Here is a 57,671-nt window from a genome sequence, read left to right on the forward strand (position 1 = left end):
CCCGTCCGGTGCCGTGGACTTCGTCCTCAACGCGACCCCGGGCGCCGTCGCAGCCCTGCTGCTCGGCTGGGGGCCGGTGGGGGCCGTGGCGCTGGCCGGGGTCACCTGGATCTCCTCGTCCGGGGTGATCGCCAAGGTCCTGGCGGACCTGGGGCGCCTCGGCAACCGGGAGACGCCCGTCATCCTCGGGGTGCTCGTCATCGAGGACCTGTCGATGGCCGTCTACCTTCCGCTGCTGACCGCGATGCTCGCGGGCGTCGGCTTCGCCGGGGGCAGCATCGCGCTGCTCGTCGCGCTCGGCACCGTCGGGTTCGTGCTCTACCTCGCGCTGCGGCACGGCCGGCTGATCAGCCGGGCGGTGTCCTCCGACAATCCGGAGATGCTGCTGCTCGTCGTGCTCGGGCTGACCGTCCTGGTCGCCGGGGTGGCCCAGCAGTTGCAGGTCTCGGCGGCCGTCGGCGCGTTCCTCGTCGGCATCGCGCTCTCCGGCGAGGTCGCGGAGGGGGCGCGCAAGCTGCTGACCCCGCTGCGGGACCTCTTCGCCGCCGTCTTCTTCGTGTTCTTCGGGCTCTCCACCAACCCCGCGGAGATCCCGCCGGTGCTGCTGCCGGCCGCGCTGCTGGCCGTCGTCACCGTCTTCACCAAGATCGCCACCGGCTGGTACGCCGCCCGGCGGGCGGGCATCGGATCGCGCGGGCGCTGGCGGGCGGGCGGCACGCTCGTGGCCCGTGGCGAGTTCTCCATCGTCATCGCCGGTCTGGCCGTGGCGACCGAGCCCCGGATCGGGCCCATCGCCACCGCGTACGTGCTCATCCTGGTCATCGTCGGCCCGCTCACCGCGCGCTGGACGCAGCCGGCCGTCGAACTGATCCGGAAGTGGCGCGGCGGCGACGACGGACCGGCCGCCACCACCACCGGGACCGGCGACACCGGTGGCATGGCCACCGTGCACGTCCCCGCTCCCAAGGAGGAGCAGAAGCTCTCGGCGACCACGGACTGACCCCGGGCCCCCGGCCCGGACGATGCCGGGCGGGGCCGGGGCGCCGTCAGGCCTCGTGGACCGCGGGGAGGTCGGGCGCCCAGCCCAGCGGGTAGGCGTCCGCGGGCACGGCCGGCTCGCCGCCCGCCGCGGTGAACGCCGTCAACGCGTCGATGAGTGCCGTCCGCTGCTCCGGCGCGAGGCGTTCGACGATGCCGGCGACCTCCCGGCGGCGGGCGGCCGTGACGTCCTCCACCAGCCGGCATCCCTCCGGCGTCACCCGCAGCGAGGTCTCCCGGCGGTTGGCCGGGTTGACCTGGCGCTCCGCAAGACCGGCGGTGATCAGCCGGTCCACCATGCGCATCGCGGTCGACGGGTTCACCCCGAGCCGCTCGGCGAGCGAGACCAGCTTGGCGTCGCCGTGTGTGGCGAGGACGACGAGCAGCCGGAACTGGGGCAGCGTCACCCGGTCCTCGACGGCCGCCAGCGAACGGGCGGAGACGGCCACCAGCAGTCTCGACGCGGTCAGCACCGCACGCGTCACCGCGTCGACGTCGTCCCTGCCCGGGTCGACCGGTCGTTCCTCAGATGACTGTTCGTGCGCGGCCATGCCTCTTTCTACCGTGCCGGCAAGCCGGACTCGACTCCGTACCGCGCCGAGGCCGAAACGGTGTCGAACCGGTACCGAATCCCTGGCGTGCGGCCATGACACCACCATTGGACTGTGCAACGTTTGCACAGTGATGCATGAATCCGGGCCGTCGCCCGCACCTCAGCGCCCACCCCTGCCGACCGGACTGCGGCGTGCCGCCTTCCGGCTGCCGCTCCACATGTTCCGGGCAGGGCTCGGGCCGCTGTTCCGCGGGCGGCTGCTGCTGCTCGTCCACACCGGGCGCACCTCGGGGCTCCCCCGCCGGACCGTGATCGAGGTCGTGGAGTCCGCGCCCGTCGACGGCCGGCGGAGCTGGACGGTCGCGTCCGGCTTCGGCCCCGGCGCCGACTGGTACCGCAATCTGCGCCGTACGCCGCAGGCCACCGTGCAGGCCGGCCGCGCGTTCCACGCGGTGACGGCGCACGTCCTGCCGGCCGAGGAGGGCGGCGAGCTGATGGCGCGGTACGCGCCGCGCCACCCCCGGACCGCCCGCCGGCTCTGCGCGTACATGGGGTTCACGGTCGACGGCAGTACGCAGGACTACCGCCGGGTCGGCGAGTCCCTGCCGTTCGTCCGGCTGGTGGAGGGCACCGGGCCCGGCGGCGGCCGCCGGGAGACCGGCCGGTGAGCTCCTCGGCCCGGGTGCGTCAGGCGCGGGCCGGTTCGGTCTCCTCCACCAGGTGGGGGCTGGGCGCGCCCCTGCGGTAGAGGATCACCGTGATCAGCAGGCCGAGGGCGAAGAAGCCCGCCGACCACCAGTACGCCGTGGAGTAGCTCTCCAGCTGGGCCTGGGCCACGGCCTCCGGCGTCGGTTTGCGGCCCACCAGATAGTTGGTGGCGGCGCTGGTGGCGAGGGTGTTGAGGAGCGCCGTGCCGATGGAACCGCCCACCTGCTGGCTGGTGTTGACCATCGCCGAGGCCACCCCGGCGTCCCGCGGCCCCACTCCGGCGGTGGCCAGGTTCATCGCCGTGGCGAAGACCATGCCGAGCCCGAGGCCCAGGCAGAGCAGCGGCGGCAGCACATGGGCGAGATAGCTGCTGCTCAGGTTGAGCGCGGTCAGCCACACCATGGCGGCGGCCGCGATGCCCATGCCGAGCGGCACGATCGGTTTGGCCCCGTAGCGCGGCACGAGGGCGTTGGTCGTCACCACGGATGTCACGATCATGACGGCGACCATCGGCAGGAAGGCCAGACCGGTGGAGACCGGCGAGTAGGCGAGGCTCTTCTGCAGGTAGTACGTGAGGAACAGGAAGACGCCGAACATGCCGCCGCCGGAGATGAACATCGCGAGGAACGACGCCCCGCGGTCCCGGTCGAGCACCACCCGCATCGGCAGCAGCGGGTGCTCCGCCCGGGTCTGCCACCAGGCGAACGCGGCGAGGAGCACCGCACCGGCCAGCAGGAAGCCCCAGGTCTGCACCGAACTCCACGGATGCGTCTCGGCGTTGGAGAAGCCGAACACGATGCAGAAGAGGCCGGCCGAGACCAGTACGGTCCCCGGGATGTCGAGCTTCGGGCGGTCGACGGGCGCGCCCGCGGTCAGCAGGCGCCAGCCGCCGACGAACGCGACGAAGGCGAACAGCAGGTTCACGTACAGGCACCAGCGCCAGTCCAGATACTCCGTGAGCACCCCGCCGAGCAGCAGCCCCACCGCGCCGCCCGCACCCGCGATGGCGCCGTAGATCCCGAAGGCCTTGGCCCGCTCCTTGGGCACGGTGAACGTCGTGGTCAGGAGCGAGAGCGCGGCCGGGGCGAGCAGTGCGCCGAACATGCCCTGCAGCGCGCGGGCCAGCACCAGGATCTCGAAGCTCGGGGCGGCGCCGCCGATCGCCGAGGCGACCGCGAAGCCGACGAGCCCGATCAGGAACACCACCCGGCGGCCGACCAGGTCCGCGATGCGTCCGCCGAGCAGCAGCAGCGAGCCGAAGGCGAGGGCGTACGCCGTCACGATCCACTGCCGGTTGCCGTCACTGAAGCCGAGGTCCTGCTGGGCGGAGGGCAGCGCGATGTTCACGATCGTCGCGTCGAGGACGACCATCAGCTGGGCCAGTCCGATCACGCCCAGGACCCACCACCGGTGGGAGGGACCGCGCTCCCGGCCCGGCCCCGGTCCTTGTGGTCCCTGTCCGGGAGCGGCCGTGGAGGCCGCGACGGCGGCCGGCCGGCCCTGCTCTCCGTCCCCGGCCGGGTCCCCTGGCTGACGCGCATGACGGGCCATGGTGCGGTTCTCCCTCGCTGCACACGACACCGGAATCCCCCGAGTGATCACGCTAGGCGGAGGTGGGCGTCCCCGCATTCGGGGAGGGGTGGCGAGGGGTGATGCTGCCGGGACCCGGCAGCAGCGGCCGGGGGCCGGCCGCTCAGACGTCCTTGGCGGGCCAGTCCAGCAGCCGGGCGCCGATGACTGCGGTCTGCAGGGTGTAGCGGTGCATCGGGTCGGACGGGTCGGAGCCGGTCAGCTGGTGGATGCGCTCCAGCCGGTAGGTGAGCGCGCGCACGCTCAGCGCCAGCCGGCGGGCCGTCTCGGCCGCGACACAGCCCGCGTCGAAGTACACGGAGAGCGTCTTCAGCAGCGGCTCCGCGCCGCCCCGCGCCTGCTGGAGCGGGCCGAGCTCGCTGCGCACCAGATCGGCCATCGCCTGCCGGTCCCGGGTCAGCACCGGATAGACCAGCAGATCGGCGGAGTACAGCACCGGGTCGTCCAGGTCCATCCGGTCCGCGAGGTCGAGCGCGTCCAGCGCCTCGTCGTACGACTGGACCACACCGCCCGGGCCCCGGTGGGCCCGGCCGACGGCGACCCGGCCGCCGTCCGTCGCCGCGTGCGCCTGCTTGGCGAAGTACCGCAGGACGTCGGGCTGGCTGCCGGGCGCGATGCATATCAGCCGGCCGTCCTTGGTCGTGAGAAGGATCTTGCGGCCGCTGAAGCGGGCCAGCAGCGCCGACTCCACCTGCCGCGGCACGGCGTCCGTCTCCGTGTACGCCTCCGGTCCGGCCGCCACCGCGACGGCGTGGGCGCGGGAGAGCCGCAGGCCGAACCGGGTGGCGCGCTCGGCGAGCCGGCCCAGGTCGCTGCGCCCGTAGAGCAGGTCGTCGATGAACTCCCGGCGCGCGGCCTCCTCCCGCCGGACGGTGAGGCGCTGCGCCCGCTCGAACCCCTCGGCGAACGCGTCGACCGACTGCTCCACCGCGGCCAGCACGCTCTCGGCGGCCGCGGCCGTGGCGGACGCTGTCGCCCCGGGGGCGGCCGCCGGCCAGCCGGTGCGGGTCTCGGCCAGATGCATCCGGACCAGGGCGCGCAGCTGGTGACCGGCCTCGGCGGCCTGCCGGCCCAGCGTGCGGCGGATGTCGAGCTCCTCCCGGGTGAGCCGACGGCCGGAGACGGCCACTTCACTCAGGATCCGGGCGTAGCCCTCCAGGAAACTGCCGGGGATCTCCGGTTCCGCCACGCGTCCGCCTCCACTCCTCATGCGTCCTTGATATTTACACAACGCATACGGACGCATGCCGGTGCCCGGCATGGAGGGCTCCGAAAGATTGCCGGGTCCCGGCAGTGCGCCGCTCCGGACGCAAATGACACGATCCTGTCAGCACCGACCGGGGGACCACGGGGGAAACACGGCGGTGCACGGGGGACGGGGGAAGACCCGGCTGCTGCGGTGCCGCCGAGCGCGGCGTCGCAGCACCGGGGTCGCCGCCGGACCCTGCACAGGCACCGGCAGGCACTGCCGGCGGAGCGGGCGGGGGGTGGGACCGATGCAGGAGTTTCTGACCGCGACGCTGTCCTTCCCGGCCGTACTGTTCTCCGCGGCGCTCGTCGTCGTCATCGCCTTCTGGCTGCTCGTCCTGGTCGGCGCGGCCGACCACCACTCCTTCGACGCGGACCTGGACGCGGACCTCGCCGGGATCGGCGGGGTGCCCGTCACCGTCTCGGTCTCCGTGATGGTGGCCGTCGGCTGGTTCAGCGCCCTGACCGGTTCGGTCCTGCTGCACCGCAGCGGCACCGCCGGCACCGCCCGGGCCGTGCTCGCCTTCGGTGTCCTCGCCGGGGCGCTGCTGATCGCCTGGGCCGTGGCGCGGCTGCTCGTCCACCACTTCCGCCGCTTCTTCCCGGACCAGCCCCCTCCATCGCGCCAGGACTTCCTGGGCCGGGTCTGCACGATCCGCACGGGTTCGGTCGGTACGGACTTCGGCCAGGCCGAGGTGGCCGCGGCCGACGGATCCACCGCGATCGTCCAGGTGCGCCAGTTGCAGCCGGGCGACACGGAGTTCGCCGCCGGGAGCGCGGGGCTGCTCTACGCGTACGACGACGCGGGCGAGTTCTTCTGGGTCTCGCCGTACGACCGTGCGCTCGACCCGGGCCCGCCGCACCGCACCGTCTGATCCGGGCACCCGCACACCCCGTCCGCACCCCACCGGCCCGCTCACGCCGCCCGGCCCCTTGCCGCGCCCTGCCGCGGCCGCGCGCCTCTCCGCTCGCGCACTTCCCACGTTCCGTACCACCAGCCGCCAAGGACTGACATGGAAGCCATCTCCTTGGGCCTCGGCCTGCTCATCGCCGTGGTCCTGCTCATCGCGATCGCCCTGCTGCTGATCGTCACCAGGCTCTTCCGCAAGGTGGAACAGGGCAAGGCCCTGATCATCTCCAAGACCAAGAAGGTCGACGTGACCTTCACCGGTGCCGTCGTCCTGCCGGTGCTGCACAAGGCCGAGTCCATGGACATCTCGGTGAAGACCATCGAGATCCGGCGCACCGGGCGCGAGGGCCTGATCTGCCAGGACAACATCCGCGCCGACATCCACATCACGTTCTTCGTCCGGGTCAACAAGACCGTCGAGGACGTCATCAAGGTCGCCCAGGCCATCGGCACCGAGCGGGCCAGCGACAAGGTGGCGATCCAGGAGTTCTTCGCCGCGAAGTTCTCCGAGGCGCTCAAGACCGTCGGCAAGCAGCTGGACTTCGTCGACCTGTACACCAAGCGCGAGGAGTTCCGGGACCGCATCATCCGGGTCATCGGCACCGACCTCAACGGCTACCACCTCGACGACGCGGCGATCGACTTCCTCGAACAGACCCCGATGGTGCAGCTCGACGGCGCCAACATCCTCGACGCGCAGGGCATCCGCAAGATCACGGAGCTGACCGCGATCGAGCACGTACGGACGAACGAGTTCCAGCGCACCGAGCAGAAGGAGATCACCCGGCAGGACGTCGACGCCCGGGAGACCATCCTGGAGCTGGAGCGCCGGCAGGCCGAGGCCGAGATCAAGCAGCGCCGCGAGGTCGAGACGCTGCGCGCCCGCGAGGAGGCGGCCACCGCGCGGGTCCAGGAGGAGGAACGCCTGGGCGCGCAGGCCGCGTTCATCCGGACCGAGGAGCAGCTCGGCATCCAGCGGGAGAACCAGGCGCGGGAGATCGCCGTCGCGCAGAAGAACCGCGAGCGGGTCATCGCCGTGGAGAACGAGCGCATCGAGAAGGACCGGCTGATCGAGGTCATCGGCCGCGAACGGCAGACCGAGCTCAACCGCATCGCCGCGACGAAGGAGGTCGAGGCGGAGCGCCGGGAGGTCGCCGACGTGATCCGGGAGCGGATCGCGGTGGACCGTACGGTCGCCGAGCAGGAGGAGTCCATCAAGACGCTGCGGTCGGTCGAGGAGTCCGAGCGCACCCGCAAGTCGGTGATCATCGCCGCGGAGGCGGAGGCGCAGGAGCAGCTGGTCAAGGACATCAAGGCGGCCGAGGCGGCGGAGGCCGCGGCCACGCACCGGGCGGCGGAGCAGCTGACCCTGGCGGAGGCCCGGCTGAAGACCGCGGACCTGGACGCCCGGGCGAAGCTGCGGCTGGCCGAGGGCGTCCGGGCGGAGTCGGCGGCGCCGGGCCTCGCGGATGTACAGGTACGGGACGCGGCGGCCGAGGTCATCGAGAAGACCGGCCTGGCCGAGGCCGAGGCGACGTCCGCGCGGCTCAGGGCCGAGGCGGAGGGCTCCCGGCTCAAGGCGCTGGCGGCGGCCGAGGGCACCCGGGCCCAGGCGACGGCCGACGCGGCGATGATCGGCGAGAAGCTGAAGGCCGAGGCGGCGGGGCTCACCGACAAGGCGGCCGCGATGGCGGCGCTGGACGACGCGTCGCGCGGGCACGAGGAGTACCGGCTGCGGCTGGCCGCGGAGAAGGAGATCCGGCTGGCGGGCCTGGACGTGCAGCGGCAGGTCGCCGAGGCACAGGCGACGGTGCTGGCCACGGGTCTGGAGAACGCCGACATCGACATCGTCGGCGGGGAGTCGGTCTTCTTCGACCGGCTGGTCTCGTCGATCTCGATGGGCAAGAGCCTGGACGGGTTCGTCGAGAACTCGGACACGGCGAAGGCGCTGGGCGGGGCGTGGCTGAACGGCACGTCGTCGTTCACGGAGGACCTGACGCGGGTGCTGGGGTCGGTGACGTCGGGGGACGTGCAGAACCTGACGGTGTCGGCGCTGCTGATGCGGATGATGGCCGCGCCGGGGGTGGGCGCGGGTGCGGATGCGGACCGGGTCCGCGAACTCCTGGACCACGCGCGGTCCCTGGGCCTGGCGGACCTGCCGGTCGGCGCGGTCCCGCCGCCGTCCCGCAACGGCACACCGGTGCCGTAGCCGGGCCCGCCGCCCGCTGTCCCCGATCGCCGGACGGGCTGGAGGGGCTGGAGGGCCCCGCCGCCTCACGGCAACGGCGGGCATATCAAGCCCGTCCGGCGATTGAGGACAGACGGCGCCACCAGGAAACCCGCACCCCGCCCAAGCCCGTCCGGAGAACCCGCACCCACTCCACGCCCCCGCCAGGGCACCGCACCCACTCCACGCCCCCGCCAGGGCACCGCACCCCACCTCCACCCCGTAAGGAGCCGCACCGCATGGACACCGTCAGCCCGACGCCCCCGGGCGGGACCGAGGACGCCGGATACGACGTGTTGCGGCGGCGGCTCCGGGACCGGGCCGCCGAGCTCACCCGGCGGGCCGAGGCGCTCAACTCCCGGCGGACCGAGGAGTTCGGCTCCACCGGACTGCGACTGCTCGGCAGCGAGCGGGTCCGGACCGCCCGGCCCTCCGTCCCGCGCGACCTCGTCGCGATCGGCGGCCGGCTCCTGTTCGGCTTCGAACGCGGACCCGCAGCCACCAGCACCCAAGGGCCCGCCGTCGACGACGTACTCGCCCTGTACGACGCGGACTTGAAGGACGGGGCCCCGGCCTCCGCCCCCGCACCCACCCTCCTCGCCGACGAGGACTTCGTACGCGAGTTCAACGGCCTCCATCGCTACTACCGCGACGCCAGACTGCTCCGCCTGCGCCGCACCGAGGGCCGGCTCCTCGCCGTGTTCCGTACCGGCGAGACCGCCGAGGACATCCGCGTCCTGCGCTGGGCGCTGAACGCCGACGGATCGCCCGGCGCCTTCCTCGACGCCCGCGGCGAGCGCGACCACGTGTTCCCGCCGTCGCACGACCTCACCTGGACCGCCGCGGGGCGCGAGGCCCACATCGCGGGCCCGCACCCGCACATCGCCGTCGGCGCGACCGGCGACGGCGACCCCGCCCCCCTCTTCGTCAGCACCCTCGGCGGACACCTCACCCTCAAGACGTCCGACGACACCTCGACCCCCGACGGGATCTACCGGGAGCCGGTCACCGAACCCCTCCAGTCGCTCGCCGACGCCGAGGTCGAGTACGCGAGGACCGGACCGCTCGTCCTGCTCCGCATCCGGCCGTACAAGGAGGGGACGAGCCGCCATCTCGTCTTCAACCAGCTGCTCGGGACCGTGCAGCGGCTGGACGGGATCGGTCCGGCCTGCCACCGGCTCCCCGAGGACCAGGGGATCATCTTCCCCGGCGGCTACTACCTGACCGCAGGCACCGCGAAGACCTTCGACATCGCCGAACCGCTCACCGACCCCGTCTTCGAGGGGGCCGTCCGCTCCCCCAACGGCGAGGACGTGCTGTACGTGTTCCGTTCGCGGGACGACGGGCGCGGCCTGCTGCTGCCGTACAACGTGATCCGGCAGGAGGTCGCCACCCCGCTCCAGGGCCGCGGCCACGCCCTGCTCGACGACGGCACGCTCGTCCTGCTGCGGGACCCGGTGGAGGGGCCGGACGGCGGTCCGGCCCGGGTTCACGCCGTGCAGCGCTGGCAGACGCCGTACGTCTCCGACACCTACGCCGCCTCCCGCCCGGCGGGCACGGGCCCGCTGGCCCGGGTCGGCAACGCCGACCTCGTACGCGGCATCTCCGACTGCCTCGCGCTCGCGCAGGGCGCGGCCGACCCCGCCCCGACCGGCGCGGGATACGCGCGCCTGGTGGCCGACTGCGCGCGCGCCACCGACCGCTACCACTGGCTGGACGAGAGCGAACTGGGCTCTCTCGGTGCTCCGCTGGCCGAGCTGCGTGACACCGCGCAGCAGGTGCTGGCCGAGTTCGACGCCGTCCGGGAGCAGACCAGGCATGCCGCCGAAGCGGTCGAGGAGACCGCGGAGCGGATCACCGCACTCGTGCGCCGGGTCCGCGGCGAGGCGCCGCGCTCGGCCGCCGACTGGGTCGGCCGGCTGACCGAACTGCGGCACGCCCACGGTCATCTGGCGACCCTCGCGGAGATGCGGTACGCGGACACCGGCCGGATCGCCGAGCTCACCGCCGCCACCGCCGACGACCTCACGGCGGCGGGGCGGCGCGCGGTCGCGTTCCTGTCCGGGGAGGACGCGTTCGCCGGCTACCACGAGGACGTCGCCCGGCTCACCGAGGAGGCGGGTGAGCTCGCGACCGTCGCCGACGCCTCCGCGCTCGGCGAGCGGCTGGCGGGGATGACGGACGGGCTGAGCACGGTGACGGACGTCGTCACCGGTCTCGACATCGGTGACGGCGTGGTCCGCACCTCGATCCTGGAGCGGATCGCGGAGGTGCTCGGCGGGGTGAACCGGGCCCGCGCCACGCTCGACGCCCGCCGCCGCACGCTGCTCGACCGGGAGGGCCGGGCGGAGTTCGCCGCCGAGTTCGCCCTGCTGGGACAGGCCGTCACGGCCGCGCTGGCCGCCGCGGACACCCCGGACGCCTGCGACGACCAGCTCGCGCGGCTGCTGCTCCAGCTGGAGAACCTGGAGGCGCGGTTCGCCGAGTTCGACGACTTCCTGGCGGAGCTGGGCGAGCGGCGGACGGAGGTGTACGAGGCGTTCTCGGCCCGCCGTCAGACCCTTCAGGACGCTGTCGCCCGCCGCACGGAACGCCTCGCCGGCTCCGCGGCCCGGGTCCTGGACACCGTCGCGCGCCGCAGCGCCGCGCTGCCCGACGCGGACGCCGTGCACACCTACTTCGCCTCCGACCCGATGGTCGCCAAGGTCCGCCGCACGGCCGGCGAGCTGCGGGCGCTCGGTGACACGGTGCGCGCCGAGGAGCTGGAGGGGCAGCTGCTCGCCGCCCGCCAGGAGGCGGGCCGGGCGCTGCGCGACCGCAGTGAGCTGTACACGGACGACGGGGCGACGATCCGGCTGGGCCGGCACCGGTTCGCGGTGAACACCCAGCCGTTCGAGCTGACCCTCGTCCCGCAGGGCGAAGGCCTCGCGTTCGCCGTGACCGGGACGGACTACCGGATGCCGGTCACCGACCCGGAGTTCGCGGCCACCCGCCCGTACTGGGACCAGTCGCTGCCGTCCGAGTCCCCGGCCGTGTACCGGGGCGAGCACCTTGCGGCCCGGCTCCTGGCCGAGCAGGGTGCGGACCGGCTGACGGCCCTGGACGACGTTGAACTGGCCACTCTGGTACGGGAGTCGGCCGCCGCCTCGTACGACGAGGGCTATCAGCGCGGCGTCCACGACGAGGACGCCACCGCGATCCTGGCCGCCCTGCTGCGGCTGCACACCGGTGCGGGTCTGCTGCGCCACCCGCCCGCCGTGCGGGCCGCCGCGCAGCTGTTCTGGGTCCACGGGGCGGACGAGGCCCGCCGGACGTCCTGGACGCGCCGGGCCCGCTCCCTGGCGCGCGCCCGAGAGACGTTCGGGCTCACCCCGGCCGTCGACGCGCTCCAGGAGGAGTGGGCCGCGGCCATCGACGTGGACGGTTCCGCCGCCGTGGCCTCGTACCTCTTCGAGGAGCTGACGAGCGGCCCGGACGGGTTCGTCACCGGCGCCGCCGTCCGCGGCTTCCTGGACAAGTTCCGCCGCACGGCGGGCAGTTCCGCGTACGACGACGATCTCACCGCACTCGGGGACGACCTGCCGGCCCGCCGCCAGCTCGTCGAGGGCTGGCTGACCTCGTACGCGCGGGCGAGCGGGACGGACCTCGACGCGGGCGATATCGCGGAGGCCGTCGCCGTCGAACTGTGCCCGGAGCCGCTCCTGACGCGGTACGAGGGCGACGCGCCGCTCACCGCGACGGTGGACGGGCTGCTGGGCGTCCACCCCCGCGTCGAGCGCGGCCGCCTCACCGTCCGGATCGACGAACTCCTCTCCCGTACGGCCGGGTTCCGCGCCCGCACCGTCCCCGGCTTCCGCGACTACCAGCGGCGGCGCACCGCCCTGGTCGCCGCCGAGCGCGCACGGCTGCGGCTGGACGACCACCGGCCCCGGGTCATGTCGGCGTTCGTCCGCAACCGCCTGCTCGACGAGGTGTACCTGCCGCTGATCGGCGACAGCCTCGCCAAGCAGCTCGGCACCGCGGACGCCGGCCGGCGCACCGACTCGCAGGGCCTGCTGCTGCTCGTGTCGCCGCCGGGCTACGGCAAGACGACGCTCATGGAGTACGTCGCCGACCGGCTCGGCCTCGTGCTGGTCAAGATCAGCGGACCGAACCTGGGCCACGAGGTGACCTCGCTGGACCCCGCGCAGGCGCGCGGCGCGACCGCCCGCCAGGAGATCGAGAAGATCAACTTCGCACTGGAGGCGGGCAACAACACCCTCCTCTACCTCGACGACATCCAGCACACCTCCCCGGAGCTCCTCCAGAAGTTCATCCCGCTCTGCGACGCCACCCGCAGGATCGAGGGCGTACGGGACGGTGAGCCGCGCAGCTACGACCTCCGGGGCAAGCGGTTCGCGGTGTGCATGGCGGGCAATCCGTACACCGAGTCCGGGGAGCGGTTCAGGGTCCCGGACATGCTCGCCAACCGGGCGGACGTCTGGAACCTCGGCGAGGTGCTGAGCGGCCGCGAGGACGTCTTCGCGCTGAGCTTCGTCGAGAACGCGCTGACCGCCAACCCGGTGCTGGCCCCGCTCGCCGGGCGCTCCCGGGAGGACCTCGCCCTGCTCCTGCGGCTCGCCACCGGCACCGACAGCACCGCCCGGGCCGAGCACCTCCAACACCGCTACGCCCCGGCCGAGGTGGAGCGGATCACCGCCGTGCTGCGTCATCTGCTGCACGCCCGCGACACCGTCCTCGCGGTCAACGCCGCCTACATCGAGTCGGCCGCGCGGACGGACGGCACGCGCACCGAGCCGCCGTTCAGGCTGCAGGGCTCGTACCGCAACATGAACCGGATCGCGGAGCGGATCGTGCCCGTGATGAACGACGCCGAGCTGTCCGCGGTCATCGACGACCACTACGCCGGCGAGGCCCAGACGCTCACCTCGGGCGCCGAGGCGTCCCTGCTGAAGCTCGGCGCCCTGCGCGGCACCCTCACCCCCGAACAGGCCGCGCGCCGGTCCGCCGTGTCGGCCTCCTACGTCCGCGGCCAGGCGCTCGGCGGACCGGACGGCGATCCGCTGACCCGGGCGGTGGCGGCGCTCGGGCTGCTCGCCGACCGGATCGCGGCCGTCGAATCGGCGATCAGCCGGGCGGCGGATCCGCGCCATCCGCGCTCCGGGCCACCGGCCGGGACACACGAGGACCACTGATCCGTACCGGACTTCCGAAGGGAGCAGGGCATGCTGGGTCATGTGCCCCCACTTCCGCAGCAGCCCCAACGCTCCCCGTTCTCCGGACACATGGTCGTCTGCGGCGACGACGCACTCGCACAGCGGCTCGCCGTGGAGCTGCGTTACGTGTACGGGGAGCGGGTCACCCTCGTCCTGCCGCCGGAGCCGGGCACCGCGAGAGCGGAGCTGCCGCTGACCGGGCGCGGCCGGGCGGCCGCCCTGTTCGGCCGGATGTCGTCGGCGATGAACCGCAACGGCGGCCTCGGCAACGGCGGTTCCGGGGGCGGCGACAGTGACACGAACGCGGGCGTGGAGGCGATCCGCATCCTCCAGGCGGCGGAGCCGTCCGACGAGGCGTTCGAGGAGGCGGGCGTCGACACGGCCGCCGCGCTGGCCCTCGTCTACGACGACGACGAGCGCAACATCCGCGCCGCGCTGACCGCCCGCCGGCTCAATCCCCGGGTCCGGCTGGTGATCCGGCTCTACAACCGCAAGCTCGGCCAGCATCTGGAGGCCCTCCTCGACCAGGCGGCCGCCGTCGCCTCACCGGGCCTCGACGCGACCGCGCTGGACGCCTCCACTACGGTCCTGTCCGACGCCGACACCGCGGCCCCCGCCCTCGCGGCGACCGCGCTCTCCGGTTCCAGCAAGGTGATCCAGGCCGAGGGCCTGCTCCTGCGTGCGGCCGAACGCACCCCGCCCCGGGCCGGCCAGACCGCCGACCCGGGCCTGTGCACCCTGGCCCTGCTCTCCTCCACCACCCATGACCCAGCCGGCACCGAGGGCTCCGACAGCAGCGGCGACGAAGGGCCCCAACTCCTGCCCGACCGGGCACAGGTGGCGGCCGCGGGGGGGCGTGGCACCGTCGTCCTGGAGGCGGTCAGCCGGCCGGGCACCTCGGGCCGGCGGCCCCGGATGGGCGGCCGGGGCGCCCCGCTGAGCCAGGTCTTCTCCCGCCGGCTGCGCTGGTCCGCGCTGGGCGTGGGCACGGCCGTCCTCGGGCTGACCGTGGCGTCCACGTTCACCACCGGGGACCATCCGCTGCACGCCGCCTATCTGACGCTGCTCGACCTGTTCGCGATGGGCGACCCGGCGATCGGCGACCCGACCGCCCGCCAGGTCATCCAGATCCTGTCCGGGGTCGCCGGTCTGATGCTGCTGCCGCTGCTGGTGGCGGGGGTGCTGGAGGCCTTCGGATCGCTCCGGACCGCCTCCTCGCTGCGCCGCCCGCCGCGCGGCCTGTCCGGACACGTGGTGCTGCTCGGACTCGGCAAGATCGGCACCCGCGTCCTGGTCCAGCTGCGCGAACTCGGTATCCCCGTGGTGTGCGTGGAGGACGACCCGGACGCCCGCGGCATCCCGGTGGCCCGGCGGCTGCACGTACCGGTGGTCCTCGGCGACGTCACCCAGGAGGGCGTCCTGGAGGCCGCGAAGATCCGGCGGTCCCGCGCCCTGCTCGCCCTGACCAGCATCGACACCACGAACCTGGAGGCCGCGCTGTACGCCCGCTCGGTCAAGCCGGATCTGCGGGTGTCGCTGCGGCTGTTCGACGACGAGTTCGCCACCGCCGTCTACCGCACCCTGCGCACCGCGCACCCGCACGCGCTGACCCGCTCCCGGTCGGTCTCCCATCTGGCGGCGCCTTCGTTCGCCGTTGCCATGATGGGCCGCCAGATCCTGGGCGCGGTGCCGGTCGAGCGGAAGGTGATGCTGTTCGCCGCCATCGAGGTGGCCGGGCATCCGCAGCTGGAGGGCCGGACGGTGGAGCAGGCGTTCCGGGCCGGCGCCTGGCGGGTCCTCGCCCTGGACGTGGCCCCGCCCGCCGACCGCCGCCCCGACCTGGCCGGCACGGGCCCGGACGCCGAGGGCCGGCCCGGCGGGCTGGTGTGGAACCTGCACCCCGGCTACGTCCTCCAGCCCACGGACCGTGTGGTGATCGCCGCGACCCGCCGCGGCCTGGCCGAACTCCTGCGCAGGCGGAGCTCGTTGTCCCGGCGCTGACGGCAGCGCGGACGGTCCCGGGAGCGCGTCCGGGTGCCGGGAAATCCGGATGCCGGGCACGGTCACGTCCTCCTACTCTGCCCTCCATGGACAAGGGACCGGAGCCGAGCCTCCTCAACGTCGTCGACATCGAGGCGACCTGCTGGGAGGGGCAGCCGCCGCCCGGCGCGGTGAGCGAGATCATCGAGATCGGGCTGACGGTCGTCGATCTGCGGGCCCGCGAGCGTCTGGCCCGCCACCGCGTCCTGGTCCGGCCGGCCCGGTCGGCGGTCAGCGCCTTCTGCACCGGACTGACCGGGCTCACCCAGGCGGAGGTGGAGACCGGCCTCCCCTTCGCGGACGCCTGCCGTCTGCTGGCCGCCGAGCACGCGGCCGGCGCCCGCCCCTGGGCCAGCTGGGGCGACTACGACCGCAAGCAGTTCACCCACCAGTGCCTGGCGACCGGCACTCCCTACCCCTTCGGCCACCGCCACACCAACGCCAAGATCCCCTTCACCGCCACGCACGGCCTGCGCAAGCGCCCCGGCATGGCGCAGGCCCTCCGGTTCGCGGATCTCCCGCTGGAGGGCCGCCACCACAGCGGCGCGGACGACGCGTGGAACATCGCGGCCCTGATCCTGGATCTCGTGGCCCGCGGCGGATGGCCGTCCCCGGACGCTCCCTAGAGGGCCGGGACCGGGCCCCCCATCGCCTCCCGCACCTCCGCCAGGGTCGCGTCGGCATGGGCGTTCGCTCGCTCGTTGCCGGCGCGCAGCACGGCCCGTACGTACCCCATGTCCCGTGCGTACTCAGCCCGTCGGGCCCGCAGCGGCGCCATCCGGCTGTTGACCGCGTCGGTCACCGTCCGCTTCAGCACCGCCGCGCCCCCGCCGCCGATCTCCTCGGCCACGGTGTGCGGGTCCCGGCCGAGACAGAGCGCGGCGAGCAGCACCAGACCGGACACCCCGGGCCGCCCCTCGGGGTCGTACGTGATGTGCCGCTCGGCGTCCGTCACCGCCCCCTTGACCAGCCGCGCCGTCGTGTCCTCGTCGGCGCTCAGGGCGATGGAGTTGGCACGGCTCTTGCTCATCTTGGTGCCGTCGGTGCCGAGCAGCTGCGGCGCGGCGGAGAGCAGCGCCTCGGGTTCCGGGAAGACGGGCCCGTACCGCTCGTTGAACCGCCGGGCCACGGTCCGGGCCACTTCGAGGTGGGGCAGCTGGTCCTGGCCGACTGGCACCAGATTGCCCTTGCAGAACAGGATGTCGGCCGCCTGGTGGACCGGGTAGGTGAACATCAGACCGCTGACGGACGCCTGCCGGGAGTGCGCGATCTCGTCCTTGACCGTGGGGTTGCGGCCCAGCTCGGCGACGGAGACCAGGCTCAGGAACGGCAGCAGCAACTGGTTGAGCGCGGGCACGGCACTGTGGTTGAAGATCACCGATCGGTCCGGGTCGATGCCGACGGCCAGATAGTCCAGCAGCAGCCCCTCGACGGTCGCGGTGAGCCGCTCGGCGACGTCTCTGTCGGTCAGCACCTGGTAGTCGGGAATGACGATGAACGTCTCCACCCCGAGGTCCTGGAGGCGTACCCGGTTGTGGAGGGTGCCGAAGTAGTGCCCGAGATGGAGCGCCCCGGTGGGCCGGTCACCGCTCAGGACACGGAAGCTGCCGGGGTCCCGGCGGATCCGCTCGTCGAGGGTGGCGGGGGCGCTGAGTGCGGTGGTCATGGGGGTCTCTCCTCGCGATGGTGTGTGCGTGGAGGACGGCCCCGCCGGGCCCGACCGGAAGAGGGCGGAGAAAAAGGGCCGTCCGTGGCGAACGGCCCTGGTCCCGCGCTGAGGAGGTGGCCGCTCCTAGGAGGAGCGCCACCAGTTCCGGCACGGTACGGAGGTCATGGACCGAGCGTAGCCGAGGAGGTGAACCGGGTCGCGGGGAATTCCCGTGCCGGCGTCGGCGCCGCCGCGGACACACGGATCGGCTGACGGCCCGGGCCAGGACTTCGGGACGTACGCCTGCCGGGCGGTCTCGCCCTGCCCGGGCCCATCAGCGGTCCGTGGCCCGGGGGTGCCCGGTGCCCGTCACCGCACGGCCATCACCGGCAAGGGGGACAGCCCCGCCGGGCTCCCGGCTCCCCCCATGGTGATGAAGTGCGGACATAACCCGACCGGGTTCTACTGAGTTGTCATGAGCGAGGCGGGCGGGAAGAAGGCGGCGCTGGGACGGCCCACGCCTGCCGATGTGTCGGCCGGGCTGGTCACGGGGCTCTTCTCGATCCCCGAGGGCATGGCCTACGCGGCGATCGGCGGATTCAACCCGGTCACCGGCATCTACGCGGGCGTCGTGCCGACGATCCTGGGGTCGTTCTTCGCCCGTACCGTGCTGATGGTCACGACCCTCACCTCCGCCATCGCCCTGACCTCGCAGAGCGTGCTGTCCGGGGCGCACCTGGACCCCAAGGACGCGGGGAACATCGCCACCGTCGCCGTGCTCGCGGGGCTGATCATGGTGGTGCTGGGGCTGCTGAAGCTCGGTGCGGTGATGAGCTTCGTCTCCAACGCCGTGATGACCGGCTTCTCGACCGGGATCGCGCTCCAGATCATCACCGGTTCGCTCGACGACGCCACCGGCTACAAGCCCGACGGGCACAACCGCGTCACCCAGTTGGCCGACTGGGTGGTCCACGCAGGCGACTGGAAGCTCACCACCACCCTGACGGCCCTGGTGACGGTCGCCGTGTGGGCGCTCGTCAGGCTGGTCAAGCGGCTGGAGCCGGTGGCGATCCTGGTCGCCCTGGTCGCCGTCAGTCTCGGCGTCGGACTGCTCTCCGTCGATGTGGAGCTGGCCCGGGACATCGCGCACATCCCGGCGGCGCTGCCGCACTTCACCGCCCCGGACCTGTCCGCCGTCGGTTCGCTGCTGCCCGGGGCCTTCGCGGTCGCGCTCGTCGCCCTGGCCCAGGCGGCGTCGATCGGTCCGACGGTCCGCAACCCGGACGGCTCCAGGTCCTCGGTCGACGGGGACTTCGTCGCCCAGGGGATCGGCAACATCGGCGGCGGGCTGTTCGGCGCGCTGCCCGCCGGCGGTTCCATGTCCCGGACCGGGGTCGCCGTCAGCGCGGGCGCGCGCACCCGGTGGGCGGGCATCTTCGCGGGGGTGTGGCTGGCGCTGCTGGTGCTGACGCTCGGCTCGCTCGCCGAGCGGATCCCGATGCCGGTCATCGGCGGCCTGATCATCGTGATCGGCTGCGAGCTCATCCGGGGCCGCCGCAAGGACATCCTGCTGGTGCTGCGCACGTCGTGGCTGTCGGCCGCCGCGATGATCGTCACGTTCGTCGCCACCACCCAGCTGCCCCTCCAGCAGGCCATCGTGATCGGGGCACTGCTCTCACTGCTGCTGTACTGCGTGCAGGCGGCCCGGCAGAGCGGACTGCGCGGGCTCGAACCCGGCGCCGGGCCCGGGAGCTGGCGGTTCACCGATCCGCCCGCGCGGATCGGGCCCGGCGAGGTGCGTGTCCTCTTCTATGCGGGGACGAGCCTCTTCGCCGAGGCGCCCCGGATCGACGCCCAGTGGCCCGACGTCTCACAGGCGCGCGGCTCCGCCGTGGTGCTGGCGCTGCGCACCACGCCCGAGGTGCCCTCCTCCGCGGTGGTCAAACTGCTCAGCCGGTACGCCGACGAGCTGGACGCCCATGGCGGGCGGCTCTATCTGGCGGGGGTGCAGCCGACGCTGCTGGCGGTGCTGCGCCGGACCGGCCTCACCGCCGAGCTGGGCGACGACCGGGTGGTGCCCGCCCGCGAGGAGATCTTCGGGGCCCAGCGCGAGGCGATCGAGCGGGCCAACCGCTGGGTGGAGGAGCAGCGCGGGCGGGGTCCGGTGGCGGCGGAATAGGGAGGAGGGGTGCTCCGTTGTAGGGTGTGTTCAGATAGTTCAACGTTCAACCACCTGAAGCGATCACCTGGAGGCGGGCGCCATGCAGTTCGGGATCTTCACCGTCGGAGACGTCACCACCGACCCGACGACCGGCACGACGCCGAGCGAGCACGAGCGGATCAAGGCCACCGTCGCCATCGCGCGGAAGGCCGAGGAGGTCGGCCTCGACGTCTTCGCGACCGGCGAGCACCACAACCCGCCGTTCGTCCCCTCCTCGCCGACGACCACCCTCGGTTACATCGCCGCCCGCACCGAGCGCATCATCCTGTCCACCTCGACGACCCTGATCACCACCAACGACCCGGTGAAGATCGCCGAGGACTACGCCACGCTCCAGCACCTCGCCGACGGCCGCGTCGACCTGATGATGGGCCGCGGCAACACCGGACCGGTCTACCCCTGGTTCGGCAAGGACATCCGCCAGGGCATCCCGCTCGCCGTCGAGAACTACGCCCTGCTGCACCGGCTGTGGCGTGAGGACGTCGTCGACTGGGAGGGGAAGTTCCGTACGCCGCTCCAGTCCTTCACCGCGACCCCGCGACCGCTGGACGGCGTACCGCCGTTCGTCTGGCACGGCTCCATCCGCTCCCCGGAGATCGCCGAGCAGGCCGCGTACTACGGCGACGGCTTCTTCCACAACAACATCTTCTGGCCCATCGAGCACACGAAGAAGATGGTGGCGCTCTACCGGCAGCGCTACGCCCACTACGGGCACGGCACCGCCGAGCAGGCCATCGTGGGCCTCGGCGGCCAGGTGTTCATGCGGAAGAACTCGCAGGACGCGGTACGGGAGTTCCGCCCGTACTTCGACAACGCGCCGGTCTACGGGCACGGGCCGTCGATGGAGGACTTCACCCGGCAGACCCCGCTGACCGTCGGCTCCCCGCAGGAGGTCATCGAGCGCACGCTGTCCTTCCGGGACGCCGTCGGCGACTACCAGCGCCAGTTGTTCCTGATGGACCACGCGGGACTGCCGCTCAAGACCGTCCTGGAGCAGCTCGACATCCTCGGCGAGGAGGTCGTGCCGGTGCTGCGCAAGGAGTTCGCCAGCCTGCGGCCGGCCGGGGTCCCCGAGTCCGCGCCGCTGCACCCGGCGGCCGTCGCCGCCGCTGTCACGAAGGAGAGCTGACACCGTGTTCGCCACCGAACCGCTGAGGATAGTCGCCGTCTCGGCCGGCCTGAGCAGCCCCTCGTCGACCAGGCTGCTGGCCGACCGGCTGGCGGCGGCCACCCGGGAACGGCTGGAGGCGGAGCAGGACCGTGCCGTCGAGGTCCGGGTGATCGAACTGCGTGACCTGGCCGTCGACATCGCCGGCAACCTGGTCTCCGGCTTCCCGTCGGCCACGCTGGCGGAGGCGATCGGCGCGGTGGCGGGGGCCGACGGGCTGATCGCCGTCACCCCGGTCTTCACCGCCTCCTACAGCGGACTGTTCAAGTCGTTCTTCGACCTCGTCGAGAACACCGCGCTGACCGGCAAGCCCGTCGTCGTCGCGGCGACCGGCGGCACCGCCCGGCACTCGCTGGTGCTGGAGCACGCGATGCGTCCGCTCTTCGCCTATCTGCGGGCCGTGACCCTGCCGACGTCGGTGTACGCCGCGTCGGAGGACTGGGGCTCGTCGGGCGACGAGTACACCGAGGGGCTGCCGGCCCGCATCCGGCGCGCGGGCGGCGAGCTGGCGCACGCGGTCGCGGGCGGCCGGGCGGTCTCCGGGGCATCCAGGGCCCTCGGCCTGGACGACGAAGTGATCCCCTTCGAGCAGCAGCTGGCCGATCTCCGCATCGACTGACCGCCCGGCCCGGAGACGATGCTTTCGTCCGGTTTGACTACAGTTGTACGAGAAGGTGCGTTGTACGGGCATCCCGTGCGACGCACCCGTACGAGCGGGCCGAACCGAGCTGGAGGCAGAGATGGGCAGGATCGTGGTGGGCGTGGACGGCTCCGAGTCGTCGATCAAGGCGCTGCACTGGGCCGTACGCCAGGCGGAGCTGACCGGTGACACGGTGGAGGCCGTCAACAGCTGGGAGTACCCCGCCACCAGCTGGGCGTCCATGATGCCGGGCATGCCGGAGGACTTCGACCCGCAGGCCCTGGCCACGGTGTCGCTCACCGAGGCGCTGGAGGAGGCCCTGGGCGCCTCGGGCGCCGCCGCGGTCAGCAAGATCGTGGTGATCGGCAACCCGGCGCAGGCCCTGCTCGACCGCGCCCAGGGCGCGAATCTGCTGGTCGTGGGCGCACGCGGGTTCAGCGGCTTCAAGGCCACCCTGCTGGGCTCGGTCAGCCTGCACGTCACCCAGCACGCGCCGTGTCCGGTGACCGTGGTGCGCGACTGACGACGGGCGGGCCCGCGCCTCCTCGCTCCGGACCGGACCGAGGACGCGCGGGCCCGCCCCGTCCGTCACAGCTCCACGACGTCCGCGACCGCGCAGGCCACGTTGTCGGGCGCGCCCGCCGCCCCGGCCAGCGCGACCAGCTCGCGCACCGCCGTGCCGGGGCCGTCCGCCGCGGCGAGCACCCGGGCCAGGTCCGTACCCTCGACGACCGCCGAGAGCCCGTCCGAGCAGAGCAGATAGCGGTCACCGGGCCGGGCGTCGCGGACGTCCAGATCGGGGCCTGAGCCGTACGGACCGCCGCCGGCCAGGACCTTGAGCAGCATCGCCCGCTGCGGGTGCGAGAACGCCTCCTCCTCGGTCAGCGAACCGTCGTCGATCATCGACTGGACCAGGCTGTGGTCGTGCGTGATCCGGAACAGCTCGCCGTCGCGCAGCAGATACGCCCGCGAGTCCCCGATGTGCACCAGGCCCAGCTGCGATCCCGTCCACACCATCGCGGTCAGCGTCGTCCCCGACTCCTGGGGCTCCCCGCCGCCGCTCGCCGCGACCGCGTCCCGCACCGCCCGCGCGGCCTGTTCCGCCGCGTCGTGCAGCCTGTTCAGCAGCTCCCCGGCCGGCACCCCGCCCAGCGCGACCGGCTTCAGCGCCTCGATGGCCGCGGTGCTCGCCCCCGCGCCGCCCGCGCCGAAGCCGTCGGCGACCGCGAGCAGCCGGGCCCCGGCGTAGGCCGCGTCCTGGTTGGTCTCCCGTACCGCACCGGCGTCGGTGCCCGCCGCGTACCGGATTCCGAGCGTTCCCACCTGTGTCATGACATCCTCCGTCGACAACTGGTCGATGAGGAAGGCCGCGAGGTCGCGCCGGGCCGCCGTCTCGGCCTCGACCTGCGCCCAGTAGGCCCGGATCTCCGCCGCCGCCGCGCCGGGTTCCAGCGCGATCACCCGCGTGATCCGGGCGAGCGGCATCCCGATGCGGCGGAGCCAGGCCACCAGCCGGGCCGTCCGCGCCTGCGCCGGGTCGTAGTACCGGTAGCCGTTCACCGGATCGACCAGGGCGGGCGCCAGCAGACCGAGCTCGTCGTAGCGGCGCAGCGCCTTGGCGGACAGCCGGGACAGCCGGGCGAACGCCCCGATCGTCACCAGTCCCGCACCGGGCGCGCGCCCCTGGCCCTCGTCCGTCACCTCACGCCTCCTCATACCGGGCGGGTTCCGTTCCCTCCCGGCACACGCGATCCTTGGCCTTCCCCCATGGAGAAGGTCAAGGATCGCTCACGGAGGCGGTCCGGGACGCGGCGCCCGGCTCAGTCCTCCCGGGTGTAGAAGGTGTAGAACGCGGCCAGCAGCATGCCCGCACCGGTCAGCAGTCCGAGGACCGAGGCGGCCAGCACGCTCTTGCCGGACAGGCTGTAGAGGAAGCCGACCGAACCACCGAACAGCGCGCCGTACGCGACCGCCCTGAGCTCGCGCGGCAGGCTCTTCTGCACCCGGCCCAGACCGAAGCAGAGCGCCGCGAGCACGGCGCCGGAGACGAGTCCGAGCGCCAGCTGCGTGCCGGTGAGCACACCGCCGCCGCGGACGATGGAGGTCGCGTACCAGCCGAGGATCACGCCGAGCGTGACGGGAACGGCCCAGCTGAGCGTCGAGTGGCGCTGAGCACGCGCGCGCGTTCCGCGTGCCTGCACCGAAGCATGTGCGGCCATGGCAGAGAGCTCCTTCCGTCGCCCCCGCTTTCCTCCAGAGCACACCCGGCCGGGCCGCCCGGCAACTCGGATGGGCTACGGCCCGGAGCGCGCCGCCGTCATCCGGGATTCCCTGGTGGGGTGCGGACCTACTTCTCGGCGGCTCTCTCGGCGGTGCTCCTGGTGCTGCTCGCCGTCCTGGTGCCGCTGAGCGCGCTCTCCGCCTGGGTCGACCTGGAGATCGACGACACGGACCGGTACGTGGCCGCGGTGGCGCCGCTCGCCTCCGACGCCGATGTGCAGAACACCGTGGCCGATCTGATCACCGACGAGGCGATGAAGCAGATCGACGTGGGCCCGCTCCAGGACACCGTCCGCGACTTCCTCCACCAGGCCGTGCAGTCCTTCACCACCACGGCCGCGTTCCAGGACGCCTGGAACGCGGCCAACCGCACCGCCCACGAGGCCGTGACGGCGGCACTGGACGGGGAGAGCGGCGAGAGCGTCACCATCGACCTGGCGCCGGTGACGGAGAAGGTGAAGCAGAACCTGGTGGACAACGGGGTGCCGTTCGCCGACCAGATCCCCGTCCAGCACACCGACATCCAGATCATCTCCGCCGACCGCGCCGACCAGCTGCGCCAGAGCTTCCGCTGGCTCCGCGCCGCCAGTGTGTGGCCGGCCGTCGGCACGCTCGTGTTCGCGCTCCTCGCCGTCGTCGTGGCCTGGGTGCGCGGCGGACCGGGCCGCCGCGGCTCCGCGCTGGCCGCGCTCGCCGCGACCGCCGTCGCCGGGGCCGGTTTCGCGCTCGGCGCGCTGGTGCTGCGCGGGGCGGTCGCACTGGCCCGCAACCGGGTGCTGGCCGAGGTGCCGGGCAGCGAGAGGGACGCGGCGGCCGCGGTGTACGACGCGCTGACGGGATCGCTGCGCACCACGGTGTGGATCGTCTTCGGTACGGGCCTCGCGGTGGCCGTGTGCGCGGTGGCGGCACGGATCTGGGCCCAGCGGGTGCTGCCGGTACCGTCCGGCCCATGACGGAACCGCTCCGCCGCTCAGTGCTCTGCTGCGCCGTGCTGCTCCTCGCGCCGGTGAGCCTCGTCATCGGTTTCCGGGCGGCCGGCGCCGACGGCCCCACCCCCGTCCCGCAGGCGCTTGCCTTCCTGCCCTGGCTCCTGGTGCCCGGCGCCGCCGGTCTCGGACTCGCCGCGCTGGCCCGCTGGCGCGGCGGCCTGGGGTGGGCCGCGGTCGTCCTCGCGCTGACGGTGTGGTTCGTGCGCCCGTACGGTCCCGGCGCCACGGGCGCGCACGGTCCGGTGCTGGCCCGGCTGGACGTCCTCACCTCCAACGTGGAGTTCGGGGAGGCGACGGACGCGCTGATCACCGCCGTCCGCCGGGAACGGCCGGACGTGGTCTTCGTCCAGGAGTGCGACCTCGGATGCACGGACGCCCTCGACGCCCGGGTCCCGGCCGCCTCCTACCCGTACCGCGAGGTCGTCCGGCTCGACGGCTCGCTCGGCTCGGCGATCCTCAGCAGGTTCCCGCTGCGCCCGGCGGGCCGGGTCGCCGGTGAGATGGCGATGCCGGGAGCGGTCGCCGTCGTGGCCGGCCGGGAGGTGCGGCTCCAGCTCGCGCACCCCATGCCGCCGGTCCCCGGCGGGGTCGCCCTCTGGCGCCGCGAGCTCGGCCGGATCCGGGACCTCGCCGCATCGGTCCGGGCGGCCCCCGCCGTCGTGGCCGGGGACTTCAACGCCTCCCAGGACCACGCCGCCTTCCGGGCCGTCCTGGACGCGGGCGGCCTCCACGACAGCGCCCGTCTCGCCGGCGCCTCCCGTACGTACTCCTGGCCCGCCGACCGCACCACACCGCTGCGCACCCAGATCGACCATGTGCTGGTCAGCGACGCGTTCTCGGTCCGCTCGGCCCGCTTCCTGCGCCTCGCCGCCACCGACCACCGCGCCCTGCTCGTCGTCCTGGAACTGCACGACGGCGGATGAGGCCGGGCCCGTCCGTGCCGACGTGCGGGCGGGGACGCGCCGGGGAAGAGTGGAGGAGGTGACTGCCGGGGGCGACTGGGAGGTCTTCCGTATGCGAGCCATCGCCGTCAGCACGTTCCGGGCCGATCCCGCCCTGGTCGAGGTGCCCAAGCCGGACCCGGACACCGGCGAGGTGCGGGTGAAGATCGAGTACGCCTCCCTCAACCCGCACGACTGGCAGCGCGCTGACGGCGCCGGAGCCGATGCCCTCCCCCTCCTCGTCGGCGTGGACTACGCGGGCCGCGTCGACATGATCGGCAGCGGCGACAACCGCTTCCGGGTCGGCGACCACGTCTTCGGCCGGGCCGGCGGACCGGCGGCGGGCCCCGGCACGTACTGCGACTACGTCTGTGTGCCGCAGGACTCCGCCATCGCCCTCGTCCCGCGCGGCCTCCATCCCCGGACCGCGGCCGCGCTGCCGTCCGCCGGCACCGCCGCGGCCCAGATCCTGGAGGCGGTGGCGCTGCGCGGCCACGAGACGCTGCTGGTCGTCGGGGCCGCCGGCGGTGTCGGCAGCTTCCTGACCCAGCTCGCCGCGGCCCGGGACGTCCGCGTGATCGCGGCGGTGCGGGGTGACGAACGGTCCAGGATGGGGTCGTTGGGCGCCGCCGCGACACTCGACGTCACGGCGGGACCGGTGGCCGAGGCGATACGGGCGGCCTGCCCGGACGGCGTCGACGCGCTGGCCGACCTGGCCTCCGCGACCCCCGCGGCATTCGCCGCGCACGCCGCGGCGGTCCGGCCGGGCGGCATCGCGCTCTCCACCCTCGGCGTCGCCGCCGGGGCACCGCTCACCGGGGGAGTGCGGGGCATCGACTTCCGCCTCGATCCGAACCCGGTCCTGCTGGAGGTGCTGGCCGCGGGTGCCGCGGAGGGTGTCCTGCGCGTCCTCATCGACATCGAACTCCCCCTGGAGAAGGCCCCGCAGGCCCTCGACCGCAACCGGACCGGCGGGGCGCGCGGCAAGACCGTCATCGTGCTGCGGGAGAACGGCCACTGCTGAGAACAGCGCCGGCCGGACACCGCGGCGACCGGCGGGCAGCCGCCCTGCGCACCTGCGAGCAGGCCCGACTGCATACGCTGGAGGTCCGGCCGGCCGACGGGCCGCAGGAGATCGCAGCTGACCGCTGAGCGGCGGAGGGGGACGCATTGACCGGCACCGAGGCCGACGGACCCGCCCGGTCCACCCTGGCGCACCGGCGGGGCACGCCCCCCGTCTGGCTCCGCTACGGGCTGCGCCCCCAGCCCACCCCCGTCCCCTGGGCCGCCGTCGCCCGCGCCTCCGTGGCACTCGCCGCACCGCTCGCCGTCGGATTCGCCGCCGACCGGCCGGTGTACGGGGCGCTCGCCTCCATGGGCGCCCTGTCCGGCGTGATCGGCGACACCGCCGACGCGTACCGGATGCGCATCCTCAACATCGCCGTGCCACAGCTGTTCGGCGCCCTCGGCATCATGATCGGCACGCTCGTGTACGGCACCGGCTGGGCGGCCGTCGCCGTGCTCACGGCCATCGGTCTCGCCTCCGGGATGATGTCGACGATCGGCGCCGTCGCCTCCGTGTCCGGACTGCTGCTCCTGCTCAACTCCGTGGTCGGCGCCGGACTCCCGATGCCGGACCCGTGGTGGGTGGCACCGCTGCTGCTGACGCTGGGCGGACTGTTCGTCCTCGTCCTGACGCTGCTGGCCTGGCCGTTCAGGCGGAAGCTGCCGGAACGGGTCTCGGTCACCGGCACCTATCTCGCGGTCGCCGACCTGCTCGCCGCCGCGGGCACCGACGCGTACGAGGAGAAGCGACAGGCCGTCACCGACTCCCTCAACACCTCCTACGACCTGATCCTCGCCCGCCGTGCCCGCTACCACGGCCGCAGCGGCGCGATGGTGCGGCTGCTGTCCCAGCTGAACGTCGTCATCCCGCTGGTCGAGGCGGCCCCCGCGGTCCACGTGCGGCGGATCCGGCTCCCCGACGCGATCCCGGCGGCGGTGCGGGACCTGGCCGCCGACGTGGCGGAGACCCGCACCGGCGGCGACGGGCCCGACCTGCCCGCCCCCGACTCGCCCGCCACCCGGGCGGTCGACAGCGCGCTGCGCCACGCGTTCACGGTCGTCCACAAGGCCGAACCCGATCCGTACAACGTCGACGACCGGCTGGGCCGCCCCGCCGCGCTCGGCGTACGCGTCCGCCGCGCGACCCGCAACGTCCTGTTCTCCGGCCCCTCCTGGCGGTACGGGCTGCGCCTCGCGCTCTGCATCGGACTGGCCCAGGCGCTGACCTCACTGATCGACGTACCGCGCTCCTACTGGGTCGCGCTGACCGTCACCTTCGTGCTGAAGCCCGACTTCGGCTCCGTCTTCTCCCGCGGCGTCCTGCGCGCGGTGGGCACGGCCGCGGGGCTCGTCATCGCCGCGCCGGTGCTGGCCGAGGTGCCGCTCGGCTGGTGGGACGTGCCGGTGATGATGCTGCTCGCCGCGCTGATCCCGGCGCTCACGGCGAAGGGCTACGCCTTCCAGACCGCGGCCGTCACCCCGGTCATCCTGCTGCTGTCCGATCTGCTGAACCACCAGGGCGTGCACCTGGTCTGGCCGCGTTTCCTGGACAGCCTGATCGGCTGCGCGATCGTGCTGGTGGCCGGATATCTGCTGTGGCCGGAGAGCTGGCACACCCGGATCGGCCACCGGCTGGCCGACGCGGTGACGGACATCGCGGACTACGTGGCGTACGCGTTCGAGCCGGGCGGCGGCGACCGGGCGGAACGGGTCCGGGCCCGGCGCCGCATCTACCGCGATCTGTCCTCCGTACGCTCCGAGTTCCAGCGCGCCCTGACCGAACCGCCCCCGACCGGCACCCGCGCCGCCGCCTGGTGGCCGCTGGTCGTCGCGGTGGAACGCATCGTGGACGCCACGACCGCGGCCCGGGTCCGCGTCAACCACGGCGCCCAGGAACCGGAACCGGAGGAAGTGGCCGCGGTCCGGGCCCAGCTCCGCGAACTGGCCGACGGACTGCGCGCGAGCGAGGTCCTGGTGGAGGTGCGCGCCGAACTCCCGGGCGACGAGGAGGGCGTACTCGCCCCGCTGCGCCAGGAGGTCGCGGCGGCACGGGCCATCGCCTCACCCGCGCCGTAGCGGTGGGCGGCGCCGGTCCGGCCCCGCGCCCGTCACTCCGCGGCGTCGGGGCCCGCGCCTCGCAGCCGGTCCATCTCGCGCCGGTCCCGCTTCGTCGGCCTTCCCGCGCCCCGGTCGCGTACCGGAATCTGGATCGCGGTCTCGCGCGGCGGCGGGGGCGGGCTGTTGTCGACGAAGCACTCCGCGGCCACCGGCGCCCCGACCCGCTTCTTCACGATCTTCGACACGACGACGACCCGGTCCCGGCCGTCGTGCCGCAGCCGCACCTCGTCGCCGACGCGCAGCGCCTGGGCGGGCTTGGCGCGCTCACCGGCGACCTTCACATGACCCGCGCGGCAGGCGGCGGCCGCCTGCGCGCGGGTCTTCGTGAGCCGGACCGACCAGATCCAGACATCGACCCGAACGCTGCCCGCCGCCTGCGGCGCCTCACCGGAAACCATGGTCCGACTCTAGTCCGGCGGACTCCGGTGCGGCGGGCACGCACGGAACCGGGCACCAGGCACCACGCCTCAGCCTCAGGGATCAGCCGAAGGAGCTGATCACCTCGGCCATCGGGTAGCTGTACACCTCCCGCTTGCACACCCCGCACTTGCTCGGCGCGTGCTCGCTCAGCGACCAGAGCCGCGGCGGGAAGCCGTCACCCCGCCCGTGCGCGAGGTAGAGGTCCTCGGGGCCGAAGGACGTCTGCAGGGTCTTCGTGTTGCCGACGAGCTCGCCGTTCGCCCCGACGGAGGCCTGGAGCAGCCGCCCGTTGTCGTAGGCGTTGCTGCGGTGGAAGTACCACTTGCCCTCGTACCGCATCGCACCCTGGATCTTGTGCCACAGGTCCTCGTCGCCGAACTTCGCGCCGGCCGGCAGGCCGTACGCCTGGTCGGCGCCCGCGGTCGTCCCGGCCGCGCCCTCGACCGCCGCCGTCAGCGCGGTCATCGGGTAGGCACCGACGCGCCCGGGGCTGCTGCCGCCGTTGTTGGTGTTGCAGTACTCGCCGAGGACCATGTGGTCGGTACCGGTGCGGTCCAGCGAGATGTACGAGGCCTTCGGCCGGCCGGTGGCGTAGCACTGGTTGCCGCTGGTGGTGCCGGTGTTCTTGGCCGTGGTGAACTTCAGCGTGGCCACCTGCGGCATGACGTAGCGGTAGCCGTATCCGTACCAGACGTTGCTCTGCCGGCCGATCAGCTTCTTGTCCCGGACGTTGCTGACGAGTCCGTCCGGCGTCGGGTCGTCGACCGTGTCGTCGTTGTCGGGGTTGAGGTCCATGATCCTGCGGAGGTCGAAGACCCGCATGCCGTTGGCGGTGTCGGCGACGTACAGGTAGTCGCCGTACCAGACCATGCCGCCCGCGTGTATGCCGTTCTGCGCGGCGCAGCCGGTCACGACGACGGGGTTGCACCGGCCCTCACGCGCGTGGAGGGCGTCGAAGGATATGTGGTCCTTGGAGTTCATGTACGGCCACACCAGCAGCACATGGCGGTACATCCCGGTCGCCCGGTTGAAGAAGGTGACCCGGATGCCCTTCTCGTTGCAGGCGTCCGACGCGGAGCTCCGCAGACAGTCGTCGCGGCCCGCGATGTAGTCGCTGCGCCCCGGGTTCGCCGCGTCGTAACCGCCCACGGCGACCGGCTCGGCGTTCGACGTGCCCCAGTCCTCGTCCTCCTGGGCGTCCGAGACGCCGGAGATGGCCTGCGGCACCCACTCCGAGGACGTGGCGTCGTCGCTCTTCCAGCAGACGCGGTGGCTGACGGTGAGGTCGGGTCCGTAGATGCCGGCGGTCCCGCAGTCGGCGGCCGGCCGGTTGGCCTGTTCCATCAGTTCGGTGAGGCCCTGCTTGGGCAGGCCCGCGTCCAGCCCGGTGACCAGGCCGGACAGGTCCGTGCCCTTGGCCAGCCTGAAGTCGGCGGGACGGCCCGGCACCACGGCGGCCGGGGCGCCCCTGCTCGCACCGGCCGTTCCGGTACCGGCCAAGTCGTCCTGTTCACCCTCGGGTTCGTCGTCGAACCCGTCGTCCGGCATGCCCTCGTGGCCCGGCACGGGGTCGTCCACGGCCGGGACCGACGAGGCCGGCCCGGTCGCGGGGGCCGCGTTCGCGCCCACGGCCGGGGCAAGGCCTGAAAGCATCGCCCCGGCTGCCACGGCACAGGCCACGAGTCGTGTTCGGCGGGATGGGTTTCTCATACGAGAGCCCTTCTTGTCACACAGACGGACAACGGACACCGGTGTGCCTGACTGATCGTCAGACACGTCGGCCGAACACGCTAGTAACGCCGCCGCGCACCTCAGGGCGGATGGGAGAGACCTGCCGACGACATCCATGAGGTCCGCACAGCCCGGTCACAGGGACTCGGTCCGGGATCGGTTGCGGCTCGGTTGCGGCTCGGTTGCCCGACAGGCGGGCCGCACCGACGAAGGGCCGGATCCGGCCGCTAACCTTACGTATCCGCCCTGGCCAGGGATCAATTCCCGCAGTACGGACATTCATCGCACCCAACTCACGTGAAAGGCCTCGCCCATGGGCATTCGGAGCTTGCTGCGCAAGGTGTTCGGCCGTGACCGCACGGAGCAGGACGAGCCGACGACGGCCACGGTCCCGCCCCAGGGCGAGCGCACCCTGTCCACGGAGTCGGAGTCGGTGGCGGTGGACGAGCCGGTTGCGCAGGCCGAGCCGGCGACCGAACCCGCCCCGGCCGTCAAGGCGTCGGTCCCGGCCCCGGCCACGGCATCCCGGACCACCGCGTCCCGGACCGCGACGGACGACGGCGGTCTGGCGACGGACCTGGTGGCCGCTGCCTTCGACAAGGCGGCCGCGCCCGCCCCCGAGGCCGCTCCCAAGTCCGCCCCCACGGTTCCTTCACAGGGCTCCGGCCCGCGGACGAAGGCCGCGGAGCCCGCGAAGCCGGTGGAGACCGTGGAGCCCGCGAAACCGGTGGAGACCGTGGAGCCCGCGAAACCGGTGGAGCCTGCGGAGGCCGTGAAGCCGGTAGAGGCCGTGGAGCCGCCGGTCGAGACCCCGGCCCCCGCCGCCGTGGCCGAGCCGGTCGCCGTCGAGCCCGAGGCCCCCGCCGCCGTCGAGCCCGAGGCCGCCCCCGCCGTCGAGCCCGAGGCCGCCCCCGCGCCCATCACCATCGACATGGACCCGGAGCCCGAACCGGAGCCCGAACCGGACCCGGCTCCGATCGCCGCAGCCGTGGCCGAGCCGGAGCCGGTCGCCGCGCCCGAGCCGGTCGCCATTGCTGTCGCCGCGCCCGAGCCGGTGGCCGTTGCTGTCGCCGTACCCGTGGCCGAGCCCGTGGCCGAGCCCATCGCCGCGCCCGAGCCGGTCGTCGCGACCCCGGCCCCGGACATCGCCGCCCCCGCCGGCAAGCCCGCGCTCACCCTCGCCAAGGTCAAGGCCCGCGCGCCCGAGCTCGTGGGGCCGTACAAGGCCGCCCAGGCCGGGCTGAAGGCGCACGGACTCACCGGGCTGCGCGCCACCGTCTACCTGGTGCTCGACCGCTCGGGCTCCATGCGGCCGTTCTACAAGGACGGCAGCGCCCAGCACCTGGGCGACCGCACGCTCGCGCTCGCCGCGCACCTCGACGAGAGCGCCACCGTCCAGGTCGTGTTCTTCTCGACCGACATCGACGGCACCGGCACGGTGGAGCTGGACGCGCACGAGGGCCGGATCGACCAGCTGAACGCAGGTCTCGGACGCCTCGGCCGGACGAACTACCACCGGGCCGTCGAAGAGGTCGTCGCGCACTACGAGAAGTCCGGGGCGACCGGCCCGGCGCTGGTGGTCTTCCAGACGGACGGCCCGCCGGACGTCAAGCAGGCCGCCCGCCAGGCGCTGGCGGACGCGGCCCGGCTGCCGCTGTTCTTCCAGTTCGTCGCGTTCGGCGACGCGGACGCGAAGGGCTTCGAGTTCCTGCGGAAGCTGGACGCCCCGAACGCCGGCTTCTTCCACGCAGGACCCGCCCCGCGCGAGGTCCCGGACGCCGCGTTCTACCGCGAGGTCCTCGCCGCGCTCCCCGCCTGGGTCGCGGCCGGCGCCTGATCCGCCGGCAGGCGTACGGTCACGGCGAGCCCGCCCTCCGGGCCCGGCACCGCCGTGACCGTACCGCCGTGCGCCACCGCTATGGAGCGGACGATCGAGAGGCCGAGCCCCGAGCCCGGCCCCATCCGGTCCTTGCCCTCACCGCGCCGGAACGGCTCGAACAGACCGGGAATGTCCGCCGCGTCCACCACCGGACCGGTGTTGCGCACCTCCAGCAGCACCCCGTCCCCCGCCGGCACCAGGGACACCCGCACACTCCCGCCGGGGACGTTGTACGTCACCGCGTTGGCCAGCAGGTTGGCCACCAGCCGGGCCAGCAGCAGCCGGTTCCCGCGCACCGCGCAGCGCCCGGCGTCGACCGCCACCCCCGGGTGCCGGGCCGCCTCCTCCGCGACCACCCGGTCCAGCTCCACGGTCTCCCGCTCGCTCCTCTCCAGCCCGCGCTCGCTGCGCGCCAGCACCAGCAGCCCCTCGATGAGCCGTTCGCTGCGCCGGTTGTTGTCCAGCAGCGTCTGCCGGGTCCGTACGAGATCGTCCGGTGTCGGGTCCTCCAGCCCCACCTGGATCGCCGCCCGCTGGGTGGCCAGCGGGGTCCGCAGCTCGTGCGAGGCGTTGGCGATGAACCGGCGCTGGCTGTCGAACGCCTTCTCCAGCCGGGCCAGCAGCGCGTCCAGGGTGTCGCCCAGCTCCTTGAGCTCGTCGTCGGGGCCGTGGGAGGCGATCCGCTCGTGCAGCGTGTGCTCGGAGAGCCGGCGCGCCTTCGCGGTCATGGCGTGGACGGGGCGCAGCACCCGCCCGGCCGTCCACCACCCGACGCCCACCGCGCACGCCGTCATCACCAGCAGGGCGGCCGCGGACCAGTAGAGCAACTGGTCCCCGGCCGCGTCGCTGACGTGGTCGGTGAGGTCGTAGACGGTCGGCGGCCCGAGGCTGCGCCGGGTGACGAGGGGGCCGTTGACCGCGTAGCCGGGCTGGACGACCGCGGCGGTACGGGCGATGGCGCGGGCCTGCGAGTCCGTACCTGCGCGGGAGGCGAGGTTGACCGTGGCGAGGAGCGCGGTCCCGAGGACCAGGAACACCCCGCCGTACACGAGGGCGATCCGGGTCCTGATCGTGGCGTGCGGCACCCGGGCCGGTCGCCTCACAGGGCGTACCCCACGCCCTGCACGGTGCGGATCAGGGCCGGTTCGCCGAGCTTGCCGCGCAGCTTGCTCATGCAGACGCGGACGGCGCCCGTGAAGGGGTCGGCGTTGGCGTCCCAGGCCCGCTCCAGGAGCTCCTCCGCGCTGACCGTTCCGCCGTCGGCCTCCAGCAGCAGCTGGAGCACGGTGAACTCCTTGGGCGAGAGGTCCAGCTCCCGGCCGTCCCGGGTCGCGGTGCGGCGCACGGTGTCGAGCCGGATGCCGTGCCGCACCAGCTGCGGCGGCACGGGGCGGGCGCTGCGCCGCCGCAGGGCGCGGACCCGGGACACCAGCTCGGGGAACTCGAACGGCTTGCCCAGGTAGTCGTCGGCGCCCAGGTCGAGCCCGGAGACGCGGTCCTCCATGGTCCCGGCGGCCGTCAGCATCAGGATCCTGGTCCGGGAGCCGGCGGCGACCAGTCCGCGGGCCACGTCGTCGCCGTGCACCCGGGGCAGATCGCGGTCCAGGACGACGACGTCGTAGTCGTGCAGCCCCAGGTAGGCCTGGGCGGCATCACCGCTGTACACCGTGTCGACGGCGAACCCGGCCCGCCGCAGCCCGGTGGCGACCAGCTCCGCCAGGATCTCCTCGTCCTCGGCGACCAGTACCCGCATCGTGATGTCCCCTGCCTCGTGCATGCGTGTCCACTCCCTCCCAGGATGCGTCTTTGCTACGGGAAGGGATGTTTCGCAAAGCTCTCCGTTCCGGTGCCGGGTTTATCGGTGTGAGGGGATCTCCCCCGGACCGTTAGGATTTCGACCATGGCGGCCACTGGATCCGAGAAGCAGGCGGCGACGGCGTTCTACGTCTCGACCCCCATTTACTACGTCAACGACGCTCCTCACCTGGGCCACGCCTACACGACCGTCGCAGGCGACGTGCTCACCCGCTGGCACCGCCAGCGCGGCGAGAAGGTGTGGTACCTCACCGGCACGGACGAGCACGGTCAGAAGATCATGCGCACGGCCGAGGCAAACGACGTCACGCCCCAGGCGTGGTGCGACAAGCTCGTCGAGGAGGCCTGGAAGCCCCTCTGGGAGCACCTCAACATCGCGAACGACGACTTCATCCGTACGACGGAGAAGCGGCACACCGACCGGGTGCAGGAGTTCGTGCAGGACCTGTACGACAAGGGCGAGATCTACAAGGGCGGGTACGAGGGCCCGTACTGCGTGGGCTGCGAGGAGTACAAGCTCCCCGGCGATCTCATCGAGGACGAGGCCGGCGTCAAGCTGTGCCCGATCCACAAGAAGCCGGTGGAGATCCTCAAGGAGGAGAACTACTTCTTCAAGCTCAGCGAGTACGGCCCGAAGCTGCTGGAGTTCTACGCGGCCAACCCCGGCTTCATCCAGCCGGAGTCCGCGCGCAACGAGATCGTGAACTTCGTCAAGCAGGGCCTCCAGGACCTGTCGATCTCCCGCTCGACGTTCGACTGGGGCGTCCCGGTCCCGTGGGACGACAAGCACGTCATCTACGTGTGGATCGACGCGCTGCTCAACTACGCGACGGCGGTCGGCTACGGCGCCAACCAGGAGAAGTTCGACGGCACGTTCCCGGCGAACGTGCACCTGATCGGCAAGGACATCCTGCGCTTCCACTCGGTCATCTGGCCGGCGATGCTGATGGCGCAGGGGCTGCCGCTGCCCGGCAAGGTCGTCGCCAACGGCTGGCTGATGGTCGGCGGCGAGAAGATGTCGAAGTCGAACCTGACGGGCATCAAGCCTCAGGACCTGACCTCGCACTTCGGCGTGGACGCCTACCGCTGGTACTTCCTGCGGGCCATCGCCTACGGCAGCGACGGCTCGTTCTCCTGGGAGGACTTCACCGCCCGCTACACCTCCGAACTCGCCAACGACTACGGCAACCTGGCCTCGCGTCTCGCGGCCATGGTCGGCAAGTACTTCGGCGGCGCGCTGCCGGCGGCCACCGCCGCGGGCGAGGCCGAGCAGGCGGTCCAGGAAGGCCTGGCCAAGGCGGTCGCCACGGCCGATCTGAAGATCGGCGAGGAGCTGGACTTCCAGGGCGGCATCCTGGCGGTCTTCGACTTCGTGAAGCAGGTCAACGGCTACATCACGGAGCAGGAGCCGTGGAAGGTCGCCAAGGACACGTCCGACGAGGGCCAGGCCCGCCTCGCGACGATCCTCTACACGGCCGCCGAGGCGCTGCGCGGTGTCGCGGTCCTGCTGAACGCCGTCATGCCGGACACCTCCCAGAAGCTGTGGGAGTCGCTGGGCGCCGAGGAGTCCCTGGGCGCGCTGGCCGGCCAGCACGTGCAGGACGCGGGCACCTGGGGCCTGCTGCCGGCGGGTGCGACGGTGACGAAGGGCGCGGTGCTGTTCCCACGCCTGGAGGAGAAGCCGTAGGCCCCTTGCGGGGCCGGGTCCTCGGTTGTTGCTTGCCCCGGTCCGGGGCTGGGGTCTTTGTCCTCAAGCGCCGGACGGGCTTGGTGGGGGCGCCGAGCCCCGCGGGGTGCGCCCGCGCCAGTGGGTGGGGGTCCGGGGTCCCTCCGGGGCGTCTCCTCGAACGACGAACGTTTCCAGTCCCACGCAGCGAAACCCCGGTATGTGTTCGTCGTCCTGCGGGGACTCCCCTGCACGCCCCCGAACCCGAGCCCGTCGTGCGCCCGCATCCCGGTTCTTCCACCGGTGGTGCCACCGGGGGTGCGGGCGCACGACGGCGTCGGGTGGGGCCGTGCAGGGGCGTCCCCGCAGGGAAATGGCGTACTCCCCGGCCCCGGCAACGGAGTGCGTTGCCTTGCCACGCCAGTTCTGAGGAGACGCCCCGGAGGGGCCCCACCCCCACCCACCGGGCAACGGCGCCGCCCCGCGGGGCACCCGCACAAAGCCGGCCCGTCCGGCGCTTGAGGACGAAGACCCGCACCCGGACCGGCGGCACCCCACAACAAGGACCCGGCCCCAAAGGGGCCTCAGCGGCTCAGCGACGCCGCGTCCCCCATCACGATGACGGGCTCCTTCGCCGGGTCGAGCACGCCCAGGAGTTCCTCCATCCGGTCCTCGGTGACCGAGACGCAGCCCTGGGTGGGGCCGCCGTGGTCGACGTGGATCCAGATGCCGCCGCCGCGTTCGTCGCCCAGGGGCCGGGTGTGGTCCAGGGGCGAGGTGCCGGGGAGGCGGTTGTAGTCGATGGCGATGACGTAGTCGAACGAGCCCTCCAGCGGCTCCCCGTGGAAGCCCTCGCCCTCCACCTTGAAGTCCGGGCTCAGGTCGTACGGGAAGGCCGTGTCCGGCGGGTCGAGGCGGCCGCCCGCCGCGGTCAGGGTGAAGACGCCGACGGGTGAGCGCAGATCGCCCTCCCAGTGCTCGGCCGTCCAGCCGTTCAGCGCGTTGTGGGCGGGCCAGGGCGCCAGGGCGGGCCGCCAGCCCACGGCCGGGTCGTCCCGGGTGTAGAGCACGGCCGTGGAGCGGTTGGAGTCCGGGGACTCCCCGGTGACGACGAACGCCTGATGGGCCCCGGCCGGGATCTGCGCCCGTGTCCGCGGCCCGAGCCCGGGGATCTCCTGCGGCGGGGCGGGCGGTACGACGGAGGCCCGGGGCCCTGCGGGTGCGCCGGGTGCTCCGGGTGCTCCGGCTGCCCCGGGCGGTCCGGGCACGCCGGTGGCGCCCGCGCCCTTCGTGGTGGCACGGCCCCCGTCCCAACCGGCAAGGGTCCCCGAGCCGTACCCGGCCAGCAGCAGCAGGAGGGCGGCGCAGACGACGTACGGGAGGCGCAGCGGGACGCGCGGGCGGGGCAGGGGCACGGAGGGCTCCTCAGCGGTCGGTGACGAAGCCACGGGGCTCCGGCGGACCTGGTCCGGAGTCCGCTGTGCCGATGTCGGCCCAGGCAGTCTTTGCCGCAGCCGGACTCCGCCAATCCGGCGCCGGGGCCATCCGGGTCTCACCGTTCGGGTGATTCGTGTACTTGTATGCACACAGCCATGCGTTCGGGAGCGCCGTGCTCACCGCCGAACGGACGCGGAACAGCCCCCGGCCGATGGCCGGGGGCTGTTTCACGTGAAACCCGGGGGCACCCCCCCGGAGCTTGCGCGGGCTACTTCTCGGTGGCGTCCTTGGCGGCCGCGACCGGCTTGCGGAGCTGGATGTTCAGCTCGCGCAGGCGGGTCTCATCCAGCACCGTGGGCGCGCCCATCATCAGGTCCTGGGCGTTGCCGTTCAGCGGGAAGGCGATCGTCTCGCGGATGTTGGGCTCGTCGGCCAGCAGCATCACGATGCGGTCGACGCCGGGGGCGATGCCGCCGTGCGGCGGGGCGCCGAGGCGGAAGGCGCGGAGCATGCCCGCGAACTCGTGCTCGACGGTCTCACGGTCGTAGCCGGCGATCTCGAAGGCCTTGAGCATCAGCTCGGGCTCGTGGTTACGGATGGCGCCGGAGGACAGCTCGATGCCGTTGCAGACGATGTCGTACTGCCAGGCGAGGATGTCGAGCGGGTCCTTCTCCTCAAGGTCCTTCAGGCCGCCCTGGGGCATCGAGAAGGGGTTGTGCGAGAAGTCGATCTTGCCGGTGTCCTCGTCCTTCTCGTACATCGGGAAGTCGACGATCCAGCAGAACCGGAAGACGCCCTCCTCGAAGTGGCCGGCGCGCTTGGCGGCCTCGACGCGGACGACGGACATGATCTTGGAGACCTCGTCGAACTCGCCGGCGCCGAAGAACACGGCGTGGCCCGGGACGAGGGAGAGGCGCTCGGTGAGCGTCTTGACGTCGGTCTCGGTGAGGAACTTGGCGATCGGACCGGCCAGCTTGCCGTCCTCGCCGACGCGCACCCAGGCCAGGCCCTTGGCGCCGTGCTCGACGGCGTAGTCGCCGAGGCCGTCGAAGAACTTCCGGGACTGGCCCGCGGTGTCCGGCACCGGGAGGGCGCGGACGTGCTTGCCGGCGAAGGCCTTGAACTCCGAGTCCGCGAAGACGTCGGAGATGTCGACGAGCTCCAGCTTGGCGCGCAGGTCGGGCTTGTCGTTGCCGTACTTCAGCATCGACTCGCGGAACGGGATGCGCGGGAACGGCGAGGTGACGTGGCGGCCGTTGCCGAACTCCTCGAAGAGCTCGGTCATCAGCTTCTCGATCGGGCGGAAGACGTCCTCCTGCTCGACGAAGGACATCTCGACGTCGAGCTGGTAGAACTCGCCCGGCGAACGGTCGGCGCGGGCGTCCTCGTCGCGGAAGCAGGGCGCGATCTGGAAGTAGCGGTCGAAGCCGGAGATCATCAGCAGCTGCTTGAACTGCTGCGGGGCCTGCGGCAGCGCGTAGAACTTGCCCGGGTTCAGCCGGGACGGGACGACGAAGTCACGGGCGCCCTCGGGGGAGGTCGCGGTGAGGATCGGCGTCGCCATCTCGTTGAAGCCGAGGGCGACCATCTTGGCGCGGATCGAGGCGATGACGGCCGAGCGCAGCATGATGTTGCGGTGCATGCGCTCGCGGCGCAGGTCGAGGAAGCGGTACTCCAGGCGCCGCTCCTCGTTGACGCCGTCCTCGGCGTTGATCGTGAAGGGCAGCGGGGCGGCCTCGCCCAGCACCTCCACCGCGGTGACCTCGATCTCGATCTCGCCGGTCGGGAGCTCCGGGTTGACGTTGTCGGCGCCGCGGGCGGAGACCTTGCCGTCGATCCGTACGACGGTCTCCTTGGTGAGCTTCGCCAGCGCGTCGTTGCCCGGGGTGCCGGGGCGGGCGACGAGCTGCACCAGACCGTAGTGGTCGCGCAGATCGATGAAGAGGATGCCACCCAGGTCTCGGCGATTGTGCAGCCAGCCGCTCAGCCGGACGTCGGTGCCGACGTCAGAGGCGCGGAGCTCGCCGCAGGTGTGGGACCTGTACCGATGCATCGTCGTTCATCCAGTCTTCGCGGTTGGGGGCGGATTCAGCCTCCCCAGGCTACCGCCCGCGACCGGACCGTTTCATTGCCATTGTCCGGAGCAAGATCGTCGGCGGGGGGCGGGAACACGGCCCTCGGTGGCGTTTGAGTGCTACATCTTCCTAAAGTGGGGCAATGCGCACCGAGGATGTCCTGGCCGCGACCGCGACCGGTCTTTGGCGCTGGGACAACGGAGCCGGGACGGTCACGCTCGACGCGGAAGCGGCCCGGCTGCTGGAGCTGCCCGCCGAGCACGGCGTCTTCCGCGAGTCCGAGGTGCGCTCGCGCTTCCATCCCGTCGACTGGAACGAGATCTACGGAGTGGTGAACCTCGCGGTCGCCGAGGGCACGCTCGCCGAGGCCCGGGTGCGGATCGTGGACGAGCACGGCCGGGTACTGCGTACCGTACGGAGCCGTTCCAAGCCCCTTCCGCCGGAGGCGGGCAACGAGACGGACTACGTGCTGGTCGGCACCCTCCAGGAGGTCGCCGAGCCGCAGCCCGGCACCACCGGGGCGCACACCCCGATCACCGGGGACTGGCGGCGGTCCCGCGAGGCGTTCCTGCTGGACGCGGGGCGGGCGCTGGCCGAGGCCCGGTCGACGGCCGAGGTGCTGCGGGTCGCGTACTCGCTGTCCATGCCCGGCTTCTCGCCCGACGGTCTCGCGGTCTTCGGGGTCGACGGCGAGCGGCTGACCATCGTCGGGCACCACGGGCACACCACGGGCGACGAGGGCCCCTTCACGGACATGCCGCTGGAGACCGACTACCCGGCCGCCGAGGTGGTCAGGACCGGGCGGGCGATCTATCTGCCGTCACCGGAGGAGTACCGGGACCGCTACCCGGCCACCTGGCCGCTGGCCCGGCGGTTCGGGCGACGCTCCTGGGCCTTTCTGCCGCTGATCGTGGCGGGGCGCACGATGGGCACCTGGATGGCGGGGTTCCGGCACCCGGTGTCGTTCTCGCCGGACGAGCGGTCGGTGCTGACGACCGTGGCCCGGATGCTCGCCCAGGCGCTGGCCAGGGCGGGGATCGCGGAGACCGAGCGGGAGCTGTCGCAGGGGCTCCAGCGCTCGATGATGCCGTCCCTGGGACCGGACATCCCGGGGATGACGGTGGCCGCCCGCTACGTACCGACCGGCGGCGGCCTTCAGGTCGGCGGCGACTGGTACGACATGATCCCGTTGCCCAGCGGCCGCATCGCCCTCGTCATCGGCGACGTCCAGGGCCATGACGTACGGGCAGCCGGGCTGATGGGCCAGCTGCGGATCGCGCTGCGGGCGTACGCCTCCGAGGGGCACCGCCCGGACGCGGTGCTCTCGCGCGCCTCGCGCTTCCTCTCCGGGCTCACCGACGCGTACGAGGACGGCGAGCAGACGGGTGCGCGCTTCGCGACCTGCCTGTACGCGGAGGCGGACCCGGTGACCGGCACCCTCGACATCGCCCGGGCCGGCCACCCCGACCCCGTGGTGATGACCGCCGACGGGACCGCCGTCATCCGACAGACCGAGGGCGGGCTGCCGCTCGGCGTCGAGGCGGACGCGGACTATCCGACGACCCGGATCACACTGGAGCCGGGAGAAACGATCATGCTGTGCACGGACGGGCTGATCGAGACCGGCGGCCACGACCTGGCCACCGGCTGGGTCCGGCTCCGGCCGGTCCTGGAGCGGCACACCGACGACCTGGAGAAGCTGGCGGACTCGCTGGTGCAGGCCGTGCACGGGCCGACCTCGCACTACACGACGGGGCCGCTCGCCGACCGGCGCGAGGACGACATCGCGGTCCTGCTGCTGCGGCGCGAGGCCTCCCCGGCGCAGCTGACCGCGCCCCGCAGGACCGTGCTGACCATCGCGCAGGCCGCGCCGGAGCGGATCGCCGCGGCCCGGCAGCTGCTGCGCGAGATGCTGCACGACTGGGCGGACCCGGAGCAGGTCGACTCGGCCGTGCTGATGGTGTCCGAGATGTGCACGAACGTGCTCGTCCACACGGACGGCGACGCGCTGATGGTCGCGCAGGCGACCGGGGAGCACGGCGAGCGGCGGCTGCGGGTCGACGTGTCCGACGGCAGCGACGAGCTGCCGCACAAGCGGCGGCCCGGCGAGATGGCGTCCAGCGGCCGGGGCCTGCTGCTGATGGAGATGCTCGCCCACGCGTGGGGGGTCGATCCGCGGGGCGCGGGCAAGTCGATCTGGTTCGAGCTGGACGAGGCGGCGGAGCAGGCTCCGTCGTAGCCGTGGGGCTCTACGGCGTTCCCGGCGTTCCCGGCGCGGGCTCCCCGGGCGGTCCCGCCGATGGCCCCGCGGATGATGCCTCAGGGCCCTCCGGGAGGCCCTTGCGCAGTTCGCCGATGATGCCGAAGACCGCGGCGCACACCGGGACCGCGAGCAGCATCCCCAGCAGACCCGCCACGCTGGCCCCGGCGGTCAGCGCGATCATGATCATGGCGGGGTGCATCTGCACGGTCCGGCTCTGGATCATCGGCTGCAGGATGTGCCCCTCCAGCACCTGGACGGCGAGGACGATGCCGAGCGCCCAGAGCGCGATCGCGAACCCCCGGTCCGCCAGCGCCACCAGAACCGCGACGGCCCCCGACAGGAAGGCGCCCAGATAGGGGATGTAGGCGCCGACGAAGACCAGGGCGCCGAGCCCCACCGCGCCCGGCACCCGCAGGATCAGCAGGCCGACCGTGATGCAGACCGCGTCGATGAGCGCGATGAAGGTCGTCCCGCGCATGAAGCCCTCGACCGCCTCGAAGGCGCGGCGGCCCATCGCTTCGACCAGGTCACCGGTGCCCCGGGGGGCGATGGAGTGCGCGAGTTTCACGGCCCGGTCCGAGTCGCGCAGGAAGAAGAAGGTCAGCAGGAGGGAGAGCACGGCGGTGGCGATGAACGAGCCGACGAGGCTGATGCCGGAGAGGATCCCGCCCGCGGCGCTCGCGCCGAACTTCTCGACGAGCTTCTTGGCGTTGTCCGCGAGGGCGTCCACGTTCGCCCCGTCCTCCAGCCCGAAGTGGTCGATGACCCACTGTCCGGCGTCCTTGAGCGAGTCGACGATCTGGTCGCCGGTCTCGATGAGCGCCGCCACCACGATGTAACCCGCGCCGCCGCCCACCGCGACGAGCAGGGCGCAGGTGACGCCGGCGGCCAGCGAGCGGTTCACCCCGTGGGCGGTCATCCGCCGGTGGACCGGGCCGAGCAGCGCCGTACCGAGCAGCGCGAGGAGGACCGGCGTGACGGCGGTCTTGAGGACGATGCAGAGGAAGATGGCGACAGCGGCGACACCGGCGACCAGCAGGACGACACCGCACCAGGCGGCCGTACGCCGGGCGACCTCGGGCAGGAGGGGCTTCTGGGTCTGCACCCCCTCAGCCGATCACGCCGCGGGAGCCGTGTCCCGCCCGTGCCGCCGTACGGGTGATGGACCGTCATACGGCGGCAGCGGGACTCACATTCCGTGGACGGCGGGCACCGTGCCGAGGCGGCCGGCCTGGAAGTCCTCGAAGGCCTGCTTCAGTTCGGCCTGGCTGTTCATCACGAACGGCCCGTAGTGCGCCATCGGCTCCCGGATGGGACGGCCGCCGAGCAGCACGACCTCCAGGTCCGGGGTGTTCCCGTCCTGCTGCTCGTCCGCGCGGACGGTCAGCGAGGAGCCGGTGCCGAAGACCGCGGTCTGGCCCATGTGGACGGGACGGCGCTCCTCGCCGACGGTGCCGCGGCCCGCCAGCACGTACGCGAGGCCGTTGAAGTCCTCGCGCCACGGCAGCGTCACCTCGGCGCCGGGGCGCACGGTGGCGTGGATCATCGTGATGGGGGTGTGGGTGATGCCCGGGCCCTCGTGGCCGTCGAGCTCGCCCGCGATCACCCGGAGCAGCGCGCCGCCGTCGGGGGAGGCGAGCAGCTGGACCTGGCCGCCGCGGATGTCCTGGTAGCGCGGGGCCATCATCTTGTCGGCCTTGGGCAGGTTCACCCAGAGCTGGAGGCCGTGGAAGAGGCCGCCCGACGTGACGAGGGACTCCGGCGGCGCCTCGATGTGGAGCAGCCCGGATCCGGCCGTCATCCACTGGGTGTCGCCGTTGCGGATGGTGCCGCCGCCCCCGTTGGAGTCCTGGTGCACGAAGGTGCCGTCGATCAGGTAGGTCACGGTCTCGAAGCCGCGGTGCGGGTGCCAGGGGGTGCCCTTCGGCTCTCCGGCGGCGTACTCCACCTCACCCATCTGGTCCATCATGATGAACGGGTCGAGGTACTTGTAGTTGATCCCCGCGAAGGCGCGGCGGACCGGGAAGCCCTCGCCCTCGAACCCGCTCGGCGCCGTGGTCACGGCGAGCACGGGACGGGCCGCTGCGTCGCCGGCGGCGACGACCTTGGGCAGGGTCAGCGGGTTTTCGACGGTCACTGCGGGCATGGAAGCCACCTCCGGGGATTGTTCTGGAACCAATTTAGTTGAATGGTGAACATCCTGCAAGGCGTCGTCCATTCCCGTGCCGCGTCAGGCAGCACGAAGGGGCCCGTACCGATCGGTACGGGCCCCTTCGTGGAGGTCTGCGGTCAGCCGTACATGCGGCGCATGGCGAAGTCGACCATCTGCTCGACGGCCTTGGCGTCGAAGACCATCCGGTGCTCGCCCTCCATGTCCAGGACGAAGCCGTAGCCGGTGGGCAGCAGGTCGATCACCTCGGCGCCGGTGATCACGAAGTACTTGGACTCCTTGCCCGCGTACAGCCTCAGCTCCTTGAGCGTGGTGAACATCGGGATCACGGGCTGCTGGGTGTTGTGCAGCGCGAGGAAGCCCGGATTGTCACCGCGCGGGCAGTAGACCTTCGACGTCGCGAAGATCTGCTGGAAGTCCTCGGCGGCCAGCGAGCCGGTCGTGAAGGCCCGTACCGCGTCGCCCAGCGAGGGCGGCGAGGGTTCGGGATACAGCGGCTGCTCGCCGTAGCCGCCACCCATCGGCTGCTGTGCGCCCTGATTCTGGTCGTAGCCGTACATGAGGCAAAGAGTAATCGGACACATCTGGCCCTTGAGGGGTTGCGTCTTATTACTGACGGGTAGCATCATCGTAGGGAACAGCTGATACGTCCGTCCGGGCCACCCCTCCACGGGGCGCTGCGCGCCACTGCTATTGATTACGGAGCCTTCCCATGGGGCACTACAAGTCGAATCTCCGCGACATCGAGTTCAACCTCTTCGAGGTCCTCGGGCGCGACAAGCTGTACGGCACCGGACCGTTCGCGGAGATGGACGTCGAGACCGCGAAGAGCATCCTCGACGAGGTCGTCCGCCTCGCGGAGAACGAGCTCGCCGACTCCTACGCCGACGCCGACCGCAACCCGCCGGTCTTCGACCCCGAGACGAACACCGCACCGGTCCCGGACACCTTCAAGAAGTCGTACCAGGCCTTCATGGACTCCGAGTACTGGCGTCTGGGCGTCCCCGAGGAGATCGGCGGCACCACCGCCCCCCGCTCCCTGATCTGGGGCTACGCGGAGCTGCTGCTCGGCGCCAACCCGGCCGTGTGGATGTACTCCTCCGGTCCCGCCTTCGCCGGCATCCTCTTCGAGGAGGGCAACGAGGCGCAGAAGAAGATCGCCGAGATCGCCGTCGAGAAGCAGTGGGGCTCGACGATGGTGCTGACCGAGCCGGACGCCGGCTCCGACGTCGGCGCGGGCCGGACGAAGGCCGTCGAGCAGGAGGACGGCTCCTGGCACATCGAGGGCGTGAAGCGCTTCATCACCTCGGGCGAGCACGACATGTCCGAGAACATCCTCCACTACGTCCTGGCGCGTCCCGAGGGTGCGGGCCCGGGCACCAAGGGCCTCTCGCTCTTCATGGTCCCGAAGTTCCACTTCGACTGGACCACCGGCGAACTGGCCGAGCGCAACGGCGTGTACGCGACCAACGTCGAGCACAAGATGGGCCTCAAGGCGTCCAACACCTGCGAGATGACGTTCGGCGACCGGCACCCCGCCAAGGGCTGGCTCATCGGCGACAAGCACGACGGCATCCGCCAGATGTTCCGCATCATCGAGTTCGCCCGCATGATGGTCGGCACGAAGGCCATCGCCGCCCTCTCCACGGGCTACCTGAACGCGCTGGAGTACGCCAAGGAGCGCGTCCAGGGCACCGACCTGTCGCAGTTCATGGACAAGGCGGCCCCCAAGGTCACCATCACGCACCACCCCGACGTGCGCCGCTCGCTGATGACGCAGAAGGCCTACGCCGAGGGCATGCGCTCCCTCGTGCTGTACACCGCCTCCGTCCAGGACGCGATCCAGGAGAAGGAGGCCGCTGGCGAGGACGCGAAGGCGCTGCACGGTCTCAACGACCTGCTGCTCCCGATCGTGAAGGGCTACGGCTCGGAGAAGTCCTACGAGCAGCTGGCCCAGTCGCTCCAGACCTTCGGCGGCTCCGGGTACCTCCAGGAGTACCCGATCGAGCAGTACATCCGTGACGCCAAGATCGACACGCTGTACGAGGGCACCACGGCCATCCAGGGCCAGGACTTCTTCTTCCGGAAGATCGTCCGCGACCAGGGCGCCTCGCTCAACGCGCTCTCCGAGGAGATCAAGAAGTTCCTCGCGGGCGCCCAGGGCAACGAGGAGCTGGCCGGTTCGCTGGACCACCTCGCGAAGGCGGCCGTGGACCTGGAGGCGATCGTCGGCACGATGATCACCGACCTCACCGCGACCGGCGAGGACGTCAAGAACATCTACAAGGTCGGCCTCAACTCGACCCGTCTGCTGCTGGCCTCCGGCGATGTCGTCGTCGGTTACCTGCTGCTCCGGGGCGCGGCCGTGGCCGCCGAGAAGCTGCCGACCGCCTCCGCGAAGGACGTCGCCTTCTACCAGGGCAAGATCGCCGCCGCGAAGTTCTTCGCCGCGAACATCCTGCCGGGCGTCGGCGCCGAGCGCGCACTCGCCGAGGCCGTGGACAACTCCCTGATGGAGCTGGACGAGGCCGCGTTCTAGGACCTCGCCCTTCTGGACCACCCAGCACCGCCGCCCGGAGACGTTTTCCGGGCGGCGGTGCTGTCGTACGCCCTCTCTATGATCGGACGGACCGACGAGGGGGAGGCCGGCGCATGAGGCGTGCGAGCGAGCGGTGGTACGTACGGGGTGTGGCGGCCGGAGCGGCGGCGCTGGTGCTCGCGGGGTGCGGGGGCGGGGGCGGGGGCGAGGAGGCGGCCGCGAAGGCGCTCGGCAAGGCGGAGGTGGTCTCGGTCCTGCCGGACGCGAAGGCGATGCCGGGCTGGCGGACGCAGCTGGAGCCCGATGCGCAGGAACCGGTGCCGGAGTACCCGCCGGCGTTCTGCCTGACGAAGGACAAGAAGAAGCGGGCGACGGCCTGCGGCGAGATCACGTTCTACGGCGTCGCCGCCTACGTGCGCAAGCCCGACGTCACCTCGCTCAACTACTGGGTGCTCGCCTACAAGGACGAGAAGACCGCCGACGCCGCCTATGACGCGATCGCCGAGTACTACGGCGGGGACCGGGTCGGCGTGGGCGCGGTGCCCGTGAAGATCGGCGAGCCGGGCGCCGAGCGCGAGGCCAACCGCGCCGCGACGGGCACGATGGGCGGCCCGGCCACCATCACCCAGCTCCGGGTCGGCACGACCGTGCTCGGCATCAGCACCGGCACCCAGGGCGAGAAGGCCGTCTCCGACCAGGAGGTGAAGGACCTCGCCGCCATGTTCGCCGAGCGCGCCCAGCAGGCACAGGACGGCGACAAGCCGTCCGCGGGCGTCACCGGAGGATAGCGGCGGCACCCGGGGGGACGACGGTGAATCGTCCCGGCCGGGTCTGGTTACAGTGAAGAACATGAGTTCCTCCCTCCGGTTCGACCGCAGCCACACCGATGACCTGATGGCTTTCCTGATGTCCGCCCCCTCCCCGTACCACGCCGTGGCCAGCGCCGCGGCACGGCTGGAGAAGGCCGGATTCCGGCAGGTCGAGGAGATCGCGGCCTGGGACGGGACCACCGGCGGGAAGTACGTCCTGCGCGGCGGCGCGATCGTGGCCTGGTACGTGCCGGAGGGCGCCGGGGCGCACACCCCGTTCCGGATCGCCGGCGCGCACACCGACTCGCCGAACCTGCGGGTGAAGCCGCTTCCCGACACCGGCGCGTACGGCTGGCGCCAGATCGCCGTGGAGGTCTACGGCGGCACGCTCCTCAACACCTGGCTGGACCGCGACCTCGGGCTCGCCGGACGGATCTCCCTGCGCGACGGCACGCACCGGCTGGTGAACATCGACCGGCCGCTGCTGCGCGTCCCGCAGCTGGCCGTGCACCTGGACCGCTCGGCCAACCCCGACGGGCTCAAGCTCGACCGCCAGAAGCACATGCAGCCGATCTGGGGGCTCGGGGACGTCGAGGAGGGCGACCTCATCCGGTTCGTCGCCGAGGAGGCGGGTGTCGACGCCGAGGACATCACCGGCTGGGACCTGATGCCGCACCCCGTCGAGGCACCGTCCTACCTGGGCCGCGACCGCGAACTGGTCGCCGGTCCGCGCATGGACAACCTCCTCTCGGTGCACGCGGCGACCGCCGCGCTGGCCGCCGTCGCCGGGCAGCCCGACGCCGAGATCCCGTACATCCCGGTGCTGGCCGCCTTCGACCACGAGGAGAACGGCTCGCAGTCCGACACCGGCGCCGACGGACCGCTGCTCGGCACGGTCCTGGAGCGCTCGGTGTTCGCCCGCGGCGGTACGTACGAGGACCGGGCGCGCGCCTTCGCCGGCACCGTCTGCCTCTCCTCGGACACCGGCCACGCGATCCACCCCAACTACGCGGAGCGCCACGACCCGACGCACCACCCGGTCGTCAACGGCGGACCGATCCTCAAGGTCAACGTCAACATGCGGTACGCGACCGACGGCAGCGGCCGGGCCGTGTTCGCGGCGGCGTGCGAGAAGGCGGGCGTGCCGTGGCAGACGTTCGTCTCCAACAACTCGATGCCGTGCGGCACGACGATCGGCCCGATCACCGCGGCCCGGCACGGCATCCAGACCGTCGACATCGGCGTGGCCATCCTGTCCATGCACAGCGCCCGTGAGCTGTGCGGCGCCGACGACCCGTACCACCTGGCGAACGCCCTGGCGTCGTTCCTCGCGGGCTGACCTCAGCCCGGCACCGGCCCGGCGCGCATGGTCGCGGCCGGGCCGGGTACCCGCTGCGTACACGGCCCGGAGCCTCCGGTCCGTCGAGGAGGCGGGATTCATGGGACTCGGAGGATGCTTCATTCTCATCGGCGCGGGGGCGATACTCGCTTTTGCCACCGACTGGGAACTGGACACCGTCAACGTCGACCTGGTCGGTTGGATCATGATGATCGTCGGCATCATCGGAGTCTTCGTCTACGCCAGCGTGATGCGGCGCCGCCGCATGGTCGTACCCCCCACCACCACCGTGGTGTCCGAGGACGAACGCCGGCTGTGACCCCGACGGGCGCGGCCCGGTCACCGGGCCCGCCCCGGGGCCGGTGACCCGCCATCACGGATATTCTGGGCATCTGTCCGTGACCCGGCACCGGGCGCGTCCCACCCGGAAGGGAAGCCGTACGTGGAGTTCCGGTTGCTCGGCACGGTCTGCGTCGACACGCTGACCGGCCCGCTGCCACTGGGCCCCGCCAAGCGGCGCAGCCTGCTCGCCGCCCTTCTGCTCCGCGCCAACACACCGGTGTCCATGGCGCGGCTGACGGACTGTCTGTGGGACGACGCCCCGCCGCTGCACGCCCGCACCGTCATCCAGGGCCATGTGTCCCGGCTGCGCGCGCTGCTCACGGGCGCGGACGCGGACGCGTACGGGGTCGAACTGGCCACGCTCGGCGACGCCTACGTGCTGCGGGCGCCGGAGACCCTGCTGGACTCCCAGCGGTTCGAGGAACTGCTGATGCTGGCCCGGGAGCAGCGCAGCCCGGCCGACACGGTGCTCATGCTGAAGGAGGCCCTGTCCCTGTGGCAGGGCCCCGCGCTCACCGGTACGTACGCCAGCACACCGCTCCAGGCGGCGGCGCACGCGCTGGAGGAGTCCCGGCTGACGACGGTCGAGCAACTGGCGCACGCCTACGCCGTGCTGGGGGAGCACCACCGGGCGGCGGCCGTGCTGCGGGCCGAGGCCGATGCCCAGCCGCTGCGGGAGTCCCTCGCCGCGGCCCTGATGACGGCGCTGTACCGGTCGGGGCGCCAGTCCGAGGCGCTCGACCGGTTCCACCGCACGCGCCGGCTGCTCGCCGACGAGCTGGGCATCGACCCGGGTCGTGAACTGGCCGACGCGTACGCGCAGATCCTGCGCGGCGACCCGGACCCGGCGGCCGCCGGGCAGGGCGCGGGGCCGGAACCGGAACCGGAGTCCCGTCGGACCGCCGGGGTGTCCGGACCCGTCGCGCCGCCCCGCCCCCCGCGCGCCGTGCCGCCGTCGCACCCCGGGGGACCGGCGCACCCCACCGATCTGCTGCCGCGGGCTCCGCGCGGTTTCCACGGGCGCGGCGCCGAACTCACCGCGCTCTCCCGGGCGGCGGCGGGCGAGGCGCCCGTCTGTCTGCTCACCGGGCCGGCCGGCGTCGGCAAGACCGCGCTGGCCCTGCACTGGGCGCGCCGGTCCCCCGCCGCCTTCCCGGACGGGCGGCTCTTCGCGGATCTGCGCGGGTTCGGCGACACCGGTGAGCCGACCACCCTCGAAGTCCTGCGCGAGTTCCTGCTCGCCCTCGGTGTGGCGCCGCGCCGGGTCCCGGAGTCCGTGGCCGGCTCCGCGGCGCTCTTCCGCTCGCTGACCGACCGGCTCAGCCTGCTCGTCGTCCTCGACAACGTCCGTGACTCCGCGCAGGTCCGGCAGCTGCTGCCGGGCGGCGCCGACTGCGTCACGCTGATCACCAGCCGGCACCGGCTGGAGGGGCTCATCGCGTCCGACGCCGCCGTTCCGGTCCCGCTGGACGTGCTCGAACCATTGGACGGGACCGCGCTGCTGGCCGGGGTGCTCGGCGAGGAGCGGGTGCGCGCCGAACCGGTGGCGGCCCGGCGGCTCGCCGAACTCTGCGGCGGACTGCCGCTCGCGCTGCGGGTCACGGCGGCCCGGCTGGCGGGCCGCCCGCAGTGGACGCTCGCCGCGATGGCCGACGAGCTGGCCGACGAGCGGAGCCGGCTGTCGCTGCTCGCCGTGGAGGACACCGGGGTCTCCGCAGCGCTGCGGCTGACCGTGCAGCAGCTTCCGCCGGACGCCCTCCACCACTTCACCCGGCTCGGCCATCATCCGGGCAGCCGCTTCGACCCGTACACGGCCGCCGCCCTCGCCGGCAGCAACCCGGTCGTCGCCGCGGCCGCCCTGGAGCGGCTGGCCGCCGCCCATCTGATCGCCGAGACCGGGCCGGGCCACTGGGAGCTGCACGATCTGGTGCGCCTCTATGCCCGGGGGCTCGACCCCGCCGCCGGGCCCGGCGCGCTCATCGGCGTGCTCGACCACTACATCGCCACCGCGCTGGCCGCCGCGGACACGGCCGAACCGGGCGGCGAGCCCTGCTTCCTGCTGCCGGACGGTTATCACCGGCCCGCCGCCGTGCGGGACTTCACCGACCGGGCCGAGGCGATGGACTGGCTGGCGGCCGAGCGCGAGGACCTGTCGCTGGCCGCGGCCGCTGCCCGCGGCGCGGGTCTCGACGACCGGGCCTGGCGGATCATCCTGCTCCAGTGGCCGCACGTGGTGTGGCGGGCGCGGGACGGCTGGGCCCCGATGCTGGAGCTGGCCCTGGCCGCGGCGGCCGCCCGGAGCGATCCGTACGCCGAGTCCCGGGTGCGTAATCTGCTGGGCTGGGTGCTGTCCGAGGAGGGCAGGATCACCGAGGCCGCGGACCTGCTGGAGCCTTCGCCCGGACTGGCGCGGCGGGCCGGGGACCGGCTGGGCGAGGCGACGGCGTTGATCAACCTGGCCATCGTGCAGGCGGAACAGGGCGGTCTGGACGTGGCGTTGGAGGGCTGCGGGCAGGCGCTGGAGCTGGCGCGGAAGGAGCCCGACGCGCACACGGAGATGCTGGCCCTTCAGCACCTGGCCCGGATGCAGCTGGCCGCGGGGCGCCCGCAGGACGCCCTGGACTCCACCCGCGCCGCCTTCGATCTGGGGCCCGAGCCGGAGGAGGCGGCCCGCCGGGTGCTGCTGACGACGGTCAGCGGTGAGGCCCGGCTCGCCCTGGGCGCGGAGGACGAGGGGGTCCGACTGCTGGACCTGGCGGCGGCGGACGCCGAGCGCGCCGGGTACGACGAGGGCGCGGTGCGGGCCCTGGAGGCGCTGCTGCGGGTGACGGCGGAGCCGGTGTACGTGCGGCGGTACGAGGCAGCGGTCCGGCGGCTGGCCGACGACGGGTGAGCCGGGCGGGCGGGGGCGACGCCCTCCGCCGTACCGCCCGGCTCCTCCTCTCAGCCCTGTTCGTCCATGCCGGCGAGCACCAGGGGCAGTCGTGACGTCCCCTCGGCCGTCACCCGGACGGGGACGCCCCAGTCCTGCTGGTGGACGTGGCAGGCCGGGTACTCGTTCGCCGGGTCGTCGTCGCAGGACGCGGCCATCGCCGAGACGTGCAGGACGCCCTCGGTGACGCCGTCGGCGAGGACCAGTTCGCGGAACAGGTCGGTGCCCGCCCCTTCGCCCCCGGCCAGCAGCCCGGGCGGGGTCGAGGAGACCAGCAGCCGGGTCGAGGGCCCGTAGCGGGTGTCGAGCTTCTGGCCGGCGGGCGCCTGGAAGACGACGTCGAGCCGGAGCGCGCCGGGGGCGATCTCGGTGGCGACGCGCTGGGTGCGGTGGGCCTGGTCCGCGACCCGTACCGCCTCCTCGGGCAGCCGGAGACGCGTCAGCCGGTGCCGGGCGGACTCGACGACCACGAGGTCGCCGTCCACCAGCACGGCGTCGCTCGGCTCGCGCAGGTCCGTGGCCAGCGTGGTGACCTCACCGCTCGCCGGGTCGTAACGGCGCAGGGCGTGGTTGTACGTGTCGCAGACGGCGACGGACCCGTCCGGCAGCGCGGTGACGCCCAGTGGGTGCTGGAGCAGCGCCTGGCCGGCGGCGCCGTCGCGGTGGCCGAAGTCGAAGAGTCCGGTGCCGACGGCGGTGTGCACGGCGCCGTCCCGGTCGACGTAGCGCAGCGCGGACGTCTCGGAGTCGGCGACCCAGAGCCGGTCCTCGGTCGCCGCGAGCCCGGAGGGCTGGGCGAACCACGCCTCCGGGCCGGGACCGTCGACCAGCCCTTCGTTCGTGGTGCCGGCGGCGACGCGCACGGTGCCGCTCTCCAGGTCGTACGTCCACAGCTGGTGCACGCCCGCCATGGCGATCCACAGCCGCCCTTCGAACCAGGCGACGTCCCACGGCGAGGAGAGGTCGGTCTCGCGGCCCGCGCCGCTGGTGGGTGCCCCCTGCCACCACTGGCGCCCGGTTCCGGCGAGGGTCGTCGTCTCGCCGGTCGTGAGGTCGAGCGCGCGGATCGCGTGGTTCACCGTGTCGGCGACGGCGATCCGCCCGTCGGGCAGCAGCGCCAGCCCCTGGGGCTCGCTGAACCTGACGTCGTCGGGCCCGCCGTCCGCGAGCCCGCGCTCGCCCGACCCGAAGTGGCGGCGGACGCTCTCGCCGTCCGCGTCCAGCTCGACCAGACGGTGCCGGGTGGTGTCGGAGACCAGGAAGCCGCCGTCGGCCAGGAGCAGGGCCTTCCCCGGGAACCGCAGATGCGTGGCCACCGGCTCGGGCGCCACATAGGGCCCGTCGCCGCGGCGCAGCGTGCCCTTCGCCGCATGCTCGGTCTCCAGCTCGTCGACGAGCTGCGCGAGGGCGTGGGCGTGGCCCTCGCCGGCGTGCTGGGCGACGACATAGCCCTCGGGGTCCACCACGACGAGGGTCGGCCAGGCGCGGACGGCGTACTGCTTCCAGGTCGCGAGCTCGGGGTCGTCGAGCACCGGGTGGTGCACCCCGTACCGCTCGACGGCGTCGACGACGGCCTGGTGCTCCGCCTCGTGGACGAACTTCGGCGAGTGGACACCGATGATCACCACGGTGTCGCGGTGCTTCTCCTCCAGCTCGCGCAGCTCATCGAGGACGTGCAGACAGTTCACACAGCAGAAGGTCCAAAAGTCCAAGATCACAATGCGCCCCCGCAGGTCAGCGAGGGTGTACTGCTGGTCTCCCGTATTGAGCCAGCCGCCCTTTCCGATCAGTTCGGGGGCCCTGACGCGTGCACGTGTTGCCATGTGAACAGTCAACATCACCGTGGCGTCCACGCATTCCGCGGAGGGCTCGGGGAACCTGTGAGCCATGAGACTTCTCGTACGTGAGCGACTGTTCGGCATCGGTGACGACTACTGGATCGAGGACGCGGACGGCCGCAAGGTCTTCCTCGTCGACGGCAAGGCCATGCGGGTGCGCGACACCTTCGAGCTGAAGGACGCGCAGGGCCGGATCGTCGTCGAGATCAAGCAGAAGCTCCTCAGCCTGCGCGACACGATGCTCATCGAGCGGGACGGCGAGCAGCTGGCGAAGGTCAAGCGGAAGCGGCTGTCGCTGCTGCGCAACCACTACCGGGTGACGCTGGTGGACGGGACCGAGCTCGATGTCAGCGGCAAGATCCTGGACCGTGAGTTCGCGGTCGACTACGACGGGGAGCTGCTGGCCCAGATCTCGCGCCGCTGGCTGACCGTCCGGGACACCTACGGGATCGACATCGTGCGCGAGGACGCCGACGCGGGTCTGCTGATCGCGGTGGCGGTGTGCGTGATCGTGCTCGCGGAGAAGGAGCACGAGGGGTGAGTCCCGGCGGTGCCTGTTTCACGTGAAACAGGCACTGGGTCTCCGTACGAAGAGGGCCGGCGCGACAGCCCTCGGCTACACGAGGTCCGTCGGCGCGGCCAGCCCCAGCCGGCGGTCCTTGAGCGCGGGGAACTGCTCCCGGGTGGCCTTGACCTTCGCCGGGTCGAACTCCACGCTCAGCACCTCCTCGTCCGGACCCGCCTGCGCGAGCACCTCGCCCCAGGGGTCGACGACGATGCTGTGCCCCGCCTGCGGGACCCCGGAGTGGGTGCCGGAGCAGCCGACGGCCAGGACGTAGGCCTGGTTCTCGACGGCCCGGGCCTGGGCGAGCAGCGTCCAGTGGGCGCGGCGGCGCTCCGGCCAGCCGGCCGCGACGACCAGGACCTCGGCGCCCGCGTCGACCAGGCCGCGGAACATCTCGGGGAAGCGCAGGTCGTAGCAGGTGGCGAGGCCGAGCGTGGTCTGCGGCAGGGCGACGGTCACCAGCTCATCGCCGGCACCCATCATCACCGCCTCACCCTTGTCGAAACCGAAGCGGTGGATCTTGCGGTACGAGGCCGCCCGCTCGCCCTCGGGCGTGAAGACGAGCGTGGTGTTGTAGAGGGTGCCGTCGGAATCCCGTTCGACGAAGGAGCCCGCGTGCAGCCAGACGCCCGCATCGGCGGCGGCCTTGGCCATCACCTCGTGGGTGGGGCCCCGCAGCGGCTCGGCCTCGTCCTCGAAGGCCTGGTAGGCGAAGGCTCCGACCGGCCAGAGTTCGGGGAGAACCACCAGATCCGCGCCCTGCTGGGCCGCGATCAGTGAAGCCGCGCGTTCCCTACGGGAATTGACGGATTCGTCCGGGTCTACTGCGATCTGGATGAGGGAGGCGCGCACACTACCACCGTCCTGGCATTCGAGCCGTCAACACGGGCCTACGATCGTCACACGAAAGCACTGCCGGGGTGCCTGCTCGCAGCGTAACTTAGCCACCGAACCTCATCGCCGCTCGCCGCCCGCAGCCCGCCGACCGCGCCCAGTTCTCCAGCCCATGCACAGAACCGCACGAGGGGTCCCGTGACCGTCCATCCCAGCCTCCAGACCTACGCCGACGCCTGGACCCACTCCATCGAGTCGATAGCCGAGCTGGTGAGCCCGCTCACCGAGGGGGAGTGGAACGGCCGTACGCCCTGCCCCAACTGGTCGGTGCGCGACATCGTGTCGCACGTCATCGGCATGGAGTGCGAGCAGCTCGGCGATCCGCGCCCCATCCACACCCTTCCGCGCGATCTCTACCACGTGCAGAGCGACATGGCCCGGTACATGGAGATGCAGGTGGACGTGCGGCGCCACCACACCGCACCGGAGATGACCTCCGAGCTGGAGTACACGATCATCCGCCGGTCCCGTCAGCTGCGCAACGAGACGCGTGACCCGGAGACCATGACGCGGGCGCCGCTCGGCGCGGAGCAGACCCTCGAACTGGCGCTGAGGATGCGCGCCTTCGACGTCTGGGTCCATGAGCAGGACCTGCGTACGACGCTGGGGAAGCCCGGCAACCTGGACTCGCCGGGCGCCGCGATCGTCCGGGACACACTGCTCCTGGCACTGCCGAAGGTCGTGGCCAAGGACGCGGGCGCACCGCCCAACTCGGCGGTCGTGCTGGATGTGCACGGTCCGGTGGAGTTCCTGCGCACCGTCAGGGTCGACGCGGAGGGCCGCGGTTCGGTGGACGGCGCACCGTCGCTGGGCCCGGCCGTCACGCTGGCGATGGACTGGGAGACGTACGTCCGGCTCGCCTGCGGGCGGGTGCGGCCGGGCACGGTGGCGGACCGGATCAAGTCCGAGGGCGACCAGGACCTGGCCGCCGCCATCCTGCAGAACTTCGCCATCACCCCGTAGCCGACGCCCGCCCTCGCCACGGCAGCCGGTGCGCCCGCCCCGCAGGGGGGACGGGCGCACCGCCGTTTCCGGCCCTTGATCAGGCGGGGACGTGCACGGCTTCCACCCGGCTGATCACATGGTGCTCGCGCTCCCGGTGCGCGGCCTTCAGCCGCAGCCGCAGGATCTGCACGACGCCGAGCGTCTCCAGGACGAAGACCGAGGAGAACGCGACGCGGTAGTTGTCACCGGTCGCGTCCAGCAGCACGCCGACGGCGAACAGGGTGGTCATCGAGGCGACGAAGCCGCCCATGTTGACGATGCCGGACGCGGTGCCCTGGCGCTGCGGCGGGTTGGCCGGGCGGGCGAAGTCGAAGCCGATCATCGACGCGGGTCCGCAGGCACCGAGCACCAGGCACAGGGTGACCAGCAGCCACATCGGCGCGTGGTCCCCGGGGTGCAGGATCACCGACGCCCACAGCAGCGCCGTCATCGCGACCGTGCCCAGCGCGAGCGGGATGCGGGCCGCGTGATGGCGGGCGATGACCTGCCCGTAGACGAGGCCGACGGCCATGTTGGAGAGCACCACCAGGGTGAGCAGCTCCCCCGCCGTCCCCCGGCTCAGCCCCTGGTCCTCGACCAGGAACGGCATGCCCCACAGCAGCAGGAACACCATGGCCGGGAACTGAGTCGTGAAGTGCACCCACATCCCGAGCCGGGTGCCGGGCTCCCGCCAGGCGGCGGCGATCTGCTTGCGTACGTACGTCGCTCCGGCGTGCTCGGCGGGCGGCGGCGCGAACCCCTCGGGGTGGTCCTTCAGGAAGAGCAGGAGCAGCACCAGGACCAGCACCCCGGCCAGCGAGCTGCCGACGAAGGTCGTGGTCCAGCCGAGGCCGTGCAGCGACCGGGCGATGACCAGCGTCGAGACGAGGTTGCCCGCCATCCCGAAGAGGGCGGCGACCTGCCCGATCAGCGGACCGCGCCGGGCCGGGAACCAGCGCGCCCCCAGCCGCAGCACGCTGATGAACGTCATCGCGTCGCCGCAGCCCAGCAGGGCGCGGGAGGCCAGCGCGGTGCCGTACGAGGGGGAGAGCGCGAAACCGAGCTGCCCGAGGGTGAACAGGACGGCCCCGATGGCCAGCACCCTCTTGGTGCCGAGCCGGTCGACCATCAGGCCGACAGGTATCTGCATGCCCGCGTAGACGAGGAGCTGGAGGATCGAGAAGGTGGAGAGCGCCGAGGCGTTGACGTCGAAGCGCTCGGCCGCGTCGAGCCCGGCGACACCCAGGCTGGTGCGGAAGATGATGGCGACGAAGTAGACGGCGACACCGATGCCCCAGACCCAGGCGGCACGCCGGCCGCCGGGCGGATCACCGGGCAGGGACAGGGTGGGGGCGGCGGCGGAGCTCACCGGT

44 protein-coding genes (2 of these 44 running past the window's edge) are annotated in these 57,671 nt (G+C 72.6%); 25 read left to right on the plus strand and 19 right to left on the minus strand.

What is annotated here, in order from left to right:
- On the plus strand, nt 1–1,000 hold the 3' portion of the coding sequence (locus tag OG408_RS19090; RefSeq protein ID WP_266780290.1) for a cation:proton antiporter. 269 nt of this gene lie to the left of the window's left edge; 1,000 of the gene's 1,269 nt are visible here — the last part of the coding sequence; its start codon lies beyond the left edge, outside the window; it ends in the stop codon at nt 998–1,000.
- 46 nt (nt 1,001–1,046) lie between these two features.
- Here OG408_RS19090 and OG408_RS19095 read toward each other — a convergent pair whose 3' ends face one another.
- Nucleotides 1,047–1,589, minus strand: coding sequence for a MarR family winged helix-turn-helix transcriptional regulator (locus OG408_RS19095; RefSeq protein WP_266780291.1), 543 nt, complete (start codon nt 1,587–1,589; stop codon nt 1,047–1,049).
- A gap of 133 nt (nt 1,590–1,722) precedes the next feature.
- Between OG408_RS19095 and OG408_RS19100 the strand changes: the two genes are divergently transcribed.
- Nucleotides 1,723–2,259: a nitroreductase family deazaflavin-dependent oxidoreductase gene (locus tag OG408_RS19100; protein WP_266786267.1), complete on the plus strand. Its 537-nt coding sequence runs from the start codon at nt 1,723–1,725 to the stop codon at nt 2,257–2,259.
- 19 nt (nt 2,260–2,278) lie between these two features.
- Here the strand turns inward: OG408_RS19100 and OG408_RS19105 are convergent, their stop codons facing one another.
- Both OG408_RS19105 and OG408_RS19110 read right to left on the minus strand, forming a co-directional pair.
- Nucleotides 2,279–3,850 (minus strand): MFS transporter, encoded by a 1,572-nt coding sequence (locus tag OG408_RS19105; RefSeq protein ID WP_266780292.1) that lies wholly within the window; start codon nt 3,848–3,850, stop codon nt 2,279–2,281.
- A 142-nt stretch (nt 3,851–3,992) separates the two neighbouring features.
- On the minus strand, nt 3,993–5,078 hold the full coding sequence (locus OG408_RS19110; protein ID WP_266780293.1) for a PucR family transcriptional regulator: 1,086 nt from the start codon (nt 5,076–5,078) through the stop codon (nt 3,993–3,995).
- A gap of 307 nt (nt 5,079–5,385) precedes the next feature.
- Here OG408_RS19110 and OG408_RS19115 point away from each other — a divergent pair, with 307 nt between their 5' ends.
- The 5 genes from OG408_RS19115 to OG408_RS19135 all read left to right on the plus strand — a co-directional run bounded on the left by OG408_RS19115 (nt 5,386) and on the right by OG408_RS19135 (nt 16,156).
- Nucleotides 5,386–6,012, plus strand: coding sequence for a hypothetical protein (locus tag OG408_RS19115; protein ID WP_285571630.1), 627 nt, complete (start codon nt 5,386–5,388; stop codon nt 6,010–6,012).
- 138 nt (nt 6,013–6,150) lie between these two features.
- Nucleotides 6,151–8,256 carry a flotillin family protein gene (locus tag OG408_RS19120; protein ID WP_266780295.1) on the plus strand — a complete coding sequence of 702 codons (2,106 nt, stop codon included), beginning with the start codon at nt 6,151–6,153 and terminating at the stop codon, nt 8,254–8,256.
- Between the two features lie 257 nt (nt 8,257–8,513).
- Nucleotides 8,514–13,469 carry a DNA repair ATPase gene (locus OG408_RS19125; RefSeq protein WP_326670977.1) on the plus strand — a complete coding sequence of 1,652 codons (4,956 nt, stop codon included), beginning with the start codon at nt 8,514–8,516 and terminating at the stop codon, nt 13,467–13,469.
- A 30-nt stretch (nt 13,470–13,499) separates the two neighbouring features.
- Nucleotides 13,500–15,491 carry a potassium channel family protein gene (locus OG408_RS19130; protein ID WP_266780297.1) on the plus strand — a complete coding sequence of 664 codons (1,992 nt, stop codon included), beginning with the start codon at nt 13,500–13,502 and terminating at the stop codon, nt 15,489–15,491.
- Between the two features lie 86 nt (nt 15,492–15,577).
- Nucleotides 15,578–16,156: a 3'-5' exonuclease gene (locus OG408_RS19135; RefSeq protein WP_266780298.1), complete on the plus strand. Its 579-nt coding sequence runs from the start codon at nt 15,578–15,580 to the stop codon at nt 16,154–16,156.
- On the opposite strand, the gene trpS is transcribed toward OG408_RS19135, so the two are convergent.
- Nucleotides 16,153–17,196, minus strand: a complete 1,044-nt coding sequence (trpS, locus tag OG408_RS19140) for a tryptophan--tRNA ligase (protein ID WP_266780299.1) — start codon at nt 17,194–17,196, stop codon at nt 16,153–16,155. The two genes, OG408_RS19135 and trpS, sit on opposite strands and share 4 nt — an antisense overlap.
- Nucleotides 17,197–17,653: 457 nt before the next feature.
- Between trpS and OG408_RS19145 the strand changes: the two genes are divergently transcribed.
- From OG408_RS19145 to OG408_RS19160, 4 genes are all read left to right on the plus strand, one after another.
- The gene (locus tag OG408_RS19145; protein ID WP_326670979.1) at nt 17,654–19,357 is read left to right on the plus strand and encodes a SulP family inorganic anion transporter; all 1,704 of its coding nucleotides are present in this window, start codon (nt 17,654–17,656) and stop codon (nt 19,355–19,357) included.
- Between the two features lie 82 nt (nt 19,358–19,439).
- Nucleotides 19,440–20,528: an LLM class flavin-dependent oxidoreductase gene (locus OG408_RS19150; protein WP_326670981.1), complete on the plus strand. Its 1,089-nt coding sequence runs from the start codon at nt 19,440–19,442 to the stop codon at nt 20,526–20,528.
- 4 nt (nt 20,529–20,532) lie between these two features.
- On the plus strand, nt 20,533–21,186 hold the full coding sequence (locus OG408_RS19155; RefSeq protein ID WP_285571609.1) for an FMN reductase: 654 nt from the start codon (nt 20,533–20,535) through the stop codon (nt 21,184–21,186).
- Between the two features lie 121 nt (nt 21,187–21,307).
- On the plus strand, nt 21,308–21,730 hold the full coding sequence (locus OG408_RS19160) for a universal stress protein (protein WP_266780303.1): 423 nt from the start codon (nt 21,308–21,310) through the stop codon (nt 21,728–21,730).
- A gap of 65 nt (nt 21,731–21,795) precedes the next feature.
- Here OG408_RS19160 and OG408_RS19165 read toward each other — a convergent pair whose 3' ends face one another.
- Complete coding sequence (locus OG408_RS19165; RefSeq protein ID WP_285571606.1) at nt 21,796–22,923, minus strand: protein phosphatase 2C domain-containing protein; 1,128 nt, start codon at nt 22,921–22,923, stop codon at nt 21,796–21,798.
- A gap of 104 nt (nt 22,924–23,027) precedes the next feature.
- Entirely contained in the window at nt 23,028–23,426 is a 399-nt protein-coding gene (locus tag OG408_RS19170; RefSeq protein ID WP_266780305.1) for a hypothetical protein, read from the minus strand.
- 120 nt (nt 23,427–23,546) lie between these two features.
- Here OG408_RS19170 and OG408_RS19175 point away from each other — a divergent pair, with 120 nt between their 5' ends.
- The 4 genes from OG408_RS19175 to OG408_RS19190 all read left to right on the plus strand — a co-directional run bounded on the left by OG408_RS19175 (nt 23,547) and on the right by OG408_RS19190 (nt 28,558).
- Nucleotides 23,547–24,440 carry a hypothetical protein gene (locus tag OG408_RS19175; protein ID WP_266780306.1) on the plus strand — a complete coding sequence of 298 codons (894 nt, stop codon included), beginning with the start codon at nt 23,547–23,549 and terminating at the stop codon, nt 24,438–24,440.
- Complete coding sequence (locus tag OG408_RS19180) at nt 24,437–25,399, plus strand: endonuclease/exonuclease/phosphatase family protein (protein WP_326670985.1); 963 nt, start codon at nt 24,437–24,439, stop codon at nt 25,397–25,399. Before OG408_RS19175 ends, OG408_RS19180 begins: the two co-directional genes overlap by 4 nt.
- A 91-nt stretch (nt 25,400–25,490) precedes the next feature.
- Nucleotides 25,491–26,441: an NADP-dependent oxidoreductase gene (locus OG408_RS19185; RefSeq protein WP_266786269.1), complete on the plus strand. Its 951-nt coding sequence runs from the start codon at nt 25,491–25,493 to the stop codon at nt 26,439–26,441.
- 146 nt (nt 26,442–26,587) lie between these two features.
- Nucleotides 26,588–28,558: an FUSC family protein gene (locus OG408_RS19190; protein ID WP_326670987.1), complete on the plus strand. Its 1,971-nt coding sequence runs from the start codon at nt 26,588–26,590 to the stop codon at nt 28,556–28,558.
- A gap of 32 nt (nt 28,559–28,590) precedes the next feature.
- On the opposite strand, the gene OG408_RS19195 is transcribed toward OG408_RS19190, so the two are convergent.
- Both OG408_RS19195 and OG408_RS19200 read right to left on the minus strand, forming a co-directional pair.
- Entirely contained in the window at nt 28,591–28,998 is a 408-nt protein-coding gene (locus OG408_RS19195; protein ID WP_266780309.1) for an RNA-binding S4 domain-containing protein, read from the minus strand.
- Nucleotides 28,999–29,080: 82 nt separating this feature from the next.
- Complete coding sequence (locus OG408_RS19200) at nt 29,081–30,673, minus strand: hypothetical protein (protein WP_266780310.1); 1,593 nt, start codon at nt 30,671–30,673, stop codon at nt 29,081–29,083.
- A gap of 391 nt (nt 30,674–31,064) precedes the next feature.
- Here OG408_RS19200 and OG408_RS19205 point away from each other — a divergent pair, with 391 nt between their 5' ends.
- Entirely contained in the window at nt 31,065–32,588 is a 1,524-nt protein-coding gene (locus OG408_RS19205) for a VWA domain-containing protein (protein WP_326670990.1), read from the plus strand.
- Here the strand turns inward: OG408_RS19205 and OG408_RS19210 are convergent.
- Both OG408_RS19210 and OG408_RS19215 read right to left on the minus strand, forming a co-directional pair.
- A complete protein-coding gene (locus OG408_RS19210) occupies nt 32,537–33,733 on the minus strand; it encodes a sensor histidine kinase (protein WP_326670992.1) in 1,197 nt (398 codons plus the stop codon). The two genes, OG408_RS19205 and OG408_RS19210, sit on opposite strands and share 52 nt — an antisense overlap.
- Nucleotides 33,730–34,383, minus strand: a complete 654-nt coding sequence (locus tag OG408_RS19215) for a response regulator transcription factor (protein ID WP_266786271.1) — start codon at nt 34,381–34,383, stop codon at nt 33,730–33,732. The genes OG408_RS19210 and OG408_RS19215 overlap by 4 nt, the downstream gene beginning before the upstream one ends.
- Before the next feature lie 147 nt (nt 34,384–34,530).
- On the opposite strand from OG408_RS19215, the gene metG reads away from it, so the two are divergent.
- Entirely contained in the window at nt 34,531–36,132 is a 1,602-nt protein-coding gene (metG, locus tag OG408_RS19220; protein WP_266780313.1) for a methionine--tRNA ligase, read from the plus strand.
- A gap of 563 nt (nt 36,133–36,695) precedes the next feature.
- Here the strand turns inward: metG and OG408_RS19225 are convergent.
- Both OG408_RS19225 and aspS read right to left on the minus strand, forming a co-directional pair.
- On the minus strand, nt 36,696–37,526 hold the full coding sequence (locus OG408_RS19225; RefSeq protein ID WP_285569684.1) for a L,D-transpeptidase family protein: 831 nt from the start codon (nt 37,524–37,526) through the stop codon (nt 36,696–36,698).
- 290 nt (nt 37,527–37,816) lie between these two features.
- Nucleotides 37,817–39,601 carry an aspartate--tRNA ligase gene (gene aspS, locus OG408_RS19230; protein ID WP_266780315.1) on the minus strand — a complete coding sequence of 595 codons (1,785 nt, stop codon included), beginning with the start codon at nt 39,599–39,601 and terminating at the stop codon, nt 37,817–37,819.
- 164 nt (nt 39,602–39,765) lie between these two features.
- Here aspS and OG408_RS19235 point away from each other — a divergent pair, with 164 nt between their 5' ends.
- A complete protein-coding gene (locus tag OG408_RS19235) occupies nt 39,766–41,862 on the plus strand; it encodes an ATP-binding SpoIIE family protein phosphatase (RefSeq protein WP_326670997.1) in 2,097 nt (698 codons plus the stop codon).
- A gap of 10 nt (nt 41,863–41,872) precedes the next feature.
- Here OG408_RS19235 and OG408_RS19240 read toward each other — a convergent pair whose 3' ends face one another.
- The 3 genes from OG408_RS19240 to OG408_RS19250 all read right to left on the minus strand — a co-directional run bounded on the left by OG408_RS19240 (nt 41,873) and on the right by OG408_RS19250 (nt 44,616).
- Nucleotides 41,873–42,991 carry an AI-2E family transporter gene (locus OG408_RS19240; RefSeq protein WP_326670999.1) on the minus strand — a complete coding sequence of 373 codons (1,119 nt, stop codon included), beginning with the start codon at nt 42,989–42,991 and terminating at the stop codon, nt 41,873–41,875.
- 84 nt (nt 42,992–43,075) lie between these two features.
- Nucleotides 43,076–44,032 carry a pirin family protein gene (locus OG408_RS19245; RefSeq protein ID WP_266780318.1) on the minus strand — a complete coding sequence of 319 codons (957 nt, stop codon included), beginning with the start codon at nt 44,030–44,032 and terminating at the stop codon, nt 43,076–43,078.
- A 143-nt stretch (nt 44,033–44,175) separates the two neighbouring features.
- On the minus strand, nt 44,176–44,616 hold the full coding sequence (locus OG408_RS19250) for an SseB family protein (RefSeq protein ID WP_018522179.1): 441 nt from the start codon (nt 44,614–44,616) through the stop codon (nt 44,176–44,178).
- 152 nt (nt 44,617–44,768) lie between these two features.
- On the opposite strand from OG408_RS19250, the gene OG408_RS19255 reads away from it, so the two are divergent.
- From OG408_RS19255 to OG408_RS19275, 5 genes are all read left to right on the plus strand, one after another.
- The gene (locus OG408_RS19255; protein WP_285569699.1) at nt 44,769–46,595 is read left to right on the plus strand and encodes an acyl-CoA dehydrogenase; all 1,827 of its coding nucleotides are present in this window, start codon (nt 44,769–44,771) and stop codon (nt 46,593–46,595) included.
- Between the two features lie 113 nt (nt 46,596–46,708).
- The gene (locus OG408_RS19260) at nt 46,709–47,383 is read left to right on the plus strand and encodes a hypothetical protein (RefSeq protein WP_326671003.1); all 675 of its coding nucleotides are present in this window, start codon (nt 46,709–46,711) and stop codon (nt 47,381–47,383) included.
- A gap of 61 nt (nt 47,384–47,444) precedes the next feature.
- Nucleotides 47,445–48,743, plus strand: a complete 1,299-nt coding sequence (locus OG408_RS19265; RefSeq protein WP_266780321.1) for a M18 family aminopeptidase — start codon at nt 47,445–47,447, stop codon at nt 48,741–48,743.
- 100 nt (nt 48,744–48,843) lie between these two features.
- Nucleotides 48,844–49,062, plus strand: coding sequence for a DUF6458 family protein (locus OG408_RS19270; RefSeq protein WP_266780322.1), 219 nt, complete (start codon nt 48,844–48,846; stop codon nt 49,060–49,062).
- Nucleotides 49,063–49,185: 123 nt separating this feature from the next.
- Complete coding sequence (locus tag OG408_RS19275; protein WP_326671005.1) at nt 49,186–51,978, plus strand: AfsR/SARP family transcriptional regulator; 2,793 nt, start codon at nt 49,186–49,188, stop codon at nt 51,976–51,978.
- A 50-nt stretch (nt 51,979–52,028) separates the two neighbouring features.
- On the opposite strand, the gene OG408_RS19280 is transcribed toward OG408_RS19275, so the two are convergent.
- Entirely contained in the window at nt 52,029–53,840 is a 1,812-nt protein-coding gene (locus OG408_RS19280) for an NHL domain-containing thioredoxin family protein (RefSeq protein ID WP_326671007.1), read from the minus strand.
- A 64-nt stretch (nt 53,841–53,904) separates the two neighbouring features.
- Here OG408_RS19280 and OG408_RS19285 point away from each other — a divergent pair, with 64 nt between their 5' ends.
- A complete protein-coding gene (locus tag OG408_RS19285) occupies nt 53,905–54,396 on the plus strand; it encodes an LURP-one-related/scramblase family protein (RefSeq protein ID WP_266780324.1) in 492 nt (163 codons plus the stop codon).
- A 75-nt stretch (nt 54,397–54,471) separates the two neighbouring features.
- On the opposite strand, the gene OG408_RS19290 is transcribed toward OG408_RS19285, so the two are convergent.
- Nucleotides 54,472–55,272, minus strand: a complete 801-nt coding sequence (locus OG408_RS19290; protein WP_326671009.1) for a carbon-nitrogen family hydrolase — start codon at nt 55,270–55,272, stop codon at nt 54,472–54,474.
- A 180-nt stretch (nt 55,273–55,452) separates the two neighbouring features.
- On the opposite strand from OG408_RS19290, the gene OG408_RS19295 reads away from it, so the two are divergent.
- Nucleotides 55,453–56,277 carry a maleylpyruvate isomerase family mycothiol-dependent enzyme gene (locus OG408_RS19295; protein WP_326671011.1) on the plus strand — a complete coding sequence of 275 codons (825 nt, stop codon included), beginning with the start codon at nt 55,453–55,455 and terminating at the stop codon, nt 56,275–56,277.
- Nucleotides 56,278–56,356: 79 nt separating this feature from the next.
- Here the strand turns inward: OG408_RS19295 and OG408_RS19300 are convergent, their stop codons facing one another.
- On the minus strand, nt 56,357–57,667 hold the full coding sequence (locus tag OG408_RS19300) for an MFS transporter (protein ID WP_285569712.1): 1,311 nt from the start codon (nt 57,665–57,667) through the stop codon (nt 56,357–56,359).
- Nucleotides 57,664–57,671, minus strand: the end of a protein-coding gene (locus OG408_RS19305) for a GntR family transcriptional regulator (RefSeq protein ID WP_266780328.1). It continues 667 nt past the right edge of the window; 8 of the gene's 675 nt are visible here — the last part of the coding sequence; the start codon falls outside the window, past its right edge — the gene reads right to left on this strand; it ends in the stop codon at nt 57,664–57,666. The genes OG408_RS19300 and OG408_RS19305 overlap by 4 nt, the downstream gene beginning before the upstream one ends.

Origin of the sequence: Streptomyces sp. NBC_01257 (assembly GCF_035917255.1) — a bacterium.
GTDB lineage: Bacteria > Actinomycetota > Actinomycetes > Streptomycetales > Streptomycetaceae > Streptomyces.

Coding starts and splice junctions, on each gene's coding strand:
- OG408_RS19165 (WP_285571606.1), bottom strand. CDS start 22,923: ATGAGGAGGCGTGAGGTGACGGACGAGGGCCAGGGGCGCGCGCCCGGT.
- OG408_RS19180 (WP_326670985.1), top strand. CDS start 24,437: ATGACGGAACCGCTCCGCCGCTCAGTGCTCTGCTGCGCCGTGCTGCTC.
- OG408_RS19280 (WP_326671007.1), bottom strand. CDS start 53,840: ATGGCAACACGTGCACGCGTCAGGGCCCCCGAACTGATCGGAAAGGGC.
- OG408_RS19160 (WP_266780303.1), top strand. CDS start 21,308: ATGGGCAGGATCGTGGTGGGCGTGGACGGCTCCGAGTCGTCGATCAAG.
- OG408_RS19285 (WP_266780324.1), top strand. CDS start 53,905: ATGAGACTTCTCGTACGTGAGCGACTGTTCGGCATCGGTGACGACTAC.
- OG408_RS19150 (WP_326670981.1), top strand. CDS start 19,440: ATGCAGTTCGGGATCTTCACCGTCGGAGACGTCACCACCGACCCGACG.
- OG408_RS19130 (WP_266780297.1), top strand. CDS start 13,500: ATGCTGGGTCATGTGCCCCCACTTCCGCAGCAGCCCCAACGCTCCCCG.
- OG408_RS19255 (WP_285569699.1), top strand. CDS start 44,769: ATGGGGCACTACAAGTCGAATCTCCGCGACATCGAGTTCAACCTCTTC.
- OG408_RS19260 (WP_326671003.1), top strand. CDS start 46,709: ATGAGGCGTGCGAGCGAGCGGTGGTACGTACGGGGTGTGGCGGCCGGA.
- OG408_RS19200 (WP_266780310.1), bottom strand. CDS start 30,673: ATGCTTTCAGGCCTTGCCCCGGCCGTGGGCGCGAACGCGGCCCCCGCG.
- OG408_RS19115 (WP_285571630.1), top strand. CDS start 5,386: ATGCAGGAGTTTCTGACCGCGACGCTGTCCTTCCCGGCCGTACTGTTC.
- OG408_RS19170 (WP_266780305.1), bottom strand. CDS start 23,426: ATGGCCGCACATGCTTCGGTGCAGGCACGCGGAACGCGCGCGCGTGCT.
- OG408_RS19120 (WP_266780295.1), top strand. CDS start 6,151: ATGGAAGCCATCTCCTTGGGCCTCGGCCTGCTCATCGCCGTGGTCCTG.
- OG408_RS19265 (WP_266780321.1), top strand. CDS start 47,445: ATGAGTTCCTCCCTCCGGTTCGACCGCAGCCACACCGATGACCTGATG.
- OG408_RS19135 (WP_266780298.1), top strand. CDS start 15,578: ATGGACAAGGGACCGGAGCCGAGCCTCCTCAACGTCGTCGACATCGAG.
- OG408_RS19270 (WP_266780322.1), top strand. CDS start 48,844: ATGGGACTCGGAGGATGCTTCATTCTCATCGGCGCGGGGGCGATACTC.
- OG408_RS19195 (WP_266780309.1), bottom strand. CDS start 28,998: ATGGTTTCCGGTGAGGCGCCGCAGGCGGCGGGCAGCGTTCGGGTCGAT.
- OG408_RS19100 (WP_266786267.1), top strand. CDS start 1,723: ATGCATGAATCCGGGCCGTCGCCCGCACCTCAGCGCCCACCCCTGCCG.
- OG408_RS19250 (WP_018522179.1), bottom strand. CDS start 44,616: ATGTACGGCTACGACCAGAATCAGGGCGCACAGCAGCCGATGGGTGGC.
- OG408_RS19095 (WP_266780291.1), bottom strand. CDS start 1,589: ATGGCCGCGCACGAACAGTCATCTGAGGAACGACCGGTCGACCCGGGC.
- trpS (WP_266780299.1), bottom strand. CDS start 17,196: ATGACCACCGCACTCAGCGCCCCCGCCACCCTCGACGAGCGGATCCGC.
- OG408_RS19215 (WP_266786271.1), bottom strand. CDS start 34,383: ATGCGGGTACTGGTCGCCGAGGACGAGGAGATCCTGGCGGAGCTGGTC.
- OG408_RS19145 (WP_326670979.1), top strand. CDS start 17,654: ATGAGCGAGGCGGGCGGGAAGAAGGCGGCGCTGGGACGGCCCACGCCT.
- OG408_RS19185 (WP_266786269.1), top strand. CDS start 25,491: ATGCGAGCCATCGCCGTCAGCACGTTCCGGGCCGATCCCGCCCTGGTC.
- OG408_RS19125 (WP_326670977.1), top strand. CDS start 8,514: ATGGACACCGTCAGCCCGACGCCCCCGGGCGGGACCGAGGACGCCGGA.
- metG (WP_266780313.1), top strand. CDS start 34,531: ATGGCGGCCACTGGATCCGAGAAGCAGGCGGCGACGGCGTTCTACGTC.
- OG408_RS19105 (WP_266780292.1), bottom strand. CDS start 3,850: ATGGCCCGTCATGCGCGTCAGCCAGGGGACCCGGCCGGGGACGGAGAG.
- OG408_RS19245 (WP_266780318.1), bottom strand. CDS start 44,032: ATGCCCGCAGTGACCGTCGAAAACCCGCTGACCCTGCCCAAGGTCGTC.
- aspS (WP_266780315.1), bottom strand. CDS start 39,601: ATGCATCGGTACAGGTCCCACACCTGCGGCGAGCTCCGCGCCTCTGAC.
- OG408_RS19205 (WP_326670990.1), top strand. CDS start 31,065: ATGGGCATTCGGAGCTTGCTGCGCAAGGTGTTCGGCCGTGACCGCACG.
- OG408_RS19235 (WP_326670997.1), top strand. CDS start 39,766: ATGCGCACCGAGGATGTCCTGGCCGCGACCGCGACCGGTCTTTGGCGC.